The organism is Herbaspirillum sp., assembly GCF_017744395.1.
In the GTDB taxonomy this organism is placed as follows: Bacteria; Pseudomonadota; Gammaproteobacteria; order Burkholderiales; family Burkholderiaceae_D; genus Herbaspirillum.
The window spans coordinates 172,446-230,116 of the sequence record NZ_JAGIBI010000006.1 but is presented as its reverse complement, the minus strand read 5'-3'; the positions used below and the strand labels follow the sequence as shown (position 1 = coordinate 230,116).

Here is a 57,671-nt window from a genome sequence, read left to right as displayed (position 1 = left end):
ACCACCACATTGCCGGTGGCATTGACCACTTGCTCGATGTCGGCCTTCTCGACCCTGGCCGTCTCCAGCTTCACCGGCACCGGCTTGGCCGGCGGCGGCGCCGGACGGTGCAACCCGATGGCGATGCCGCCCGCGGCCAGCAAGGCCAGGATGGCGCCGCCCCACAACGCCATGCGCTTGCCGCACGCGTTGCCATTGCCGATGGCTGGCGCTGCCTGGGTTGCCGGCCGGGAGTCGTCGTGCTGCTGGGTCATGGTCGATTACGTGTGATTGCGTATGATTGCGTGTATTACGCGTATTGCGAAAATGATTTCAGAAAAAGATGACGGCCGGATTACCGACCGGCCGCATCCTGTCCTTACGCTGCCGCCGCCTGCTGCGGCGGATCGGCGATCGCCGCCAGCCAGTCGGCATGGACTTCCCTTCCCCCGCGCCATACCGCCTGGTGCAATTGCGACAGCAATTGCGGTTCTTCCAACAGCGTGTTCTTCTGCTTGTCGCTGAGCCCATCCGGGCCGTCCCGCAATGCCATGCGCACCAGCTTCTCGCGCAGCTCCCGCGTCAACTGCGGCGCGTCCGGATGCGCATGCGCGGTGGCGCAGACCAGGGCGTTGAACGACGGATCGACGACGGCATCGACAAAACCCGGCAAGTCCGGCGTCTCGTTCAGATGGCGCACGGTTTCGCGCAGCTCGAACGGCGGATCGGTCTCTTCGGGAATCTTGAACAAGCCGGCGCCACGGAAAGCGCGGCCGAACGATACCCGCGACGACAACACCGACGCCGGTATCGAGATCGCCAGCGAGCCGGCGATCGGCAGCAGCCACCAGATGAACGACGGGTTGAGCCAATATACCAAGGCGCCCCAGGCCACGCCCAGCAGCGAGTGCCAGCCGTGGCGGCGCAGCGCTTCGCCCCAGCCGGTTTCGTTGTCGGCGCGCGGGGGCGACTTCCAGCCGGCGTTCCAGCCGAAGAAGGCGCCCAGCACGAAGCGCGTGTGGAACAGCATGCGCACCGGCGCCAGCACCATCGAGAACAGCAGTTCCACCAGCATGCTGGCCGCCAACGCCAACCTGCCGCCGAACCCGCGCGCGCCTTTCACGGCGAACAGCAGCACCGCCAGGATCTTGGGCAGGAACAGGATGGTGGCGGTGGCCGAGACCAGCGCCAGCGCCTTCTCGGGATGCCATTCCGGCCAGATCGGATAAAGCTGGCGCGGTTCGACGAAGTAGGTCGGGTCGATCAGCGTATGGGCCGCCAGGAGGCCGGTCGAGAGCAGCAGGAACACGCCCCACAGCGGCGCCGACACGTAGGCCATCGCCCCCGTGACGAACACGGCGCGGTGCACGATATGCATGCCGCGTACCAGGAACAGGCGGAAGTTCATCAGGTTGCCCTGGCACCAGCGGCGGTCGCGGCTCAACTCGTCGAGCAGGTTGGGCGGCATTTCCTCGTAGCTGCCGTCGAGGTCGTAGGCGATCCACACCGACCAGCCGGCGCGACGCATCAGCGAGGCTTCGACGAAGTCGTGCGACATGATCGGGCCGGACAGGTTGCCCTTGCCCGGCAGCGGCGCCAGCGCGCAGTGCTTCATGAAAGGCTGCAGGCGGATGATCGCGTTGTGGCCCCAGAAATGCGACTCGCCCAGCTGCCAATAGTGCAGCCCGGCCGTGAACAGCGGACCGTACACGCGCGTGGAGAACTGCTGGATGCGGGCATACAGCGTATCGCGCCCGGCCGCGCGCGGCGCGGTCTGGATGATGCCGGCGCCGGGATGCTCTTCCATCAGGCGGGTCAGCTTGGTGAGGCAGTCGCCGGTCATCACGCTGTCGGCATCGAGCACCACCATGTAGCGGTAGTCGCCGCCCCAGCGCCGGCAGAAGTCGTCCAGGTTGCCGCTCTTGCGCTTGACGCGGCGGCGGCGGTGGCGATAGAAGATGCGGCCGAAGCCGCCGGTCTCGCGGCACAGGCTGGCCCAGGCGGCGGTCTCGGCGGCGCAGATGTCGGCCTGGCCGCTGTCGGAGAGGATGAAGAAGTCGAAATGCTGCAACTGCCCGGTGCGCTCCAGCGACTCGTAGGTCGCGCGCAGGCCGGCGAACACGCGCGCCACGTCTTCGTTGCAGATGGGCATGACGATGGCGGTGCGGGCCTCGGGGGCGATCTCCTTGTTGCCAGCCTTCTCATGCGAGATCAGGTATTTGTCGTCGCCGCGCATCAACACCAAAAAGCCCGTCATCGCGGTCCAGAAACCGGCCGAGACCCACAGGAACAGCAGCGCGAACAGGGCCAGGATCAGCATCTCCAGCGGCTTGGTGCCATGGTAGGGCAGCACGTCGCTCATGAAGTAGGTGGCCATCGAGGTCTGCAGCGCCATCAGCACCAGCAGCGTGATGCGGCGTACGTTGCCGGTATGCTGCCAATGGCCCTTCGGGTCGGGCGCGTCGGAACTGTCGAGGTGGTCTTCGATGTAATGCGGTTCGTTGTCCGGCGCCGGTTCGGGCGCGGCCTTGGCCTTCTTGCCCCGGCGCCAGCGGCTGGGACGACGCTCCAGGCGGCGGTTCTCTTCCTCCACCCAGCGCGAGAAGGGATTGAGCTCGCCCCACGGGCGCGGCACCATCGACTTGCGGTTCAGCGGCGGCGCCACGGCGATGTGCGGCTGGCCGCGGTCGCTGCCGATCGGCGGCGCACTGGCCGCGGCGGCATCGGAGCCGGCCGGGTACATCAGGCGCAGGCGCGCCTCGACCGAGGCTTGCGCTACTGCGGGAGAGGCGCCGGCATCCTGTCCGGACTCACCGGCCAGCACGCGGTGCAGGTCGGCCACCGGATCGCCGGAGCCCATTCCGCCCGCCCGCTCCGCCAGTTCGCGGCGCTGCCCGGGCGACAGCGGCAGGCGCGCGAGATAGTCCTCAAGCGCCTGGGATGCCGCCGTGGCCTGCCTTAGTTGGGGGGTAATATGTAGCTCCACGTTTCTGACAATGTTGCGCCGCCGTTGGCATTGCGCAGGAAACCGCGCAGCTCGACTGGCTTGTTATCTTCCACCCGGCGCAGCTTGACTTCAATACGCCAGCCGCCGGTCATGTCGTTCTTGCGAGTGGTCACGCTCGCGATCTTGCCGTTGGCATCGGCTTCCACCACGCCCTCGACGCGGGCGTTGGGCGCCAGCTTCTTCAGCGCGGCGCCGTCGAAGTCGATGGCCAGGGCTTGCGAATCGTCCTGCTTGCCGTCCTGCTTGGGGCGGTAGCCATGGCCCAAGCGGGTCTGCGCGACCCAGGCCAGCGGGGGACGCTTCTCGTTTTCCTTCTGCCACAACAGCCGGTATTCCACGTTCAGCGGCTGGCCGGCCTTGGGCATGGTGTTGGGTACCCAGTAGGCCACGATGTTGTCGTTGGTCTCGTCCGGCGTAGGGATCTGCACCAGCTCCACCCGGCCAGAACCCCACTTGCCCTTGGGTTCGACCCAGGCGCTGGGGCGGTTCTGGTAGTTGTAGTCCAGGTCCTGGTAGCTGGAGAATTCGCGGTCGCGCTGCATCAGGCCGAAGCCCATCGGATTGTCGAACGAGAACGACGTCACCAGCAGGCGCTTGGGATTGACCAGCGGCCGCCACAGCCATTCGCCGGTGCCCGACTGCATCGACAGTCCGTCCGAATCGTGCACCTCGGGGCGGAAGTCGTCGCCCGGGCCCGGCTGGTTCTCGCCGAACAGGAACATGCTGGTCAAGGGCGCGATACCCAGCTTGGTCACGTTGGCGCGCAGGTAGACCTGCGCCTTCACGTCCATCACGGTATCGGTTCCGGGCTTGAGCACAAAGCGATAGGCGCCGGTGGCGCGCGGAGAATCCAGCAGCGCGTAGATCGTCAGCTCGCGGCTGTCGGGGGCCGGGCGCTCCAGCCAGAATTCGGTGAAGCGCGGGAACTCCTCGCCGGAATACAGCGCGGTGTCGATCGCCAGCCCGCGCGCGGACAGCCCGTAGCCCTGTCCCTTGCCCATCGCGCGGAAATAGCTGGCGCCGTGGAAGGTCAGCACATCGTCCTTGACCTTGGCCGAGTTGACCGGGAAACGGATACGGAAGCCGGCGAAACCGATGTTGCGCAACGAGCGCGGATCGATATTGCGGTTGGCGCTGTAATCGAACAGGGCCGGGCTGAAATTGATTTCATGCGCCGCCCCGTCGACCACCTCGTTGATCTTGACCGGCTCGGTGAAGGTGCCGCCCAGGTGGATGAAGGACAGCTCGAACGGCAGCTTCTGCGCGCGCCAGTACGCCTTGTCGGCGCGGAAATGGATCTGGTTGGCCTGCTCGTAGCTCAGGCCCTTGATCGGCTTGGGCAGGTCGTCGGAAGGCTTTTTGTATGATTTGGCAGACAGCGCCTTGGCGCGCGCGGCCACGGTATTGAAATCGAAGGCGAAGGCTGCCGACTGCACCGCCAGCAGCCCGGCGACACTTGCTGGAATGACAAGGCGACGCCACCAGGCCGGCCGTGCGGCACGGCGCGGGAAGCATCCCGGCGCAGGCCATTTGATGAACTTGAACGACATTATTGTTTGGTCCGACATGCAGTTTTCTGATTGGAGCGCTTCCCGCCTGCGGCTGCCGTACGCCGCGACCAGCCCGGAAAGCAAGGCGCTAGTTTACCCAAATGTTGCGTGAATTGTTTGTGTGGATGGCTTGAATCCGGTATTTGCCGGCGATATTGACCGCAGGCAACCCGATGGCGGCCTTGCCGCCCCGGTTCCCGAGCACGGCGCCGGGCAGCCCGTCGGCACATTATCGACATAACTATGTGCCAACAGGTGTAAGGGCAGCGGTGCCACAGAAAGTTCCGTAGTGCAGCATAGGGCTGCTAACATTACATGTTTGGCGCTCCCGCACGTGCCCTTCCCCAACCTGAACAGCTTACGCGCATGTCTTCCTCCCCCGCAGCAGGCAACCTGACTATCGTCGTCGCCACCGACCGCAACAACGGCATCGGCATCAACAACACCCTGCCCTGGCACCTGCCGGAAGACCTGGCGCACTTCAAGCGCACCACCTCGGGCCACGCCATCCTGATGGGACGCAAGACCTTCGAGTCGATCGGCCGGCCGCTGCCCAACCGCCGCAATATCGTCATCACCCGCAATGCGGACTGGCAACATCCGGGGGTGGAAACCGCCACCTCCCTGCCGGCCGCCGCCGCGCTGGCCGCCACGCCCGATAATGCCCCCGCCTTCATCATCGGCGGCGCGCAGATCTACGCCGAAGCGCTGCCGCTGGTGAACCGCCTGATCATCACCCGTATCGAACAGACATACGACTGCGACGCCTTTTTCCCGGCGCTCGACCCGCAAATCTGGCAGGAAACCGCGCGCGAGGAGCACCGCGCCGAAACTTCCGGATTGAACTACGCGTTTGTGACATACGAAAGACGCTGAGCGGGTGCGGCCCGCCGCTGTTGCTTTTTTCCGTTTTTTGCTTAATATGCGCACCTCTTTCGCGCATATCTGCGACAATCCGCTTTCTTTTTTGGCGCGCAAGCTCTTGCCCAGGCGCAGTACCTTTTTTGCCCCCCTGAACGCATGCCGCTCTCTGTGATGGCGTCCTCTGCGCTCAAGCCCTGGAGAACACCATGAAATTCCGTTTCCCGATCGTCATCATCGACGAAGACTTCCGCTCCGAGAACACTTCCGGCCTCGGCATCCGCGCGCTGGCCGACGCCATCCAGGAAGAAGGCATGGAAGTGCTGGGCGTGACCAGCTACGGCGACCTGGCCCAGTTCGCCCAGCAGCAGTCGCGCGCCTCGGCCTTCATCCTGTCGATCGACGACGAGGAACTGGGCGCGGGCTCCGACGAGGAAACCGATTTCGCGCTGAAGGCCCTGCGCGCCTTCGTCGGCGAGATCCGCCACAAGAACGCCGACATCCCCATCTACCTGTACGGTGAAACCCGCACCTCGCGCCACATCCCCAACGATGTGCTGCGCGAACTGCACGGCTTCATCCACATGTTCGAAGACACCCCGGAATTCGTGGCGCGCCACATCATCCGCGAAGCCAAGTCCTACCTGGACGGCCTGGCGCCGCCGTTCTTCCGCGCGCTGGTCGATTACGCCCAGGACGGCTCCTACTCCTGGCACTGTCCCGGCCACTCGGGCGGCGTGGCGTTCCTGAAGTCGCCGGTGGGCCAGATGTTCCACCAGTTCTTCGGCGAGAACATGCTGCGCGCCGACGTCTGCAACGCGGTCGAGGAACTCGGCCAACTGCTGGACCACACCGGCCCGGTCGCCAATTCCGAACGCAACGCCGCGCGCATCTTCAACGCCGACCATTGCTACTTCGTCACCAACGGCACCTCGACCTCCAACAAGATGGTCTGGCACTCGACGGTGGCGCCGGGCGACATCGTGGTGGTCGACCGCAACTGCCACAAGTCGATCCTGCACTCCATCATCATGACCGGCGCGATCCCCGTGTTCCTGATGCCGACCCGCAACCACCTCGGCATCATCGGCCCGATCCCGCTGGAAGAGTTCACGCTGGAAAGCATCAAGAAAAAGATCGAAGCCAACCCCTTCGCCCGCGAAGCCAAGAACAAGAAGCCGCGCATCCTGACCATCACGCAGTCGACCTACGACGGCGTGGTGTACAACGTCGAGACCCTGAAGCAGATGCTCGACGGCGAGATCGACACCCTGCACTTCGACGAAGCCTGGCTGCCGCACGCCACCTTCCACGACTTCTACAAGGACATGCACGCCATCGGCAAGGACCGCCCGCGCGCCAAGAAGTCGATGATCTTCTCCACCCAGTCGACCCACAAGCTGCTGGCCGGCCTGTCGCAGGCGTCGCAGATCCTGGTGCGCGAATCGGAGACCGTCAAGCTGGACGAGGATGCCTTCAACGAAGCCTTCCTGATGCACACCTCGACTTCGCCGCAATACTCGATCATCGCCTCCTGCGACGTCGCCGCGGCCATGATGGAAGCCCCCGGCGGCACCGCGCTGGTGGAAGAAAGCATCCTGGAAGCGCTGGACTTCCGCCGCGCCATGAAGAAGATCGACCAGGAATTCGGCAACGACTGGTGGTTCCAGGTCTGGGGCCCGAACGAGTTCGCCGCCGACGGCATCGGCGAGCGCGAAGACTGGGTCATCAAGGCGGAAGACGACTGGCACGGTTTCGGCGACCTGGCGCCGGGCTTCAACATGCTCGACCCGATCAAGGCCACCATCGTCACCCCGGGCCTGGCGCTGAACGGCCAGTTCGGCGAGAACGGCATCCCGGCCTCGATCGTGACCAAGTACCTGGCCGAGCACGGCGTCATCGTCGAGAAGTGCGGCCTGTACTCGTTCTTCATCATGTTCACCATCGGCATCACCAAGGGCCGCTGGAACACGCTGGTGACTGCGCTGCAGCAGTTCAAGGACGACTACGACAAGAACGCGCCGATCTGGCGCATCCTGCCCGAGTTCGCCGCCGCCAACCAGGGCCGCAATGCGCGCTACGAGCGCCTGGGCCTGCGCGACCTGTGCCAGCAGATCCATGAAACCTACAAGGCCTACGACGTTGCGCGCCTGACGACGGAAATGTACCTGTCGGACATGCAGCCGGCCATGAAGCCGTCGGACGCCTTCTCCAAGATGGCGCACCGCGAAATCGAACGCGTGCCGCTGGACCAGCTGGAAGGCCGCGTCACCTCGATCCTGCTGACGCCTTACCCGCCGGGCATCCCGCTGCTGATCCCGGGCGAGATCTTCAACAAGACCATCGTCGACTACCTGAAGTTCGCGCGCGATTTCAACGAGAAATTCCCGGGCTTCGAAACCGACGTGCACGGGCTGGTCAAGCGCGAAGTGGATGGCAAGCGCGACTACTTCGTCGATTGCGTGAAGCAGTAATGTTCGATGTGCAGGCCTCCCCGGGCCTGCGTTGCAAACAGCAAAGCCGATACCGTTTCACCGGTATCGGCTTTGTTTTTTTGAGGGTTCTTAGAACGACCCGAGATAAAAATACCCCGCCAGCGCGCCGCCGAACAGCAGCCACAACGGATGAATCCTGGTCTTCAACGCGATGATGGCAGTGGCGGCAGTGATCGCCGCCAAAAAGCCGTGCGTGATCGACGCCTGGGCGATCAGCAAGGCGCTGGCCGCGACCAGCCCGCCGGTGACCGGCAGCAGGCCGGCCTGCACATGGCGGCGCCACGGCTTGTCCTTGAAGCGCTCCCACACATGCAGCATGATGATCGTGATCACCGAAGACGGACCGAACTTGGCGAAGGTGGTCACCAGCATGCCCCAGAAACCGGCCACGTGCCAGCCGACCAATGTCACCACCATCAAGTTGGGGCCGGGAGCGGCCTGGCCCAGCGCGAACAGCGCACTGAAGTCTTCCGCCGTCATCCAGTGGTGGACTTCCACTACCTGGCGCTGCATCTCCGGCAGGATGGTGTTGCCGCCGCCGAAGGCCAGCACCGAAAGCTGGGTGAAGATGATGGTCAGGGCGATCAGGGTTCCGCTCATTTCGCTCCCTCCTTCGCGGTTTCCTTTTGTGCGGGTTCCTTCCTGGCCGCGAACCGGTCGCCATAACGCGCCGTCAACACCACGCTGACCGGCGTCATGACCAGCATCACCCACACCAGCGGAACGCGCACAAAGGCGATCAGCACGAAGCAAACGATGGCCACCGCCGCCAGCACCGCATTCTTGCGCAGCGGCAGCGCGATCTTCACCGCCATCTGGATCAGCAGGCCGGCCGCCGCCGCGGCCAGGCCGGCGAACAGGTGCTTGACGTTGGGGTCGTGCTGGTAGTGCTGATAGATCATGCCCAGCACGATCACCACCGCCGAAGGCACCGCGATCAATCCGGAAATCGCCGCCAGCGCTCCCCTCAGCCCACGGAACTTCATGCCCAGCGCCACCGAGAGGTTGATGATGTTGCCGCCCGGCAGGAACTGGCACAGGCCCAGCAGTTGCACGAATTCGGCATCGGTCAGCCAGCGCCGGCGCTCGACCACCATGCGGTGCGCCAGCGGCAGCGCGCCGCCGAATGCGGTCATGCCCAGGCCGAGGAAGCCCATGAACAGTTCTTTGGAAGTGGGTGGGGTGAAACCTGGCGGCGCGGTATCGGCCTGGATGTGTTCTGGAGTGCTCATGCTCATCTCGCAATGCTGCTGTACGGCATCATTACCGCACGGATGAAAGGCTACTCTTGGAGAGGGTTTTTGTCTAATATATGTCAAATACTAAATCCATACTTAAAACATATGTCACCTGCCATCGACCTGCGCCTGCTGCGCTACTTCATCGCCGTGGCCGAGGAAGGCCACCTGACCAAGGCGGCCCAGCGCATCGGCATCCAGCAGCCGCCGCTGTCGCAGCAGATCCGCGTGCTGGAGAAGGAACTCGGCGTGACGCTGTTCAACCGCATGCCGCGCGGCATGGAACTGACCGAAAGCGGCGTCGCCCTGCTGGCCGACGCGCGCGCCATCCTGGCGCAGGTCGATGCCACGGTGGCCGGCGTGCGCCGCATCGCCCAGGGCAAGATGGGGCGCATCGCGGTCGGCTTCACCGAATCGGCCTCGCTGCATCCCTTCGTGCCGGCGGTGATCCGCGCCTTCCGCGCAGCCGCGCCCGATGTGGCGCTGACGGTGGAAGAAACCAACACCAGCGAGCTGGTCGAAGCGGTCCGCCAGAAGCGGCTGGACCTGGCCTTCGTGCGCTCGCCGGTCGGCGACGCCTCCGGCATCGTGATGGAAACGGTGCTGGTCGAGGAAATGGTGGCCGCCCTGCCGGCCGACCACCCGCTGGCAGGCAACGGCCGCAAGAAGAGCATCGCGCTGTCGGCATTGGCCGACGAATCCTTCATCATGACGCGCCGCCCCAGCGGCCCCGGCTTGTACGACACCATCATCGCCGCCTGCCACAGCGCCGGCTTCAGTCCGCGTGTGACGCAAGAATCGCGCAAGAACCTGTCCACCCTCACCCTGGTCGCCGCCGGCCTGGGCGTGGCGGTGGTGCCGGCATCGATGATGCACGTCAGCGCCGAAGGCGTCACCTACCTGAAACTCAACGATACGCCCACATTGAAAGCGCCCCTGCACGTCGCCTACCGGGATGGGGAAATCGGCGGCGCAGTCGGACTGATGCGCAGCGAAGCCCTGACCTTGAGTCCGCTGCAGAAAAAACGTTGATTCATTGATGCCACAGAAACGACAAAGGCCTCCGCACGGGAGGCCTTTGTCTTGATGCGCGACCTGAACGATCAGGTCTTGGGCAGCGTCACGCCATGCTGGCCCTGGTACTTGCCGCCACGGTCCTTGTAGGAAGTCTCGCAGACCTCGTCGCTCTCGAAGAACAGCACCTGCGCGCAGCCTTCGCCGGCGTAGATCTTGGCCGGCAGCGGCGTGGTGTTGGAGAACTCCAGCGTCACATAGCCTTCCCATTCCGGTTCGAACGGGGTGACGTTGACGATGATGCCGCAGCGCGCATAGGTCGACTTGCCCAGGCAGATCGTCAGCACGCTGCGCGGAATGCGGAAGTATTCCATCGTACGCGCCAGCGCGAAGGAATTCGGCGGGATGATGCAGACGTCGCCCTTGAAGTCCACGAAGGACTTCTCGTCGAAGTTCTTGGGATCGACGATGGTCGAGTTGATATTGGTGAAGATCTTGAATTCGTCGGCGCAGCGGATATCGTAACCGTAGGACGAAGTACCGTAGGACACGATCTTGCTGCCGTCGGCGGCATTGCGGACCTGGCCCGGCTCATAGGGCTCGATCATGCCGTGCTGCTCGGCCATGCGGCGGATCCACTTATCTGACTTGATAGACATGGTGTTTTGACAATCTCTGAAGATGCGCAATTTTACGCGAAAAAGGGCGGCGAACCGCTAAAAGCCTGCTTCGCTCCCCTTTCCACCTGTTTTTCCACAACAACGCCCCGGTTCAGCGCTGCATGCTCTCCCACACCTTCTGCAGCCGCTTGACCGACACCGGCATCGGCGTGCGCAGTTCCTGCGCATACAACGACACCCGCAATTCCTCCAGCATCCAGCGGAATTCGGTCATCTTGGGGTCGGCCCGCCCGGCGCGATCCTTCAGCCCGCGCAGGTAAGGCAGCGCCACCTGGTTCCATTCGGCCAGCAGGCGCGTATCGCGCGCGGGGTCGGCGCGCAGCTTGTCCAGGCGCACGTTGATGGCTTTCAGGTAGCGCGGGTAGTGCGTCAGGTTGGCGTAGTCCGTCTCGGCCACGAAACGCTTACCGACCAGTTGCGCAAGCTGGGACTGGATATCGGCCGCCGCCTGCGCATGCGCCTTGATGCTTTGCAGCCGCTTGGGCAGCGAGTGGTACTCGGCCAGGATCTGCCCGGCCAGGCGGGCGATTTCGTTGACCAGCAAACCCAGCCTCGCCTTGCCTTCGTCCTTGCGCTTGTTGAACTCTTCGGCATTCTTCGGCAGCGGATCTTGCAGGAAGGCGCACTCCAGGCCGGCATTGAGGATCTGGTCGCGCAATTCCTCCTGCGTCCCCAGCGCCATGAATTGCATGCCCATCTGCTGCAGGCCGGGGATGTTCTTTTCCAGGTACTTCAACTGCTCCTTCATCTGCAGCGCGAACAGGCGGCGCAGGCCGGCATAGTGGAAGCGCGCCGCTTCGGCCGGGTCGTCGAACACTTCCAGGTCGCAATGCGTCTTGCGGTCCACCAGCGCCGGGAAGCCGATCAGCGTCTGCGCCTGCTTGCCGGCGCCGCGCGTGATTTCCAGCAGTTCAGGCAATTCGCCGAAACTCCAGCCGGTCAGGTTGCTGTATTCTCCGGCCGAAGCGGGCGCAGCAGCAGCGGCGGACGGCTTGGCTGCGGCACCTTGTGCCGGCTTTCCGGATTGCGGTTGCGGTACGTCGCTGCCCTCATCCTCATCACGCGGCGCAATCGCCACCTGCTCGGCCAGTTTCTGGAACTGCTGACGCGCCTGGCCGCCGAATTCGGCTTGCAGGGCGGCGAGGTTGCGCCCCATCTCCAGTTGCCGGCCATGCTCGTCGACGATCTTGAAATTCATCGCGTGGTGCGCCGGCAGCGTCTCCTGCTTGAAGTCGCTGGGCTTGACCATGATCGTGATCTGGTCGCGGATGTCGGCGATGATGGCATCGATCAGGGTGCCGCGGCCGAAGATCTTGCGTTCTTCCATACGCTCGCAGAACTTGGCGGCGTAGTCCGGCAACGGCACGCAGTGGCGGCGCAGCTTTTGCGGCAGCGATTTCAGCAGCAGGTGCACCTTTTCCTTCAGCATGCCCGGCACCAGCCATTCGCAGCGGTCGCTTGACACCTGGTTGAGCGCATACAGCGGCACGGTCAGCGTGACGCCGTCGCGCGTGGCGCCCGGCTCGAAATGGTAGGACAGCGCCATCGCGATGCCGGCCACGTTCATGGTCTTGGGGAACAGCTCGGTGGTGACGCCGGCCGCCTCATGGCGCATCAGGTCGTCGCGGTTCAGGTACAGCAGCTTGGGATCGGCGGCGGTGGCCTGCTTGTGCCACTTCTCGAAATCCACGCCATTGCAGATCCCTGCCGGGATCAGCTTGTCGTAGAAGCCGATGATCAGCTCATCGTCCACCAGCACGTCCAGGCGGCGCGACTTGTGTTCCAGGTTCTCGATCTCGCGCACCAGCTTCTGGTTATGCGCGAAGAACGGCGCGCGCGTGTCGAAGTCGCCGCCCACCAGCCCGTCGCGGATGAATATCTCGCGCGCCTCGTCCGGATTGATGTTGCCGTAATTGATGCGACGCTGGCTGTACACCACCAGGCCATACAAGGTGGCGCGCTCGGAAGCGGTGACCTGCGCGGCGCGCTTTTCCCAGCGCGGCTCGCCCCAGGATTTCTTCAGCAGGTGGCCGCCGATCTTCTCCAGCCATTCCGGCTGGATGTTTGCCACGCAGCGGGCATATAAACGCGCGGTATCGACCAGCTCGGCCGCCATCACCCAGCGGCCGGGCTTCTTGGTCAGGTGCGCGCCGGGCCAGATATTGAAGCGGATACCCCGCGCGCCCAGGTATTGGGCATCGTCTTCCGACTTGAAGCCGACGTTGCCTAGCAAGCCGGTCAGCAGCGCCAGGTGCAACTGGTCATAGGTCGCCGGCGCCTCGTTCAAACGCCAGCCCTGCTCCTTGACGATGGTCAGCAACTGAGAATGGACGTCACGCCATTCGCGCAGGCGCAATTGCGAAAGGAAATTCTCGCGGCAATGCTCCTGCAACTGGCGATTCGATTTCTTGTGCATGATGGCGTCTTCGAACCACTTCCAGATCTTCAGGTAGCTGGTGAATTCGGACTTTTCATCGGCAAATTTCTTGTGCGCATTGTCGGCCGCGTTCTGCGCATCCATCGGCCGGTCGCGCGGATCCTGCACCGACAGGGCGGCGGCGATGATCAGCAGTTCGGTCAGGCAGGCGTTGTCGCGCCCGGCCAGGATCATGCGCGCCACGCGCGGGTCCAGCGGCAGCTTGGCAAGTTGCTTGCCCAGCGGCGTCAGGCGATTGACTCCACCCTGCTCTTCCACCGCGCCCAGTTCCTGCAGCAGTTGATAACCGTCGGCAATCGCCCGGCCCAGCGGCGGCTCGATGAAGGGGAAGGTCTCGACATCGGTCAGGTGCAGCGACTTCATCCGCAGGATGACCGAGGCCAGCGAGGAACGCAGGATTTCCGGATCGGTGAACTTGGGACGCTGCAGGAAATCCTGCTCGTCGTACAGGCGGATGCACACGCCCGCGGCGACGCGGCCGCAACGGCCGGCGCGCTGGTTGGCGGCCGACTGCGCCACCGGCTCGATCTGCAACTGCTCGACCTTGTTGCGGTAGCTGTAGCGCTTCACCCGCGCCAGCCCGGCATCGACCACATAGCGGATGCCCGGCACGGTCAGCGAAGTCTCGGCAACGTTGGTCGCCAGCACGATGCGACGCGCATTGCTGGTCTTGAACACGCGCTCCTGCTCCTGCGCCGACAGGCGCGCAAACAGCGGCAAGATTTCCACATGCGGCGGATGATGCTTGCGCAGCGCCTCGGCGGCATCGCGAATCTCGCGTTCGCCCGGCAGGAACACCAGCACATCGCCGGAACCGAGACGCGCCAGTTCGTCGACGGCATCGACCACCGCATCCATCAGGTCGCGCTGCTCGCGGTCCTTCTGCGCTTGCGATGCCCGGCCTTCGGCCCGGGCGCGCGCCTGCGCCACCTCGGCGGAGACACCGCTGCGGTCGGCATTGTCGATCGGCCGATAGCGGATCTCCACCGGATACAGGCGGCCGGAGACTTCGATCACCGGGGCCGGAATGACCTCGCCTTTGACTTCGCGGCCGAAGTGGCGGGCAAAGCGGTCGGCATCGATGGTCGCCGAGGTGATGATCACCTTCAGGTCGGGGCGTTTGGGCAGCAACTGCTTCAGGTAGCCCAGCAGGAAATCGATGTTGAGGCTGCGTTCGTGCGCCTCGTCGATGATGATGGTGTCGTACTGGCGCAGGAGCGGATCGGTCTGGGTCTCGGCCAGCAGGATGCCGTCCGTCATCAGCTTGATCCAGGCGCCCTTGGACAAGGTGTCGTTGAAGCGCACCTTGTAGCCGACCAGCTCGCCCGGCGGCGAATTGAGTTCCTGCGCGATGCGCTTGGCTGTCGACGACGCCGCGATGCGGCGCGGCTGGGTGTGGCCGATCAGGCCTTTTTCGCCGCGCCCCAGTTCCAGGCATATCTTGGGAAGCTGGGTGGTCTTGCCGGAACCGGTCTCGCCGCTGACGATGATGACCTGATGCTGCCGCAGCGCCTCGGCGATTTCATGGCGGCGGCCGGAGACCGGCAGTTCTTCAGGAAAAGTGACCGGCGGCAAGGGATTGCGCACGGCGGGCTGGACATCGGGGCGGGCCGCCCGCGGCGGCTTGCCGGAGGGGGATGGAGAAGAAGGCTTGGTAACGGACATGAGGCCGACATTATACCCGCAGCCGCCCGGCAGGCTTGGCTGCCGGGCACGCCTCAACGACGGCGGACGAAGCTCAGAGCTTCTCCGTCTCGCCGCTCTTGGGTTGCCATTTCATCAAGCGTTTTTCGATCACGCCCACCGCCAGGTCCAGCACCAGCGCGAACACCGTCAGCACCACGATGCCGGCGAATACGGTGTTGATGTCGAACGTGCCTTCGGCCTGCAGGATCAGGTAGCCGACGCCGCGCGCCGAGCCCAGGTATTCGCCGACCACGGCGCCGACGAAGGCCAGGCCGATCGAGGTGTGCAGGCTGGAGAACACCCACGAGGTGGCCGACGGCAGGTACACCGTGCGCAGCAGCTGACGCGCATTGGCGCCCAGCATGCGGGCGTTGGCCAGCACCACCGGACTGACTTCCTTGACGCCCTGGTAGACGTTGAAGAAGACGATGAAAAAGACCAGGGTGACGGCCAGTGCCACCTTGGACCAGATGCCCAGGCCGAACCACATGGCGAAGATCGGCGCCAGGATCACGCGCGGCATGGAGTTGGCGGCCTTGACGTAAGGATCGAGGATGGCCGAAGCGGTCGGCGACAGCGCCAGCCACAGGCCGATGCCCAGGCCCGAGACGGTGCCGATGATGAAGGCCAGCACGGTTTCGGCCAGCGTCACCAGCAGGTGCGAATAGATTTCAGCCGGGAAGGTCAGCGTGAACAGGGTAGTGTCGCCGAAGCCCACTTCCAGCGAGCCGCTGCCCACCGTGAACCATTCCCAGATGCGCTGCGCCACCTTCAACGGTTCACCGAAGAAGAAGGCGGTCTGCGGATTGCGGGTGGCGGCGTGCCAGACGGCGAGCACCACCAGCAGCACCAGCAGTTGCCAGAGGCGGATGTTCTTGTGATTCGGTTTCAGGTATTTCCACATATCGGTCCTTCTTTCACGCCGCGCGCTTTTGTTGTTGATAGCCCTTGAGCACTTCATCGCGCAGGACGTCCCAGATCTGCTGGTGCAGTTCCACGAAACGCGGATGCATGCGGATTTCCGCCACATCGCGCGGGCGCGGCAAGTCGATCTTGAATTCGCCGATCGGATGGGTGCCGGGGCCGGCCGCCAGCACGATCACGCGGTCGGACATGGCGATCGCCTCGTCCAGGTCGTGGGTGATGAACAGCACCGCCTTCTTCTTGGCGTTCCACAGTTCCAGCACTTCGTTTTCCATCAACTGGCGGGTCTGGATGTCGAGCGCGGAGAACGGCTCGTCCATCAGGATGATGTCGGGATCGAGGATCAGCGTCTGCGCCAGCGCCACGCGCTTGCGCATGCCGCCGGAGAGCTGGTGCGGATAGCGGTCGCCGAAGCCTTGCAGGCCGACGCGGGCCAGCCATTGCTCGCCCAGTTGCTCGGCTTCCTTCTCGTCGTGGCCGCGGTATTGCAGGCCGGCGATGACGTTCTGCAAAGCGCTGCGCCAGGGCATCAGCGCCTCGGCCTGAAACATGTAGCCGGCGCGCTTGTTGATGCCGGTCAGCGGTTCGCCGAATATCTCGACCTTGCCCGAGGACGGCTGCAGCAACCCGGCGCCGACGTTGAGCAAGGTCGACTTGCCGCAGCCGGTGGGGCCGACCACGGAGACGAACTCGCCGGGCGCGATCGCCAGGGTGGTGTTGGCGACCGCGGTGTAGCGCTGCGATCGGTCGTCCTTCGATACGAAGGTGCAGGTGATGTCGTCGAAGAGAAGTGCTGGAGTCATGGCTGTCTGGGCCGCATGGCGTGCCCGGTTGTTGTTGCGTGTTGATGCTGCTTCAGATGCGCAAATGCCCGTCACCGGGCATTTGCGCTTCATTCGCATAACATGGGAATCCTGCTATGCCCTTACTTGTACTTGGCGTTGGCCTTTTCCGCGAAAGTGTTGGTGAAGGTCTTGGACAAGTCCACCTGCTTGTCGGCCAGTGAAGGCTCGAAGGCTTGCAATGTGCGCAACGCGGTTTCCGGGCCGCCGGCCGGGAAGCGGCCGTCCGGCGAGATCGCCTGGCGCACCTTCATAAAGGCGTCGATGTACAGCGAACGGTCACCCAGCAGGTAGCTTTCGGGAACGGCCTTGATGATGTCGGACGGGCCGGCCTTCTGGATCCACTTCAGCGCGCGCACCATGGCGTTGGTCAGCGCCTGGGTGGTGTTGGGGTACTTCTGCACGAAAGCGGCGGGCGCGTACAGGGTAGCCGCCGGCATCGGGCCGCCGAAGACGTCGTTGGTGTCCTTCAGGGTGCGGGTGTCGGCGATGATCTTGATTTCACGGTGCTGTTCCAGCATCGAGATCACCGGGTCGAGGTTGGCGATGGCGTCGATCTGGCCCGAACGCAGCGCCGAGATCGCGCCGGCTGCCGCGCCCACGCCGATGAAGGAGACGTCGGTCGGCTTCAGGCCGGCCTTGGCCAGCACGTAGCTGGCCATGATGCTGGTGGACGAGCCCGGCGCGGTGACGCCGATCTTCTTGCCCTTCAGGTCGGCCACGCCCTTGTAGTTGGGCATGGTCTTGTTGCTGGCGGCCAGCACGATCTGCGGCGCGCGGCCCTGCAGCACGAAGGCCACGATGGGCTGGTTCTTCACCTGCATGTTGATGGTGTGCTCGTAGGCGCCCGACACCACGTCGGCGCTGCCGCCCACCATCGCCTGCAGCGCCTTGGCGCCGCCGGCGAAGTCGGAGATCTCGACCTGCAGGCCTTCATCCTTGAAATAGCCGAGCTGTTCGGCGATGGTCAGCGGCAGGTAGTAGAACAGGTTCTTGCCGCCCACGGCGATCGAGACCTTGGGTTTTTCCAGGGCCTGGGCCGAGGCGTTGTTGTTGAAAGAAAGATAACCGGCCAGGAACAGGCCGCCAGCGATTGCCAACTGCTTCCAACTGAATTTCATTTTGTCTCCTCGTTTTTATCGTGGATGGGTGCTACGCCTTTTCGGCTTTATCGGATGCGGGAAGTAGCTTCCGCCCTCCTCGTCTTTTGTGTTTTGTCTGTTCTCAGACCACGCCATCCTCGCGCAGCCGTTTAATTTGTGCGTCATCATACCCCAGCGACCGCAAGATTTCATCGCTGTGCGCGCCCAGCTCCGGCCCCAGCCATTTGGTCCGGCCCGGCGTCTCGGACAGCTTGGGCGTGATCGCCGGCAGCTTGACCGGCGTGCCATCGGCAAAGCGGTGCTGTTCGAACATGCCGCGCGCCAGGAATTGCGCGTCGTTCATCATGTCCTTGACCGAATAGATCTTGCCCACCGGGACGTCGGCCGCCTGCAGGATGGCCAGCGCCTGTTCGATGGTTTGCGTGTCGCACCATTGCTGGATCGCGGCATCGATTTCGGCGGTGCGCGGCACGCGGCCGTCGTTGCGCGCCAGACCCGGATCGTCGGCCATGTCGGCGCGGCCGATGGCGTTCATCAAGCGCTTGAAGATGGCATCGCCGTTGCCGGCGATGACGATGTTCTTGCCGTCGCCGGTGGTGTAGGTGTTGGAGGGCACGATCCCCGGCAACGCGCCGCCGGTGCGCTCGCGCACCACGCCGGCGTGGTCGAACTCGGGCACCATCGATTCCATCATGTTGAACACGGCCTCGTACAGCGCCACGTCCACCATCTGGCCTTGCCCCGCCACGCAGTCGGCGCCGTCCTTGCCGTTCCAGCGGCCGCCGGTGACGTCGCGGTGGCGCAGCGCCATCATGGCGCCGATCACGCCATGCAGCGCGGCGATCGAGTCGCCGATGGAAATGCCGATGCGCACCGGCGGGCGGTCCGGATGGCCGGAGACGTAGCGGATGCCGCCCATCGATTCGCCGATCGCGCCGAAGCCCGGCAAGTCGCGCAGCGGCCCGGTCTGGCCGTAGCCGGACAGGCGCACCATGATGGTGGCGGGATTGAGTTTCTTCAGGTCCTCGTAGCCGAGGTTCCATTTCTCCAGCACGCCGGGGCGGTAGTTCTCGATGATGACGTCGGCTTCCAGCGCCAGCTTGCGGGCGATGTCCTGGGCCCGCGCGTCCTTCATATTAAGGGTGATGCTTTTCTTGTTGCGCGCCTGCACCGACCACCACAGCGAAGTGCCGTCCTTGAGCACACGCCACTGGCGCAGCGGGTCGCCGTTCTCGGGCGCCTCGACCTTGATGACGTCGGCGCCGAACTCGGCCAGCATGCGCGAGCAGAACGGTCCGGCGATCAGCGTGCCCAATTCAAGTACCTTGATGCCTGCCAGCGGGCCGGGCGGCGTGTTTTTTTGCGTATCGGAAGCGGTTGTCGTCATGGCTTTTCCACCGGGCATGGGCGCCGGCGTTCTCCTCGTTGTCGTTATCGCCGGATCAGGTGCTGCGCCGGTCCAGCATGGCGCGCGCGATGGTGCCGGCGTCCACGTATTCCAGCTCGCCGCCCACCGGCACGCCGCGCGCCAGGCGGCTGGCCTTGAGGCCGCGCGCCTTGAGCGTTTCGCTGATGTAGTGGGCGGTGGCTTCGCCTTCGTTGGTGAAGTTGGTGGCCAGCACCACTTCGGTGACCGCGCCGTCGGTGGCGCGGGTGATCAGTTTTTCAAGATGGATGTCGCGCGGGCCGATGCCGTCCAGCGGCGACAGGCGCCCCATCAGCACGAAATACAAACCCTTGTAGGTCAGCGTTTGCTCGATCATCACCTGGTCGGAGGGCGACTCGACCACGCACAGCAGCGAATGGTCTCGCTGCGGGTCCTGGCAGGTTTCGCAGATGACTTGTTCGGTGAAGGTATTGCACAGCGCGCAGTGGCGGATGGTGTCGAGCGCGTGGGCCAGCGACTTGCTCAGCCCGAGCGCGGCCTCGCGGTCATGCTGCAGCAGATGGTAGGCCATGCGCTGCGCGGTCTTGGGGCCGATGCCGGGAAGCTTGCGCAGCGATTCGGTCAGCAGGGTGAGGCTGGATGGTGTTTTCAACGCTAGTTCAATTGCGGTCAACGGAATAGCGGAAGGCTTCGAGCGCCTCCGCCGTCATCGATGGGACAAATTCGGTTATCTCGTATTCGGCCACGCCGGCGATATAGAAGGGATCGAGTTCGACGATCGCCTCCATCTCGGCGCGGTCGGATGCATCGGCCAGGATGATGCCGCCGGTGCGCGGCACCTTGCGGCCCGACATCAGGAATACGCCATCCGCATATTGCTGGTTCAGGAATTTCTTGTGCGCGGTCAGCAAGCTGTCGATTTCACTCGCCGGCTTCGTGTACGTGATCGAGATAATGAACATGTTCCCTCCACAATGCGGTTCCCACCATCTTGCTGGACATCGTTCCTGCACATCGCTCACGCCGGCACCCGCACACCTGGGGCAAGGCGCGCCGGCGTGAGCGCGCTTGCCCTGTGCCATCCGCCGCTTAGAACGGCATCTTGAAGCCCGGCGGCATCGGCATGCCGGCGGTGACGCTGGCCATCTTTTCCTGGCTGGTGGCTTCGGCCTTGCGCACGGCGTCGTTGAAGGCGGCGGCGACCAGGTCTTCCAGCATGTCCTTGTCGTCGGCCAGCAGCGACGGGTCGATGGAAACGCGCTTGACGTCGTTCTTACAGGACATGACAACCTTGACCAGGCCGGCGCCGGACTGGCCCTCGACCTCGATCTGCGCCAGTTGCTCCTGCATCTTCTTCATGTTGTCCTGCATGGCCTGCGCTTGCTTCATCAGACCTGCCAGTTGACCTTTCATCATCGTATTGCTCCTTCATTTCAATTCAGTGGATTTTATCTTGTTTGCCCGTGGCGCCTGTGGCCGGATCACAAGGGATGTATCGATCCCGGCACAATCGAGGCGCCGAACTCGCGCATCATGGACAGCACGAAGGGATCGTTCCGCATCTTCTGTTCAGCCTGGCGCTGGCGCTCGGCGCGGTCGGCCTGGGCTACCGCGTTGGCGGTGTCGGTAACGGCGCCGATCTCGGTTTCCACCCGCACTTCGCGGCCGAAGCGTTCCGACAATGCGGCCACCAGCTTTTCCACGCTGCCGGAGGAACGCAGCGTCTCCAGCGGAATGCGCAAATGGAAACAGACGTTGCCGCCGGCCAAGCCCTCGCAGCGCACCATCTCGCTCTGGAACGCCATCTGCTGCACCACGCCGCGCAGCGGCAGGCTGGCCGCCAGGCTGGGCCAGCGGCCGTCCCAGCCAAGCTCGGCGGCGACACGCGCGGTTTCCTGCTGCTGGGCCGGAGTCGCTGCGGGACGTTGCGGCGGTGCCGGCGCCGGGGGCGGCGCGGGAGCGAACGCCTCTTCGCTCAGGCTGGGCGGGTTGGAATATTCAGTTTTTTTTTGAGCCTCGATGCCGGCCGGCATCGTCTCCTCTTCCCACGGCGGGATGGAGTCGAACGGCGGCGGTTCCGGCATATCGGGCACAGCTGACGCGGCAGGCGGCGGCGCAACAGACGCAGGAGCCGGTGCGGCCGCTGCCGGGCGCGGCGCCGGCGCCGATGGCGCCTTGCCGTTCTTGCCGATGGCCGCGCGCGCGGCCATCAAGGCGGCTTCGCGGGCTGAACTCGGGGCGGCGGAGGCCGCCGGCTGTGCTGCCGGGGCCGGCGCCGCTTGCATCGGTGCCGGTGCGGGGCGGGCGACTGGTGCACTGGCCACAGCCGCTTGCGGCGCCACCAGCGGCGCCGCCTGGCGGGGTGCGGCCGGACGCGGCGCCGGCGCGCCGCCCGCCGCCGGTGCCGGCACGGGGCCTGCGGCCTTCGCGCTGACCGGCCGGAAGGCCAGCATGCGCAACAGCGTCATCGAGAAACCGGCATATTCGTCCGGCGCAAGGCCCAGTTCGTTACGGCCGTGCACGGCGATCTGGTAGAACAGTTGCACATGCTCGGGGCTGAACTGGGACGACAGGCGCAGGATATCTTCGCGGTTGGGCAAATCGTCGGCCAGGGCGGCCGGCACGCTCTGCGCCAGCGCGATCTGGTGCAGCAGGGTGCCCAGGTCTTGCAAGGCGGCGTTATAGGACAGGCTGCGCGTAGCCATGTCGTCGGCCACGCCGAGCAGGGCCGCGCCGTCTTGCGCGGCCAGGGCGTCGAGGATACGGATCAGGTAGGACTGGTCGAGCGCGCCCAGCATGCCCTGCACCGCTTCCAAAGTGACCTTGCCGGCGGCATAGGCGATAGCCTGGTCGGTCAGCGACAGCGCGTCGCGCATGGAGCCGGAGGCGCCTTGCGCCAGCAGGCGCAGGGCCGGCGGGTCGAATTCGATGCCTTCCTGGTTCAGGATATTGTCCAGGTGGCCGATGATGTGGCCCGGCGGCATCTGCTTCAGGTTGAACTGCAGGCAGCGCGACAGCACGGTGACCGGGATCTTTTGCGGATCGGTGGTGGCCAGGATGAACTTGATGTGCTCGGGCGGCTCTTCCAGCGTCTTCAGCATGGCGTTGAAGGCGTGGTTGGTCAGCATGTGCACTTCGTCGATCATGTAGACCTTGAAACGGGCATTGGACGGCGCGTAGACCGCCTGCTCCAGCAACTGCGCCATTTCGTCGACGCCGCGGTTGGAGGCCGCGTCCATTTCGATGTAATCGACGAAGCGCCCGGCATCGATCGCCACGCAAGCCTCGCACACGCCGCACGGGGCTGCGGTGATGCCGCCGTTGCCGTCCGGGCCGACGCAGTTGAGCGACTTGGCCAGAATGCGCGAGAGCGTGGTCTTGCCCACGCCGCGGGTGCCGGTGAACAGGTAGGCGTGGTGCAGCCGCTGCTGTTCCAGCGCATGCGTCAGCGCACGCACGACGTGCTCCTGGCCTACCAGGGTGTCGAAGCTGCGGGGACGGTATTTGCGGGCGAGAACTTGATAGGACATGACGATGGCTGCGGTCGGCTTTTTGGCTCAGGTGGGCATTTTATTCTATTTCGCCACCGGTATCGCCTTTGGCGTGGCCGCAGCGGTTCCAAGGCCGCTCCGGCGCGGCCTTGGACAAATGCTAATGCAGGACCGCAGCGGCGCGCCGTTGCCTCTTTTGCTCGTACATCAAGGTGTCGGCGCGGTGCATGAGCGCACCAATGTCCCGGTGCGCGACGGCATCGAATTCGACGATGCCGACGCTGTAGCTCAGGTCATATCCGCGTTGGCGATCCTGGTTGAATTGCTGCACCGCCCGTTCGAAATGCCGGAGTACCGCCCCCGCTTCGTCGATGGATGTGTTGGCCAGGAAAATCGAGAATTCGTCGCCGCCCAGGCGACCGATGACATCCGATTCCCGGAAGTTGCCGGCCAGCAGCGAAGAGAAATCGCTCAGGGCGGCGTCCCCTTCCGCATGGCCGAAACGGTCGTTGATCTGCTTGAATTTGTCGAGGTCGAAATACAGCATGCAGGCCGGGCGTTTCAGTCGCCTGCACAAGCCCAGCGCATGCTGGGCCAGCGCTTCGAAACCGCGGCGGTTGGACAGTTTGGTCAGCTCGTCGATGGTGGCCAGCCGGACCGCAATCAGTTCCTGTTCCACCATTGCCGCCAGGTCCTTCAGCAACGCACGGTCCTCCTGGTCGAAATCGCGCACCTTCATGTCGACCAGGCACAGGGTGCCGAGCTTGTGGCCGCTTTCGCTGCGGATCGGGCAGCCGGCGTAGAAGCGGATGTGGGGTTCGCCGGTGACCTGCGGGTTGCCGCTGAAACGGTCGTCCAGCGTGGCGTCGTTCACCACGGTGATGTCGTCGGTCAGGATGGCATGCGAGCAGAAAGAAATGTCGCGCGAGGTTTCCCCCGCCGCCATTCCCACACAGGACTTGAACCATTGGCGGTTGGCGTCGATCAGCGTCACCACCGCGATCGGCACGTCGAACAGCCGCCGCGCCAGGCGCGTGACCCGGTCGAAGCGTTCTTCCGGTGGAGTGTCGAGGATGTGGAGCGAATGCAGGGCCTCGATACGGGCTTTTTCATCAGGAGGGAATTCGGCTATTTTCATGGCTCATCTCATGGGATTTGGCGAAAGGTGCGCATACGACGCCCAACCACGCTGAATGACTTCCGGCCAGCCCATGCCCCACCCGGCAGCCTTGCGCCGCGCAAGGCGTTCCCTGTGTCACATCTGCCTGCCGGATCGAGAGTCAGGGAAGCTCTGCCGGTTGGAAAAGATGACCGGCCAGAGATAGCCGCCGGTCTATTGCATGCGCCTCACTTTAACCCCAATTTTTCCGAGGAACAAGAATTTGCTTTTCAATGTATCGGCAGCATGCAACATTGCCGGCCGCCTCCTGGATGGCATCGTTGCATCGCAAAACCTTGCCGCAAAACGGCAATCCCGCCGCGACGGGATTGCCGTTCGCTGCGAGATTATTTGCGCGCCGGTTCCTGCTTTTCATCGGCCTGCGCCGCCTTGCCGCCCTTGGCAGCTTGGGGTGCGGCGCCCTGCTTCGACTTGCCGTTGACGGTCAGGCCGTTGGCGGACAGCTTGATCGCGCTCTTTTCCTTGATGCCCTTGACGCGGTTCTCCAGGTCGGCCCAGTCCTTGAAACTGCCGCCTTTCTGGCGTTCCTCAAGAATGCGCTTGGACATCGCAGGTCCGATGCCGCGGATGCCGTCAAGCGCGGCCTGGTCGGCCTTGTTGACATCCACCTGGGCGAAAGCAAAACCGGCAGCCATCAGGGAAGCGGCGATGAACAACAAAAATTTCTTCAACATATTGGATTCCTTTCGAAAATTAAGGTCGGAAAAACAAAAGGCAGCCGCACCAGGGATGCGGCTGCCTTTGCTAACGCGGCCTCAGGAACCGTGTTGACAGAAATATAACGAGAAATCGTCGCTGAAAACTCAGCCCGCCAGCAATTCCTCACGCGTGACGGTCGCGGTTCCCAGCTTACCGACGACGATGCCGCCAGCGCGGTTGGCCATGGCGACCGCGTCGACCAGCGAAGCGCCGGCGCCCAGCATGACCGCCAGCGTGGCGATGACGGTGTCGCCCGCGCCGGACACGTCGAACACCTCGCGCGCCATGGTCGGGAAATGCTGCACGTCGCCGTCGCGGTACAGGCTCATGCCCTCTTCCGAACGGGTCAGCAGCAGCGCCTCCAGGTTCAGCTCGGCGCGCAGGTTCTGGGCGCGCGCGGTGAGATCCTCTTCGTTCTTCCACTGGCCGACGATGCGCACCAGCTCGGACTTGTTCGGCGTCAGGATGCTGGCGCCCGCGTAGCGCCTGAAGTCGTCGCCCTTGGGGTCGACCAGGATGCGCTTGCCCAGGGCGCGCGCGGCGGCGATCATCTCCGCCACGTTGACCAGGCTGCCCTTGGCGTAATCGGAAAAGACGATCACGTCGTAGTTGCCGACCAGCGAATTGAATTGCGTGAGCTTGTCGCGCAGCACGGTGTCGGTCGGCGACTCCTCGAAATCGATGCGCACCAGTTGCTGCTGGCGGCCGATCACGCGCAGCTTGACGATGGTGGAAATGGAAGCGTCGCGGTTCAGGTGGCTGCTGATGCCCATTTCTCCCAGCATGCTTTCCACCACGCGCGCCGGCTCGTCGTCGCCGGTCACGCCCAGGAGCGCCGTCTGCGCGCTCAGGCTGGCGGTATTGCGCGCCACGTTGGCGGCGCCGCCCAAGCGCTCTTCCTTGCGCTCCACGCGCACCACCGGCACCGGCGCTTCCGGCGAAATGCGGTTGACCTCGCCGAACCAGTAACGATCCAGCATGACATCGCCCACGATCAGGATACGGGCCGAACTCCAGGCCGCAGCGGCATTGGCGCTCATCTTGTTATCCACGGGTCAGGATGGAACGGCCGATGCCGTGATACTCGATGCCGCTGTCGGCCATCACTTGCGGTTCGAACAGGTTGCGGCCATCGAAGATCACCGGATTCTTCAGCGCCGCCTTGACGCGTTCAAAGTCCGGGCTGCGGAATGCCTTCCATTCGGTCACGATGGCCAGCGCATCGGCGTCACCCAGCGCCGCCATCGGGTTGGCCGCAAAGCTGATGCGATCGAGCAGTGCGGGGGCGTCGGCGAAGTCCAGCTTGAACACGCGCTCGGCTTCCTTCATCGCCACCGGATCGTACACCGCGACGGTCGCGCCGCGGCGCACCAGCTCGCCCACCAGCACCCGCGACGAGGCTTCGCGCATGTCGTCGGTATTGGGCTTGAACGCCAACCCCCAGATCGCGAAATGCTTGCCGGCCAGATCCTCGCCGAAGCGGGTCACGACCTTCTTGCCCAGCACATGCTTCTGGAAATCGTTGACCTGCTCGACCGCGCGCAGGATCAGCAGGTCCTGGCCGTAGTCGCGCGCGGTACGTTCCAGCGCCTGCACATCCTTGGGGAAGCAGGAACCGCCGTAGCCGCAGCCGGCGTACAGGAAGCTGTGGCCGATACGCGGGTCGGAACCGATGCCGTGGCGCACCGCCTCGATGTCGGCGCCGACCTTGTCGGCCAGGTTGGCCAGTTCGTTCATGAACGAGATACGGGTGGCCAGCATGGCGTTGGCCGCGTACTTGGTGAATTCGGCCGAACGCACGTCCATCCAGAAAGTGCGCTCATGGTTGCGATTGAAGGGCGCGTACAGCTTCTTCATCAGCGTGTAGGCGCGCTGCCCCTCGGGGCTCTGGTCGTGGCCGATGACGATGCGGTCGGGGCGCATGAAGTCCTCCACCGCCGCGCCTTCCTTCAGGAATTCGGGATTGGAGACCACCGAGAAATCGGCATTCTTACCGCGCTTGGCCAACTCCTCGGAGATGGCGGCCTTGACGCGGTCGGCGGTGCCCACCGGCACGGTGGACTTGTCGACCACCACCTTGAAGCCGTCCATGTGGCGGCCGATGTTGCGGGCCGCGGCCAGCACGTATTGCAGGTCGGCCGAACCGTCTTCGTCGGGCGGCGTACCCACGGCGATGAACTGGATCTCACCGTGCGCCACGCTGGCGGCGACGTCGGTCGAGAATTGCAGGCGGCCGGCGGCGCGGTTGCGCGCCACCACGTCTTCCAGGCCCGGCTCATGGATGGGAATGCCGCCGTTATTGAGGATATCGACCTTGGACTGGTCGACGTCCAGGCAGAACACGTCGTTGCCCAGTTCGGCGAGGCAGGCGCCGGTCACCAAGCCTACGTAGCCGGTGCCGATAATAGTAATTTTCATGATGGATCCAGACTCTTAAAAATGGCGCGAACGCCTCAATTCATGACGTTCAATTCTTCAGTACGGCGCGGCGGATAGGTTTCCCAATGGCTGCAGCCGGGACATTGCCAATAGAACTGGCGCGCCTTGAAGCCGCAATGGCTGCACTGGTAGCGGGCCAGTTTCTGGGTATAGCCATGCACCAGCGTCTTGACCACCGCCAGCTCCGGCTGGACGTTCTGCGGCGCGGTCATCATGCGCGCTTCGAGGAACTTGTCCAGGCCCAGCAGCGTGGGCGTGCGGCGCAGCTCTTCGCTGACCAGGCTGTTGGCCGCGTCGACGCCCTCGGCATCGAGCACGGCCTTGAACACCACTTCCAGCAGGTCGATCGAGGGCGCTTCGGCCAGGTAGGCGCGCAGCAGGTTGATGCCTTCCTGCGGACGGCCGATGGCGAGATAGCCGTCCATCAGACGCTGCGCCACCAGCGCGGTATGCGGCACGCTCTGGTGTTCGACCCGGCGCCATGCTTCCAGCGCGCCTTCGATGTCGCCCTTGGCGCGCAGGGCGTCGCCCAACAGCATGGTGGCGCGCACGCTCTTGCGGTCAGCGGCCAGCGCCTTGTCCAGCAGCGCGATGGCGGCATCGGCATGGGTGCGCACCAGTTCGTCGGCGGCCAGTTCGCAATAGAACTGGGCGATCTCGCGCTGACGGCCGCCGGCGCCGGTGGCCTGCAGGGTTTCTGCCGCGGAAATGGCGCGCGTCCATTCCTTCTCGCGCTGGTAGATTTCCAGCAGCGCGCGGCCGGCCTGGGCGCTGTATTGGGTATCGATGAGTTTGTTGAAGGTTTCTTCGGCGCGGTCCAGCAAGCCGGCCTTGAGGTAATCCTGGCCCAGTTCGTAGAGCGCATGGCCATGGTGCTCGGCCGGCAGGTCGGGACGCGCCAGCAGGTTCTGGTGCACGCGGATGGCTCGTTCGGTCTCGCCGCGGCGGCGGAACAGGTTGCCCAGCGCAAAGTGCAGATCCACCGTTTCGGGATCGAGCTTGACGATTTCGATGAAGGCGTCGATCGCCTTGTCGGGCTGTTCGTTGAGCAGGAAGTTCAAGCCCTTGAAATAGCCGCGCGGCAGCGTGCGCGACTCGGACAACAGTTGGTTGATGTCAACCCGCGCAGCGATCCATCCCAGTCCGAAAAAGACGGGAATGCCGAGCAACCACCAGAATTCAAATTCCATGACGAGAGGGGAAAATTAAACCTAGATTCAGCAGTTGAATGCCTTCGCCGGTGCCGTGATCGGCGTGCCAGGCAAGGCGCGACGACGCGGCGCACTTAATGTGCGCAAGGAGGAGCAACGCCGCATGGCGCGGCGAGCGCGGTGCCGGCGAAGGCATAGCGCTCTCACCAGCAAGGTGAGCGGTATTGATACAGATAATGCTTGTGTTCATGCGGCTTTCCAAGGGATAGCAAGCGGTCAACTGCTGAATCTAGGTTAAAGGATGTGCTGCGCCGTGATCACGCTGTCGGGCTGCGGCGGCTGGGTCTGCGCCTGGGCAACTTCTTCCTGCTGCTTCTGGATCTGCGTCAGCGCCTTCTTGTAGCGCGCGGCTTCGCGGCGGTGGCGGAATACGATGGGCGTCATGGCCAGCACGCCGAGGATGGCGCCAACCACGAAAAATGCCAGCAGGATCAGCACCAGCGGGTCGGTGCGCTCATAACCGAGGAAGAAATGCAATGTAACTTCCTGGGTATTGCGCAGCGCGAAGAAGAAAAAACAAACGAACAGGATGGCCGCGATCAACCGGGAGATTATTTTCATGGCGCGTATCCTTTTTTGACTGGTCGATAGATTGGGTGAAGCATGTCCGGCCTCTGGCGCCGGATCGGGGCTGCCTTGCAGCGGCCGGCAAAGACGTAGCGAAATTGTACGTGAAAAAAAACGGCATCCAAAGATGCCGTTCATTTTGTTGATAAGCCTTTACACCCATTCACCGAGGGTTTACGGGGCAAGGCTTACCAACGGATACTGCTCAAGTACTGTTTTTCGGGAATGACAAGCGCCTCAATCCTCGCGGATAGGCTGGCCGACCATCGCATCCACACGCTCGCGCAATTCCTTGCCCGGCTTGAAGTGCGGCACCCGTTTTTCGGGAACCATCACCTTGTCGCCGGACTTGGGATTGCGGCCGATGCGCGGCGGACGGCGATTCAGCGCAAAGCTGCCAAAACCGCGGATCTCGATGCGCTGGCCGGTCGCCAGGGCGTCCACCATCGCATCGAGTATGGTTTTGACCGCGTAATCCGCATCCTTTGCAACCAGTTGCGGATAACGCTCAGCCAGGCGGGCAATCAGCTCCGACTTTGTCATGTGGCCCGACTAATCAGTTCTTGTTGTCGAGCTTGGCCTTCAGCAGCGCGCCCAGGCTGGTGGTGCCCGAAGCGGCGTTGGAGTCGGCCGACATCTTCTGCATGGCTTCCTGGGTCTCGGCGTTGTCCTTTGCCTTGATCGACAGCTGGATGCTGCGTGCCTTGCGGTCGATGTTGATGACCAGGGCTTCGACGCTGTCGCCGACCTTCAGGTGGGTACCGGCATCTTCCACGCGGTCGCGGGAGATTTCGGATGCACGCAGGTAACCTTCGACTTCATCGTTCAGCTGGATCACGGCGCCCTTCGGCTCAACCGACTTGACGGTACCGGTCACGATCGCACCCTTGTCGTTCAGGGCGGCGAAGTTGTTGAACGGGTCGCCTTCCAGTTGCTTCACGCCCAGGGAGACGCGCTCGCGTTCCACATCGATGGCCAGGACCACGGCTTCCAGCTCGTCGCCCTTCTTGAACTTGCGCACGGCTTCTTCGCCGGCTTCGGTCCAGGACAGGTCGGACAGGTGCACCAGGCCGTCGATGTTGCCTGGCAGGCCGATGAACACGCCGAAGTCGGTGATCGACTTGATCGAACCCTTGACCTTGTCGCCCTTCTTGTGGCTCATCGCGAAGTCGTCCCAAGGATTCGGCTTGCACTGCTTCATGCCCAGGGAGATACGGCGACGCTCTTCGTCGATTTCCAGGACCATGACTTCGACTTCGTCGCCCAGCTGGACAACCTTGTTCGGAGCCACGTTCTTGTTGGTCCAGTCCATTTCGGAGACGTGCACCAGGCCTTCGATGCCTTGCTCGACTTCAACGAACGCACCGTAGTCGGTCAGGTTGGTGACCTTGCCGAACAGGCGGGTGCCTTGCGGGTAGCGACGCGACAGACCGGTCCACGGATCGTCGCCCAGTTGCTTGACGCCCAGCGAAACGCGGTTCTTCTCTTGATCGTACTTGAGTACCTTGGCGGTGATCTCTTGACCGACCGACAGGACTTCCGACGGGTGACGCACACGGCGCCATGCCAGGTCGGTGATGTGCAGCAGGCCGTCGATGCCGCCCAGGTCGACGAACGCACCGTAGTCGGTGATGTTCTTGACGATACCGGTGACGACGGTGCCTTCCTTCAGGGTTTCCATCAGCTTTGCGCGCTCTTCGCCCATCGAGGCTTCGATCACGGCGCGGCGCGACAGAACGACGTTGTTGCGCTTGCGGTCCAGCTTGATGACCTTGAATTCCAGGGTCTTGCCTTCGAACGGGGTGGTGTCCTTGACCGGACGGGTGTCGACCAGCGAACCCGGCAGGAAGGCGCGGATGCCGTTGGTCAGGACGGTCAAGCCGCCCTTGACCTTGCCGTTGACGGTGCCGGTGACGATCTCGCCGGACTCCATCGCCTTTTCCAGCGAGAGCCACGATGCCAGACGCTTGGCCTTGTCGCGCGACAGGATGGTGTCGCCGAAGCCGTTTTCCAGCGATTCGATCGCAACGGAGATGAAGTCGCCGACGTTGACTTCGACTTCGCCGTTGTCGTTCTTGAATTCTTCAACAGGGATGAAAGCTTCGGACTTCAGGCCGGCGTTCACGATCACGAAGTTGTGGTCGAGACGGACGACTTCTGCCGAGATGACTTCACCCGAACGCATGTCCTGGCGCGACAGCGATTCTTCAAACAGAGCAGCAAATTCGCTGGCGGTATCAACACCTGCAGCGATAACGGTAGTGGTAGACATATGAGAAAAAAGAAAGGTTTGGCCAATATTCGTCGATGCAATCGAACCGACTTGCACTGCCGCCCCCGTCGCCGGGAATGGCATGAAATACTGGGTTAGGTTTATCAACACCCGTCGGACTTTGCATCCGCCGGGCACCAATGGCACTACGGGTACTGCAAATGCATCCCGCCCATATGCGCCTGCAGCGCCGTTAATTCAAGCGCTTCAGTGACCCAGGGCGGCGTACCAACTGAGTACCTGCTGCACCGCTTCATCAGCGGTCATATCGGAAGTATCCAGGTGATATGCGCCTTCCGCCGGCTTCAAAGGCGCCGACGAACGGTTCATGTCGCGTTCGTCGCGTTCCTTCAAATCCCTCGAAAGATCGTCGATGTTAGCAGAAAAACCCTTGTCAATCAATTGCTTATAGCGCCTTCCTGCGCGCGCTTCCACACTGGCGGTCAAAAACACCTTCAACCGGGCGCCGGGGAAGATCACCGTCCCCATGTCGCGGCCGTCGGCCACCAGGCCCGGCGGCTTGCGGAAACCCAGTTGCAGCCCGTACAAGGCCTCGCGAACCGTTATCAAAGCAGCAATTTTCGATGCCGTATTGCCGACTTCCTCGGCCCGGATCGCCTGGGTGACGTCCTCATTGGCCAAAAAGATATGCGCGCCGTCGAAATGGCAGTGCAGATGCTCGGCCGCCTTGGCCAGCGCATGCTCATCGTTGAGCGCGATATCACGCCGCAGCACCGACAGCGCCGTCAGGCGGTACAGCGCGCCCGAATCCAGATAATGGAAACCAAGCTGCTGGGCTACCTTCTGGGCCACGGTGCCCTTGCCGGATGCGGTCGGACCATCGATGGCGATGACCGGGATCTTTGCCTTTTCCATTCAAACCTGTCTGAGAAAATAATTTACGTAAAACCGGACAAACCCTTGCGAAGGGTTTATCAGATCAAGGTTTGCTCGGCAATCCTTTTGAAGACCGTGAAGTAGTCCGGGAAGGTCTTGGCCACGCACTTGGGATCGTTGATGCGGATATGGTTGCCGCGGCGCAACGCCCCGTCCAGCGATGCCAGCGAGAAACACATCGCCATGCGGTGGTCGTCGTAGGTATCGATGGCTGCCGTGCCGATCACGGCCGGCGGCGTCACCTTGAGGTAGTCCTCGCCCTCCTCCACTTCCGCCCCCAGCTTGCGCAGTTCGGTGGCCATGGCCGCCAGGCGGTCGGTTTCCTTCACGCGCCAGCTGCCGATGTTGCGCAAGGTGCTGGGGCCGTCCGCATACAGCGCCGCCACCGCGATGGTCATGGCGGCGTCGGGGATGTGGTTGAAGTCGGCATCGATGGCCTTCAACGGACCGCTGGCCGAAGCCTCGATCCAGTTCTCGCCCATGGTGATGGTGGCCCCCATCTGCTGCAGGGCTTCGACGAAGCGCACGTCGCCCTGGATGCTGTCACGGCCCACGCCTTCGACGCGGATCGGCCCGCCGGCGATCGCGCCGGCCGCCAGGAAGTAGGACGCCGACGAGGCGTCGCCTTCGACGTGGATGCTGCCCGGGCTGCGGTAATGCTGCCCCGGCCTGACCGTGAACTGCTGCCAGCCCTGGCGCTCGACCTCGACGCCGAAGCGGCGCATCAGGTTCAGCGTGATCTCGATATACGGCTTGGAAATCAGCTCGCCGACCACCTCGATCGACATCGGCTCATCGTGCGCCATCAGCGGCGCGGCCATCAGCAGCGCCGTCAGGAACTGGCTGGAGACGTTGCCGCGCACTTTCATACGGTGAGAATTGAGCGTACCGCGACGGATATGCAGCGGCGGATAGCCGGGGTTGCCGGTGTATTCGATGCGCATGCCGACCGCGTTCAACGCATCCACCAGGTCGCCGATCGGGCGTTCGTGCATGCGCGGGACGCCATGCAGCGTGTAGTCGCCGCCCAGCACCGCCAGCGCGGCGGTCAGCGGGCGGATCGCGGTGCCGGCATTGCCCATGAACAGGTCGGCCTGGTGCACCGGCAGCACGCCGTTGACGCCGTGCACGATGTAATCCTGGGTGCCCTCGATCTGCTCCCATTTCACGCCCAGCGTCTGCAGGGCCATCAGCATGACCAGCGTGTCGTCGGAGGCCAGCAGGTCGAAGATGCGGGTGGTGCCGCCGGACAGCGCCGCCAGCAGCAGGATGCGGTTGGAAATGCTTTTCGAGCCCGGCAGCTTGACCGTGCCCTGCACATGCGGCACCGGCGCGAGATCGATATGGCGGGGGTAGGAAGGCTGTTTCATCGTGGTTCGGAATGAAGGTTGATGTATGTATATAGAGAGCGTAATCGCCGCGGCCTGGAAATCAGGAATCCTTGCGCTCGGCAGCCTCGATGGCCGCCGCCCATTGCAGCCGGGCATGCTGCGCGCTGGCGTAGATCTTTTCCAGCGCGGCGCCGTCGCTGTCGGCGATCATCTGCCTCATCGAGGTCAACTGCGCGAGATAGGCATCGACCTCGGTCAACAGCGCATCGCGGTTGGCCAGCGTGATGTCGCGCCACATTTCCGGCGAGGAGCCGGCGATGCGCGTGAAATCGCGGAAGCCGCTGGCGGCATACTGGAACAGCGTAGCCGCGTGCGGCTTGCCGGCGATGTCGTCGACCAGCGCGAACGCCAGCACATGCGGCAGGTGGCTGACCGAGGCGAATACCGCGTCATGCTCCTGCGGCGACAGGCGATGGATGAGCGCGCCGCAAGCCTGCCAGGCGGCAGCCACGCGCTCCACGTCCGCGGCCCGGTTTTCCGGCAAGGCGGTGATCACCACCTTCTTGCCGATATACAAGTCGGCCAGCGCGGCCTCGGGACCATGCTTCTCGCGCCCGGCGATGGGATGGCCCGGCACGAATTGCGCGATCTTGCCGCCCAGCGCCTTGCGGGCTGCGGCAACCACGTCGCTCTTGGTGCTGCCGGCATCGGTCACGATAGCATCCGGCGCCAGATGCGGTGCGATGGCAGCCAGGATGGCTTCCGTCTGCGCCACGGGCGCGGCCAGCAGGATCAGGTCGGCGCCGTTGACGGCAACAGCCGGATCGGTGGCGACCGTATCGATAATGCCCAACTCCTTGGCGCGCGCCAGGCTTGCCGCCGAGCGGCCGACGCCGACGATCTGCTCCGCCTTGCCGGCGCGGCGCAACGCCAGCGCGAAGGAACCGCCGATCAGGCCGACGCCGAAAATGACGACTTTCTTGAACACGGCGGACTCAGGCAAGGACGGTTTTCAGGGCGGCGATGAAGGCGGCGTTCTCTTGCGGCAAGCCGATGGAGATGCGCAGCCATTGCGGCAGGCCGTAGTTGCCCACCGGACGCACGATGATGCCCTTCTTCAGCAAGGCCAGGTTCACCCGCGCGCCGGCGCCGTCATCCTCGCCCACCTTGACCAGCACGAAGTTGCCGTAGGACGGCACATAGCGCAGGCCCAGTTCGTCGAAGGCGGCGGTGAGCTGGCGGTAGCCGGCGCTGTTGATTTCCGCGCTCTTCTGCAGGAAGGCCTTGTCATTGAGGGCGGCGACCGCGGCCGCCTGCGCCAGCGAGTTGACGTTGAACGGCTGGCGGATGCGATTCATCAGGTCGGTCACTTCCGGCTGCGCGATGGCGAAACCAACGCGCAGGCCGGCCAGGCCATAGGCCTTGGACATGGTGCGCGAGACCACCAGGTTGGGATACTGGCGCACCCATGCCGTCGATTCGTACTGGTGCTCGGCGGCCAGGTATTCATTGTAGGCCTCGTCCAGCACCACCACGACATCCGGCGGCACGGCCTTCAGGAAAGCTTCCAGTTCCGCCGCAGAAACGAAGGTTCCGGTCGGGTTGTTGGGGTTGGCCAGGTAGACCAGGCGGGTATCTGCGGTAATGGCCTTGGCCATCGCCTGCAAGTCGTGGCCGAAATCATTGGCCGGCACTTCGATGGCGCGCGCGCCGACCGCTTGCGTCGCCAGTGCGTAGACCAGGAAGCCGTACTGCGCATACACCACCGACTGGCCCGCTTGCACGAAGGCGTGTGCGGCGATTTCCAGGATGTCGTTGCTGCCGTTGCCCAGCGTGATCCAGCTCTGCGGCACATCGTACTTGGCGCTGATGGCGGCTTTCAGTTCGAAACCGTTGGCATCCGGATAGCGCCCCAGCTCGGCCACCGCCTGCTGCATCGCCAGCTTAGCCGACTCGGGCATGCCCAGCGGATTTTCATTGGAAGCGAGCTTGACGATGCTGGCCTCGTCCAGGCCGAATTCGCGCGCCACTTCCGAGATCGGCTTGCCGGCCTGGTAGGGAGCGATGGCGCGGACGTAATCAGGGGCTAACTGCGCGGGAGCGGGTTGTTTGGACATCTTGGTCTTTCCGGAAAGTGGTGATGGCGCCGCCGCCCGGCGGCGCGATGATCGGCGTATGGCTTACAAACCCAGCGGATACGAACCCAGCAGCTTGAAGAAGGCGGCGTTCTGCTTCAGCTCGGCCAGCGCCTGCGCGACCTTCTCGTCCTGCTCGTGGCCTTCGAGGTCGACATAGAAGTAGTACTCCCACGCGCCCATGCGCGCCGGACGCGACTCGAAGCGCGTCATCGACACGCCATGTTTGGCCAGCGGCGCCAGCAAGTTGTACACCGCGCCGGCCTTGTTGGGCACCGACAGCACGATGGAAGTCTGGTCGCGGCCGGAAGGCGCGGTGCGCAGACGGCCGATGATGGCGAAGCGGGTACGGTTGTGCGGGTCGTCCTGGATGTGGGCGTTGACGGTCTGCAAGTTGTACTTTTGCCCTGCGATCTCGCCGGCAATCGCCGCCACGCTCGGATCATCGCCGGCCATGCGCGCCGCTTCGGCGTTCGACGCCACGGCCTGGCGCTCGATACCCGGGTAGTTCTGGTTGAGCCAGGCGTTGCACTGCGCCAGCGCCTGCGAATGGGCGCAGATGCGGGTCACGCCGTCCATGCTGCCGCCCTTGGTCATCAGGCTGTGGTGCACGGGGATGGCCACTTCGCCGCTGATGGTCAGCGTCGTCTGCAACAGCAGGTCCAGCGTGCGGTTGATCACGCCTTCCGAGGAATTCTCGATTGGCACCACACCGAAATCGGCGGTGCCGGCCTCGGCGTCGCGGAACACTTCATCGATGGACACGCAAGGCAGGCCTTCGATGGCATGGCCGAACTGCTGGTACACCGCCTGTTCGCTGAACGTCCCTTCCGGGCCGAGGTAGGCCACCACCACACGCTTTTCCAGCGCGCGGCAGGCCGACATCACTTCGCGGAAGATGGTCTGGATATCGGTCCCCAGCAAGGGGCCGGGATTGCGCTCGGCCGCGCGGCGCAGCACCTGCGCTTCGCGCTCCGGGCGGAACACCGGGGCGTTGGTCTCGGCCTTGACGTGACCCACTTCCTGCGCGACGCGGGCGCGCTGGTTCAGCAGGTCGAGGATCTGCGCATCGATGGCATCGATCTGCTGGCGCAGCGGCAGCAATTTGTCGTCACTCATTTCGCTCTTTCTGGTTCAATGGCCGCCGCCCGGCGTCGGCAAACGCCACACCGGGGCAGGCGGCCTTGCGCGGGCCGGATCAACCGTGCCGGCGTTCGAATTCTTTGAGGTAATCGACCAGGGCCTGTACGCCCTCGATCGGCATCGCGTTGTAGATCGATGCACGCATGCCGCCGACAGACTTGTGGCCTTTCAGTTGCAGCAGCCCGCGCTCCTTGGCGCCGGCGAGGAATGTGTCATTGAGCGACTCGTCGCGCAGGAAGAACGGCACGTTCATGCGGGAACGGCAATCCCTGGCGATACGGTTGCTGTAAAAATCGGTACCGTCCAGATAGCCGTACAGCAGGTCGGCCTTGGCGATATTGCGCTTTTCCATCGCCGCCACGCCGCCCTGGCGCTTCAACCACTGGAACACCAGGCCGGCGATGTAGATCGCGTAGGTCGGCGGGGTGTTGTACATGGAATCGTTGTCGGCCACGATCTTCCAGTCGAAGGCCGTGGGGCAGATCGGCAGCGCGTGGCCCAGCAGGTCTTCGCGCACGATGACGATGGTCACGCCGGCCGGACCGATGTTCTTCTGGGCGCCGCCGTAGATGACGCCGTACTTCGACACGTCGATCTCGCGCGACAGGATGTGCGAGGACATGTCGGCCACCAGCGGCGCGCCGTTGGTGTCGGCTGCCACATCCGGCGTGTATTGGTATTCGACGCCGTCGATGGTTTCGTTGCTGCAGATGTGAACGTAGGCCGCATCCTTCGACAGCTTCCAGTCGGCGCGCGCCGGGATGCTGGAAAACTTGTGGTCGGCCGACGATGCGGCGACGTTGACGGCGCAGTAACGGCCCGCCTCCTTGATCGACTTGGTCGACCAGGAACCGGTGTTGATGTAGTCGGCCACGCCCGGCTGGTGCTTGCCGGCCGGCGAACGCAGCGCCGCCAGGTTCATCGGGATGATGGCGTTCTCGGCGATCGCCCCGCCCTGCAGGAACAGCACCTTGTAGTTCGAGGGAACGGCGAGCAGCTCGCGCACGTCGCGCAGGGCCGCCTCGATGATGGACATGTATTCCTTGCCGCGATGACTCATCTCCATGACCGACATGCCGCTGCCATGCCAGTCCAGCATCTCGTCGGCTGCCTGCTGCAGCACTTCCTTGGGCAATACCGCCGGACCGGCGGAAAAGTTGTAGACCATATCTGCGATCACAATCAAAAAAGGCGGCTCACATGGTGCGAGCCGCCTTGGGTTACAACATATTACTCCTCGGCAGCCGGTGTTTCACCACTGGCGGCTTCCGTCCCTTCGGCGCCTTCGCCACGCTCATCCTCGACATCCGATTCAACCACGCGCTGCAGGCCCGACAGCTTGGTGCCGTCTTCCACCGCGATCAGGGTCACGCCCTGGGTGGCGCGGCCCATCTCGCGGATCTCCGACACGCGGGTGCGGATCAGCACGCCGCCGGTGGTGATCAGCATGATCTCGTCGGTCGGCTCGACCAGCGTGGCGGCCACGACCTTGCCGTTGCGCTCGCTGGTCTGGATCGCGATCATGCCCTTGGTGCCGCGGCCATGGCGGGTGTACTCGGTGATCGGAGTGCGCTTGCCGAAGCCGTTCTCGGTCGCGGTCAGCACCGACTGCTGTTCGTTTTCAGCGACCAGCAGCGCGATGACCTGCTGCGTTTCTTCCAGGTTCATGCCGCGCACGCCGCGCGCGGTGCGGCCCATCGGGCGCACGTCGTTTTCATCGAAGCGCACCGCCTTGCCGGAATCCGAGAACAGCATCACGTCATGCGCGCCATCGGTCAGCGCGGCGCCGATCAGGAAGTCGCCTTCATCGAGGTCGACCGCGATGATGCCGGCCTTGCGCGGGTTGGAGAAGTCCGACAGCGGGGTCTTCTTGACGGTGCCCAGGCTGGTCGCCATGAACACGTAGCGGTCTTCCGGGAAGCTGCGGTTCTCGCCCGACAGCGGCAGCACCACGGTGATCTTCTCGCCGTCCTGCAGCGGGAACATGTTGACGATGGGCTTGCCGCGCGAGTTGCGCGAGCCCTGCGGCACTTCCCACACCTTCAGCCAGTACAGGCGGCCGCGGTTGGAGAAGCACAGGATGTAGTCGTGCGTGTTGGCGATGAAGAGCTGGTCGATCCAGTCGTCGTCCTTGGTCGCCATGGCCTGCTTGCCGCGGCCGCCGCGCTTTTGCGCGCGGTATTCGGAAACCGGCTGCGACTTCATGTAGCCGGTGTGCGACAGGGTCACGACCAGGTCCTGCGGCGTGATCAGGTCTTCGGTGGCCAGGTCGGTGGCATTGTGCTCGATGGTCGAGCGGCGCTCGTCCTTGGCGCCGATGCCGAAGTCGTTCTTGGCCGCGTTCAGCTCGTCGGTGATGATCGCAGTCACACGCGCAGGCTTGGCCAGGATGTCGAGCAGGTCGGCGATCTGCTCCATGACTTCCTTGTATTCGTTGACGATCTTGTCCTGCTCCAGGCCGGTCAGGCGCTGCAGGCGCATCTGCAGGATTTCCTGGGCCTGCTCGTCGGACAGCTTGTACAGGCCGTCGGACTGGATGCCGTACTGGGCCGGCAGGCTTTCCGGACGGAAAGCTTCGATGCCGCCTTCGTTGGCTTCGCCGGCGCGCGCCAGCATCTCGCGCACCATCGACGAATCCCAGGCGCGCGACATCAGCTCGGCCTTGGCGATCGGCGGCGTGGGCGCGGCGCGGATGATGGCGATGAAATCGTCGATGTTGGCCAGCGCAACCGCCAGGCCTTCCAGCACGTGGCCGCGTTCGCGCGCCTTACGCAGTTCGAACACGGTGCGGCGCGTCACCACTTCTCGGCGGTGCGACAGGAAGCATTCCAGCAGCTGCTTCAGGTTCAGCAGGCGCGGCTGGCCGTCGACCAGCGCCACCATGTTCATGCCGAAGGTATCCTGCAGCTGGGTCTGCTTGTACAGGTTGTTGAGCACCACTTCCGGCACTTCGCCGCGCTTGAGTTCGATGACCACGCGCATGCCCGACTTGTCGGACTCGTCGCGCAGGTCGGAGATGCCTTCCAGCTTCTTCTCGCGAACCAGTTCGGCGATGCGCTCCAGCAGCGCCTTCTTGTTGACCTGGTAGGGCAGCTCGTCAACGATGATGGCGATGCGGCCCTCGCGGCCGTACTCTTCGAAGTGGGTCTTGGCGCGCATCACCACGCGGCCGCGGCCGGTGCGGTAACCGTCGCGCACGCCGGAGACGCCATAGATGATGCCGCCGGTCGGAAAGTCGGGCGCGGGGATCAGCTCGATCAGCTCATCGATCGTGCAATCGCCATTGCCCAGCAAGTGCAACGCGCCATTGATGACTTCGGTGATGTTGTGCGGCGGAATGTTAGTGGCCATGCCCACGGCGATGCCGGAGGAGCCGTTGACCAGCAGGTTGGGGATACGCGTCGGCAGGACCGAGGGTTCCTTTTCCTTGCCGTCGTAGTTGGGCACGAAATCGACGGTTTCCTTTTCGATGTCGGCCAGCAATTCGTTGGAAATCTTGTCCAGGCGGCACTCGGTGTAACGCATCGCCGCGGCGCCGTCGCCGTCGATCGAGCCGAAGTTGCCCTGGCCGTCCACCAGCGTGTAGCGCAGCGAGAAGTCCTGCGCCATGCGCACCAGCGTGTCGTAGATCGAGGCATCGCCGTGCGGGTGGTATTTGCCCATGACTTCGCCGACCACGCGCGCGCACTTCACGAACGGGCGGTTCCAGACGTTGTTCATCTCATGCATCGCGTACAGCACGCGGCGATGCACCGGCTTCAGGCCGTCGCGCACATCGGGCAGTGCACGCCCCACGATCACGCTCATGGCGTAATCAAGGTAACTCTTGCGCATCTCTTCTTCGAGGGAAATGGGGATGGTTTCTTTAGCGAATTGATCCATTGGAGAGTCGAAAGATGTTTCCCGGCAAAAATGCGCCGGGCGGGCCATGCCCTTGGACGTAATCTGAACAGCGCATTCTAGCATGCCGCAGGGGCGCCACACCGGGTCGGCGCCCTTGACTTTCCGCCTTGCGGCCGTGCAGGCGCGACATCGCTGCGTCCCTGTGCCACGCACTTTCGGCCGCCTTCAAATCAGGCTATCTATTATTAGTAGGTAGCGGAACAAGACGGCCGGCGGGAGTTTCCATCAGAACACTTTTCCAATGAACAACATCCGGGCGAAAGTGGACTTTCTGGAAAGTTTTTTGGGAACCTGTTTTTCCCGGACTTGCCATCGGGAGATACCTGAATTTTCACTCGCATCGACGCGGGGCCGGAAATGCAATTCCCTTTCGCTGCGACAGGTTTGGCGAACTACATGAAAAATAAGGATTTTCTTGCAAAAATCGCTGTTTTCCCAGCTCTTCCGGAGCGAAAAAAACACCTAAAAATCACGTTGCGCAGAAACAACACAGTCCCAAAAACGTTGTCTGGACCAAATAGCAAGCATCGCTCAAGGGCAATCCCTGTGGCAGAATGGCGGCTAAGTTCATCGCATGCACCTAGGGAACAAGGGGCTGTGACGACCTGAACACATGATATTATTCATTTTTGATGTCGTAATCTTGTAGCGCAGTTTATCTGCGGATATCTCACCCGAGAGGAGAAACATGAACAAATTAGCAAAACTCGTCTTCGCTGCTGCGTCCGCAGCCATCGCTCTGTCTGCCACCGCTCAGGAAGTCAAGGACATCAAAGTCCGCCCGAACAGTGCTTACCTGCAAGATGGCCGTGACATCGTGACCCGCAGCGGTTACGGTCTGTGCTGGCAAACTGCCTACACCAACGGTCCTTGCGAAGAGCCGCCTGCTCCGGTTGCTGCCGCTACTACCGCTGCTCCTGCCGCTGCCGCTCCTGCTGCTCCGACCTCGGAAAAAGTTACCTACGCTGCTGACGCATTCTTCGACTTCGACAAGGCTGTCCTGAAGCCGGCCGGCAAGGCCAAGCTGGACGAACTGGTCGGCAACCTGAAGGCGATCAACCTGGAAGTCATCATCGCCGTCGGCCACACCGACTCCGTTGGCTCGGTCGCTTACAACCAGAAGCTGTCGGTTCGCCGCGCTGAAGCCGTCAAGGCATACCTGGTTTCCAAGGGCGTCGAAGCTAACCGCGTCTACACCGAAGGCAAGGGCAAGTCGCAACCGGTCGCAGACAACAAGACTGCAGCTGGCCGCGCCAAGAACCGCCGCGTGGAAATCGAAGTTGTGGGTACCCGCAAGTAATCGATTGACGCTACAAGGCTTCAATGAACCCCGCTTCGGCGGGGTTTTTTTATGCCCATTTGCTTTCGCCCCATCCGACACCTTCCCCTGTTTCGGCTATCATTGCGCCTATGAATGCGACCAATGCCGACCCCCAAGAACTCCAGAAATTCAGTGAGCTGGCCCACCGCTGGTGGGATCCCGGTTCCGAATTCCGCCCCCTGCACGAGATCAATCCGCTGCGCCTGGAATGGATCAATACCCGCGCGCCGCTGGCCGGCAAGAAAGTGCTCGATATCGGCTGCGGCGGCGGCATCCTGGCCGAATCGATGGCGGCCAAAGGCGCCAACGTCACCGGCATCGACCTCTCCGACAAGGCCCTGAAGGTAGCCGACCTGCACAGCATGGAATCCGGCGTGCAGGTGCGCTATGAAAAGATCGCCGCGGAAGACATGGCCGCCCGCGAGCCGGGGCAATTCGACGTCGTCACCTGCATGGAAATGCTGGAGCACGTGCCCGATCCCTCCTCCATCGTGCGCGCCTGCGCCACCCTGGTCAAACCTGGCGGCAAGCTGTTCTTCTCCACGCTCAACCGCAATCCCAAGGCTTACCTGCTGGCGATCATCGGCGCCGAATACCTGTTGCGCATGCTGCCCAAGGGAACGCACGACTACGCCAAGTTCATCACCCCGGCCGAACTGGCGCGCTATATCCGCCAAGCGAGCCTGGAGATCGACGGCTTCAAGGGCCTGAGTTACAACCCGCTGACCAAGATCTACTCGCTCAACAACGATACCGACGTCAACTACCTGGTCGCCTGTACCCGACCGCTGGCCTAAGCCGCATCGACTGCCGGACGCCGCAACACGCGCGGCGTCCTTCCATCCAACCTCATCCTCTTCCTGCTTCGCACCATGCCACTACGCCCACCGCGCGCGATCCTGTTCGACCTCGACGGCACACTTGCCGACACCGCCCCCGACCTCGCCGCCGCCGCCAATTTCCTGCGCAGCGAACACGGCCTGGAACCGGCGCCTTACGAGGTGCTGCGCCCGGTCGCATCAGCCGGCGCGCGCGGCCTGATCGGCGCGGCGCTGGATATCCACCCCGGCCACGCGGAATATGAAGCGCTGCGGGTGCGTTTCCTGGAGCGCTACGAAGCCAACATGGTCACCCACAGCAAATTGTTCGACAGCATCCCCGCCATGCTGGCCCAACTGGAAGCGCGCGGCATCGCCTGGGGCATCGTCACCAACAAGGCGGCGCGCTTCACCGATGCGCTGGTGCCGCAGATCGGCCTGGGCCATGCAGCCTGCGTGGTGTCCGGCGACACCACCCCGCACCCCAAGCCGCACCCGGCCCCGCTGCTGGAAGCGGCCAAGCGCCTGCAACTGGCGCCGGAGGATTGCTGGTATGTCGGCGACGACTTGCGCGACGTGCAAGCCGGCAAGGCCGCCGGCATGCCCACCGTCGCCGCCGCCTGGGGCTATTGCGGACACACGGAGCCGGCCTCCTGGGATGCCGATGCGCTGCTGCACGCGCCGGAAAAACTGCTGGAGCTGCTGGAACCCGCGCCCATCTGATCGCCGCGCATGCCGGCCAATGCCTCCACCAATCGGCTGCTCCATGCAGCCGATTTTCATTCCAAGCCCGCAGCTGTCGCATTAGAATGATGCAGGCGGCCATCCGTGCCGCATCCGCTCTTCGCATACAGAACAAAATCGTGACCGCAGCGGCGCCGCCCGCCTGTCTGAGCAGCGCCCCGCCGCCCGGTCGCATCGAGAAGGAACCTCCAACATGGCCAATCCAGGCATCGCAGCAACCATCAAAAACTGGCAATCGCAACCGCGTTTTCGCCGCCCGCTCAAATGGTTTGCCTGGTTCCTGGCGGTCATGCTGGTCCTGGCCGCCGTCAGTTGGCTGACGCTGCCCTCCTTCGTCAAAAAGATCGCCATCGAACAGACCCAGGAAAAGATCGGCCGCAAGATCGATATCGGCGCTGTAGCATTCAATCCCTTCCGGCTGGCGCTGACCGTCTCCGATGTCACGCTGTACGAACCCGACCAGAAGACCCCCTTCTTCTCGGCGAAAAGCCTGGTGGTCAACGCCTCCTCCACCTCGCTCTTCCGCCTGGCCCCGGTACTCGACGAAATCAAGCTGACCGCGCCCGACCTGCACGTGGTGCGTTTGGATGCCGACGGCATCGGCCACTACAACTTCTCCGACATCCTCGAACGCATCGACGCCATGCCCAAGAGCGATTCGAAGACCCAATTCTCGCTGGCCAACGTGCAACTGCAAGACGGCAAGATCCGCTTCGAAGACAAGGTCACCGGAAAAGACATCGACATCAAGGCGTTGCAGATCGGCCTGCCTTTCATCTCCAACCTGTCCGGCAATATCGACAGCTTCGTGCAGCCCCATCTCGCGGCCGACATCAACGGCACCCCCTTCCGCCTGCAAGGGCGCAGCAAACCGTTCGCCAGCTCGCAGGAATCGAACTTCGCCATCGACATCGACAAGCTCGATGTGGTCAGCTACCTGCCTTTCGTGCCGGCCCAGTTGCCGGTCATCCTGCAAAGCGCCAAGCTCTCGACCAAGCTGGACCTGAACTTCGTGCGCGCCGGCGACCAGCCCAAAGTCGCCCTGAGCGGTGAACTCGCGCTGGAAGACGTTTCGGTACAGGACAAGAGCCAGGGACAACTGTTCAAGGCCCGGAAACTGGCCGCCAACATCAAGCAGTTCGACGTGCTCAACGCCAGCGGCGAGATCGCGCAAGTCAGCCTGGAAGCGCCGCAAGTGTGGGCTGCGATGAACGCCCATGGCGAGATCAACTGGGTACGGGCGCTGGCCTCCGGCAAACCGGCCAAGGCCGCCAAGGCAAGCAGCGCGGCAGCGACGCCGGCCCCCGCTCCCGCCACTGCGGAAAAGAAGGATGCCGTCATCCTGGTGCAGCAGTTCAGCGTACGCGATGGCGAAATCAACTGGCGCGACGAAGCCAACGCCTCGCCCGCGCAAAACGTGCAGTTGGGCCAGCTCAGCGTCGACGCCGAACAGATCTCGACCGCCGCCGATGCCAAGCCCGCGGCACTCAAAATCTCCCTCGTCGAAAACGGCCACGGCAAGCTGGCGTTCGACGGCGCCATCGCGCCGCTCAAGCCCCAGCTCAACGGCAAGCTGACGCTGGAAGGCATCGACATCGCCGGCTACCAGAACTACCTGAACCGCTCGCTGGCCGCCAATGTCTCCGGCTCCTTGTCCGGCGCCTCCACCATCCAGTTCCAGGACCAGCAACTCAAACTCGGCGACACCGGCCTCGACCTCGCCAACCTCAAGCTGACGCCCAAAACCAAGAGCCCCAACGCCATCACGGTGAAATCGATAGCGCTGCAAAACGCCTCGCTCGATATGGCCGCGCATCAGGCGCAGGCCGATGCCATCCGCATCAGCGGCCTGGCCGGCGATATCCGGCGCGAAGACGACGGCAGCTTCAACGTGCAGAAACTGCAGGCGGCAACACCCGCCGCGCCCGCCGCAACAGCACCTGCGCCGGAAGCCGTCGGCAAAGCGGCTGCCCGCGGCGCGCCCGCCCCGCAATGGGTGGCGCGCCTGAACAGCTTCAGCCTGGCCGACAGCAGCATCAACTTCGAAGATACATCCGCCGGCCCCAAGTCCCGCCTGAAGATCCAAGGCATCAACCTGCAAGTGCAGAACCTTTCCAGCAAGCTGGACCAGAACACCAAGCTGAGCCTGCAAGCGCAGTTCGACAAGAGCGGCAAACTCGACATCAATGGCCAGGCCGCCCCGCAGCTCAAGAACATCAACCTCAACCTGGATGCGAAAAACCTGCCGATAGCCCCCTTCCAGGGCTACTTCTCCAATGTGCTCAACGTCGCGCTGACCAGCGGCCTGCTCAGCGCCAAGGGCAAGCTGGCCGTCACGCCGCCGCTGGAGCAGCAGAAATTCGCGCTCAGCTACAACGGCAGCGCCGCCCTGGCCAACCTGCGCATGCAAGACAAGGTCACCGCCACCGACTTCCTGCGCTGGCGCGCGCTCGACATCACCGGCATCCAGGCCAAGCTGGGCGAACGCGCAAATATCTCGCTGGACAAGATCGCGCTGAGCAACTTCTACGCGCGCGCCATCCTGTCCGACAAAGGCCGGCTCAACCTGCAGGACATCCTGGTTGCCGATGCCAAATCGCAAGGCTCGATCACCAATGCCGACAAGCAGGACGGCAAGGACCAGAAAGGCCAAGCCTCCGTCACCGAGCAAAAAACCACCACCTCCAGCGCCCCGGTCACCGCCGCTGCCCCCGCCCCGAATGCGCCTGTCATCCGCATCGGGCAAGTCGTGCTGGCCGCCGGCAACATCAACTACACCGACAACTTCGTCAAGCCGAACTACACCGCCAACATGACCGACCTGGCCGGCACCATCGGCGAGATCTCGTCGGAGAAGCCGCAACCGGCGCCGGTCAACATCAGCGGCAAGATCGACAACGACGCCCCGCTGCAGATCTCCGGCTCGCTCAACCCGCTGTTCAAGCCCATGTTCCTCGACATCAAGGCCAGCGCCAACGGCGTGCAGCTGCCGCGCCTGACACCCTACTCGGCCAAGTACGCCGGCTACCCGATCACCAAGGGCAAGCTGTCGATGGATGTGCAATACAAGATCGAGAACGACAAGCTGGTCGCCGAAAACGACGTGCGCATCGAACAGCTCACCTTCGGCGAGCACATCGACGGCCCCGACGCCACCAAGCTGCCGGTGATGCTGGCGGTCTCGCTGCTCAAGGACCGCAACGGCAACATCAACCTGAACCTGCCGATCTCCGGTTCGCTCTCCGACCCGCAATTCTCGGTCGGCGGCATCATCCTGCGCGTGTTCGTGAACCTGATCGTCAAGGCCGTCACCTCGCCGTTCGCCCTGATCGGCTCGATGTTCAGCGGGTCGGACAACATCGGCGACCTGCACTACATCGAATTCAAGCCGGGCTCGTCCGAGATCACGCCTGAAATCCGCAAGAAGCTCGACGCCCTGGGCCACGTCCTCACCGAACGTCCCGGCATCAAACTCGACATCACCGGCCGCGTCGATCCCAAGATCGACGACCAGGGCCTGCGCGAAGAATCCCTGAACCGCCAGATGCGCTCCCTCAAGCGCAAGGACCTGATCGACAAGGAAGGCCAGCCCTCCGGCCCGGTGCAGATCGGCGACGCCGAACGCGCCAAGTATATGGAGCGGGTCTACAAGGATGGGAAGTTCAAGAAACCGCGCAACATGATCGGCCTGACCAAATCGCTGCCGCCGGAAGAGATGCAGAAGTTGATCGTCGACAACACCGAAGTCACGCCAGACGACCTGCGCAACCTGGCCCAGCGCCGTGCCGACCAGGTCCGCAGCTACCTGCAGGAGCAAAGCGCGATTCCGCCGGAACGCATCTTCCTGATCGCCCCCAAGCTCAACGCCGACGGCATCCCGGACAAGGAAGCCACCACCCGGGTCGACCTCGGCATCGAATGACGGAGCCAAAGTTGCGCCTGCGGGCTTGATAAAACCGGAAGCGCCCCTACAGTAGGTTATAATTCACCTTCTGCGGGGGCGACTTGGTTTCGACGTGGGTTGCAAAGCAGAACAGGGCATACCGAGGCCTGATCACCTCGTAAATACAGTCAGAACTTAAATAACTGCTAACGATAACTCGTACGCACTGGCCGCTTAATCCCGGCTAGCTCCACACCATCTCGTCTCTGGGGTGGGCTGGCAACAGCAGTGGAGTCATTTACAGAGAATCGCTTCGGAACGGGTCACTTGGACCGAAGTTAAATTTAAGGTGACTAGCCTTGCCGCAGCGTGTGCGTCCGCGTCGGCCGGGTTAAATCAAATGACAGCACTAAGTATGTAGAACTGTCTGTAGAGTGCTTGCGGACGCGGGTTCGATTCCCGCCGCCTCCACCAAACAAAAGGAAATGGCCCCGATGGGGCCATTTCCTTTTGTTTTTTGATGCTTCGGTAGCCGATATCGACTGCGATGCCGCTGAATTAATGGTCGCGCCTACAACCGTACGTCCTACTTCCCCGAACGCAAGAGGATGACGCAACGCTGGGCGGATTATCTGGATACCTTGCGCAAAGGTGCTGACGTGCTTCAATTATGAGAAGACTAATAACCATTTCGAAGCACAACTCGCTCGGCAAGCGGCTTAGTTTTTCGATCAGTCCTGGTCCAGACCGAGGGGTCATTCCGTCACTTTTCAACGAATTTTTCCCCCACCCTGTCAATGCGTAAAACGTTACGCGGCTGTGAATAAGTTTTCGGTTACGAGATCAGTTTCTCCTTTCTTTGCAGTTCTCCTAGTGGATGGTTTTCTGATCGTTTCGCTGTTCTTGAAACGCCAGGAATCAATTGTTTTTTGCATGACAGAATCTGACAGCATTCGTCAGAATTTGATGAAAGAGACAACACACCTTCCCTCATAGAATCACTCGCAGTCAAAACTATCTTTGAGTGATTCAATGTCACACTCCAGCCTGAACCATATCTACCGCCTCGTTTGGAGCGCGGCCTACGACATGTGGGTTGCCGTTGCAGAACAGGGCCGCGCACGTGGCAAGAAGAACCGAGGCAAAGCGGCACGAACGTTGAAGCAAGCCTTGCTGCTGACAAGCGGCACGATGAGCGGCATGGCCCTTGCCGGTGGCTTGCCGACCGGCGCCAACGTCGTACGCGGACAGGCAAGCATTTCGCAATCGGGCACCAGCATGCTGGTGAGCCAGACATCGAAAAACGCCGTTCTCAACTGGACGGATTTTTCCATCGGCAAAGGCGCCAGCGTGCGCTTTGACAATGGCAACGGCGCGACGCTGAACCGGGTCACAGGCAACCTCCCCTCTTCCATCAACGGCCAGCTCTCCGCGACCGGCTCGCTGTATCTCATCAATCGCAACGGTGTGGTCGTAGGACCGAACGGCGTTATCAATGCGGCCGGCTTCATGGCGACCACGCTCGACATCCGCGACGACGACTTCATGGCGGGCTCGCTGCATTTCCAGGGCGACAGCCGCGCCGGCATCGTCAACCTCGGCACGATCCACGCTGCCTCTGGCGATATCGCCCTCGTTGCGCACACGGTCAGCAACGAAGGCAGCATCAGTGCGCCAAACGGCAAGGCAGAACTGCTGGCGGGGCAAGAGATATTCCTCACCGCTGCCAACGCCAATCAATCCACCGTACTGGTCCGCCTGCCGAACGATGGCACAGCCGGCACCGCAACCGGCGTCACCAACACAGGCCTGATCGAAGCCGCGCAAGCACGCATGGAAGCCGCCGGCGGCAACCTGTACGCGCTCGCCATCAATCAGAGCGGCGTGATCCGCGCCACCGGCGTCAGCAACCTTGACGGACGCATCGTCCTCACCGCCGATGGCGGCACGGTACGCCAGAACGGTAAGCTCGGCGCGCAGAACGGCGACGGCTCCGGCGGCACCATCCTCGTCGGCGGCGACACCCACGGCGCGAACAAGGACGTCGCCAACGCTAGCCAGACCATCGTCACCGCCAATGCCAGCATGGATGCCAGCGCAGTGGCTACGCAGGGGAATGGCGGTCGCGTCGTCGTGTGGTCGGATCAGAACACCAGCTTTGCCGGCAGCATCGCCGCGCGCGGCGGCGAACAGGGAGGTGATGGCGGCTTCGTCGAGGTATCGGGCAAGCACGCTCTGGGCTTCCGTCCGGGCAGCCCGATCGATCTGAGCGCCAAAGCCGGCAAGACAGGCACGGTGTTGCTCGATCCCGACCAGATCGAGGTCGTCGGCACGGTCACCGGCAGCAACCAGATCGCCGCCGACGACATCAAGAGTGGTCTCGCCAGCGCCAACTATTTGCTGGAGACCTCGGGGTTCAATCCCGCCCAGGGTAACGGCAACATCACAGTCAGTAGTTCACTGAGCTGGAACACCGCTTCAACGCTGACGCTGAAAGCCGGCAACGCCATCAACATCAACGCCGACATCACGGCGCCCAATGGCACGCTCGATCTTCAAGCCGGCCGTTCTGCATTCGTTCCCAGCGGCGTGGAGAACCCCATTGACGGCGGCGCCACGCTCAGCACGGGCAACACCATTACGGCGAGGACCTTGCGCTACGGCGTCAACCCCGCCGCTGCACCGAGCGGTTATGTGCAAGATCCGCTTTCCTATACCGGTAATTTCGTGGCCTACGGTGACCTCCGTGTCGGCACTCTGGAGCTGGACCTGCGCAACGGCAACATCAACGGCATGGTCACGCGGGGCAGCAACAATGCCATCGGCGCCGTGCGCAGCATCGGCACCGGCAATCTCGGTCAAGTGGACATCGTCAACCACGACGGCGGCATCAATGTCATGCTGCAAGATGCCCAATCCGGCCCGGTCAACATCGTGACACCGGGTGACCTCACGCTGGAAGCGGGCACGCAACTCGGCAACACCGGCAGCGGCGGAACGGCCAATATCGTGCTGGCCTCGACCGGCGGCAACTTCATCAACGCCGCCGGCAGCAATGCCATCAGCGGCAACCTACGTTACCTCATTTATACCAGTACGCAAGCCGGCACCAACAAGGGCAGTTTGACCGGTACGAGCGTCTTTGGCCGCACCTATGACAGTCATCCGCCCAGCACCTTCAGCGGCGACACTGTCAACCGCTTCTTATTCAGCCAGGCAAATGGCGTCTTGCAACTGACGTACAGCGCGAACAATCTGAGCAAGGTGTATGGCGACAACAATCCGACACTGGCATATTCAATCAGCGGTTTGCAGACCGGCGACGTGCTCGCCAACGAAGTCACAGGAGCGCCCACGCTCTCGACCACGGCGACCATGCAGTCGGGCGTCGGCACCTACACTATCAACATCAGCCAAGGCTCCCTGTCATCCAGCACCTACGGTTTCAATTTCGTACCCGGCCAGCTCACCGTCACACAGCGTCCGCTCAATGTGTTCATGGACAGCTTCAGCCGCACATACGGCAGCGCCAATCCGGCATTCACCCTCTCCATCCAGAATGCGGTTGACGGCGATGCCTACACTTACTGGACAGCCACCAGCCTCGCCACGCAGCAGTCGAACGCAGGCACCTACTCCATCACCGCCGCCGTCAATCCCGGCAACACCGGCTTCGCCAATCTCGCCAACTACGCCGTCACGTTCCACCCCGGCACGCTGACCATCACGCGCGCCCCGCTGACGGTGACGGTTGATCCGACTTCCATCCCGGCCTCCATCCTCTGGGGCGATCAGCTCAATCCCAACCTCGCCTACACAGCCACCGGCTACATGTCCTGGGATACCGCCAGCACCGCAGGCAAAGTGGCCTTCATCGACGCGGACGGCATCACCGCCGCACCCGGCATCCATCACATCGGCACATCGACCAACGTCGGCAACAACTACTACGTCTCCACGCTGACCGGCGTACCCACGGTGACGGTGCTGCGCCGGCCCATCACCATCACCGGCAACTACAACGTGTTGTCGGATGCCGATTTCCAGACATCCCATCCCGGCTGGATCGAATCCTTCATGGTCAGGCGTTACGACAGCAACGGCATCCTTGTCCTGACGCCGCTGAACACACCGCTCCCAGGCGGCCCGCAATTCGGCGTGACGAGCACTGTCCCCACACTTGTCAGCCAGTGGAGCGACGTGACCAAGACACAAATGGTGGTTTCTCCGACCCAGACGACAACATCCTCCATCCAACCAAGCGCGGGCAGCAGCATGGCCGATGTACTGCGCTACTACGATCCGGTCATTCAACCCGGAACCGCAACACGCAGCGCGCTCCCCGTCGATCCTCTACCACCCCTCACGCTGAACAACAACACGCTCATCAACACTAACGTGACCATCGATCCCCAGACGGTAAACGTGGAACAGCCGACCAATCTCAACCTCAATCCGGCGCTCAAACCCGCGGGCGTTCCTTTTGGCGCCCCGCCGCCCGTCAAATATCTGGTCGATCAGGCATTCCCCGATGGCGACGCCTTGGCTACGGCGGTGAAATCGCTTCTGGAGAGAGCCAAGCAAGGCGGTGCCGACGGCGATGCGGCCAAGACCATCTTGAATAGGATGCCGAAGGAACTGAGAGATCAGTTGGCAGCACTGTCCGCTGGGGATTTCGACGCGCTGCTGCAAAAGATGCTGAGTGGCGATGCGGCGACGGTCTCAGCTTTCATGCCCCTGATCACGGCGACGATGACGCAGCAACTCAAGAACGGCAAGCTGTCGCCAGCGACCGAGGCGGCATTGGTACAACTTATCAACGATCAGCGCAGCAAGACCATCGCGTCCATGGATGCCCAATACAACGCCATCATGGCGCAAGCCTCGCAGGACAACGCCAGTGGCTTGATGACGTCGGCCTTTACCGCCCCCAACATTCCCGACCTCGTAGGGACGGCTTACGTCAAGGTGGCAACCGACCAGATTGATGCGGCCCTCATCGGTGGCAGCATTCCGAGCGCAGCGGCACTCGGCGGCACACTCGCGGGAGTCATCGCCGTCTCGGTTGCAGAAGGGGGGACCGCATTTTATACAACATCGGCAGCGATAACGAGCTCGTCCTCGGTCGCCGGCATCGTCGTAGGGGCCGTCATCATGTCCGTAATGGAGGGCATAAAGGTAGCTGAATCCACGAAGAACTACGATCGCTACGTCGCGTACAAGGCAGCCAACAAATCCATACAGACTTTAGATGGGCTCAACCTGAGCAATCCGGACAACCTCCTGCAACTGGGCACAGCCATGACCGCATTGCTAGGAACAAGCCTGGGAGTGAAGCCACAATGACACTCTTCTCCCATCACGGCGCACTGCGCCTGCTGCCTTTGGCCACATCTCTAGTCTGCGCTTACTCCATCCACGCTCAGGATCTGCGTAATGCCGCGCCACCTGTCGTGCGGCCTTTGGCGCCGGCAGAGGCCGCCGCCAAAGAATCGGCGCCACTATCGCCCTTGCCCGCTGCGAATGAAGCTATCGTGCTCACCACCATCAAAGGCATCGTCCTCGTACCGGACACGAGCCCGGCGTCGTTGCAACGCGTTGTGAGCGGCGTGGATACGACGGCAACGCCTCTGGCGCAATCGAACGCGATCGGCGATTACTTGCGGCAGGCCGTCGGTCAATCCGCATCGCTGGCATCCCTCCGCCGCCTGGCCGACGGCATCAGTCGCTTGCTGCACGAGCAGGGTCGTAATTTCGTCTCGGTCTGGCTACCGCCGCAAGACTTGACCAACGGCGTGGTGCGAGTGGTAGTGCGCCAGGCCGTGATGGAAGGTGCGATGAAGGTGGAGGGCGCGGAGTACTTCAGACCGGCGTCTTACCTGACGTGGATTCGCCAGCAGCCAAACGCGCTGCTGGACGAGACCGCGCTGCAGGAAGACATCGACTGGATCAACCGCAATCCCTTCCGCAATGCCACGCTCGCTGCCGAAGCTGGCAGCGCACTGGACAGTACACGGCTGGCCTTGCGCGTGCGCGAAAAGCGTCCACTGCGGATCTTCGCCGGCGCGGACAACAGCGGCACAAAAAATACCGGTGAGGAACGCATCTTCACGGGCTTCAATTGGGGCAATGCCTTTGGCCGCGGCGACCAACTTTCCTATCAGTTCAAGGCCGATCCCGATTTCCACCGCAGCATCACGCACTCGCTCAACTATCTGACCAACCTGCCTTGGCGGCATACACTGGGTTTCTCCGGTGCCTGGTCGAAAACCACGCCCGACATGGGACCGCTCTTCAATCAGACCGGCACAAGCTGGCAACTTGGCACGCAATACCGCATCCCGCTGACGGCGATCCGCGACGAGCATGTCTTGCTCAAGCAGGAGTTCGGTGCCGATCTCGATTTCAAATACGCGGACAACAATCTCGATTTCGCGAGCATCCCAGTCGTGAACAACAGCACCAAGATCACGCAACTGAGCCTGCTCTATACGTTGAACCGCGAAACCGCCGACAACTCCAGCTCCCTGTCGCCGCGCCTCGTGCTGAGTCCGGGCGGCCTGGTACACGACAACAGGGACTCCGCCTTTGACGGATCTCGTGCCGGTGCACCCGCGCGCTATGCCTATTTCCGGCTCGACGTCGAACACTCCCAAAACCTGCCGGCCAAGCTGCACTGGAACATCAGCGCCAATGCGCAATATGCCAACGTGCCGCTGCTCGGCAGCGAGATGCTCGCCGGCGCCGGTGCGCAAGCCGTGCGCGGCTATCCGGAGTCCGGCGCCTTCGGCGACAGCGGTCTGGTGCTGAAGAACGAGCTGCACGCGCCGGCATGGAAAGTGAGCGACGCCCAGTTGGATGCGTTCGTATTCCAGGACCAAGCCTGGCTCTCCACCAACGGCCAGGGCGCGTCGAACATTCACTTGAGCAGCATCGGTGTGGGTATTGCGATGAACTGGAATCCTGCGTTGACGTTCAATGTGACGGCGGCGTGGCCGCTCAAGCGGGATGTGGGCGGTGAGAATGGTGCGCGGGCGTTGTTCCGGGCGCAGCTGGCGTTTTAACAAACGCATTTCATAAATACCGCTGTCATTCCCACGCAGGCAGGAATGACAGTGGAGATTGATGAATGCATCGGTTTACAATTGGCCCCGACCTCTTCTTTCCAAGTGAGCATTCATGCCCTCGCTCTCTCCTCTCGTCGCTGTAGTCGAAGACAATCCCGGCCTGCTCGCCGATCTGGTGGAGTTTCTCCAGATGCGTGGCTTTACTGCGCGTGGTTTTGCAAGCGCGGAGGAATTTTTAAGTGCCTGGCCGGCGCAGCGTTTCGATTTGCTGCTGCTGGACGTGGGCTTGCCTGGCATCGGCGGACTGGAAGTAGCACGGCGGGTGCGTGCACGAGAGTCGGTAGGTATCCTCATGCTGACGGCATTCGACTCGAACGACGACCATGTGCTGGGACTGGATGCCGGGGCAGATGTCTTCCTTTCCAAGCGCAGCTCGCTGGAGGTGATCGAGGCGGCCTGCCATAGCGTGTTGCGGCGGCTGGAGCCGCGCCATGGCAGTAACGATGCCGCTATCGCTGCGAACAACGGGGCGTGGCTGCTGCATGTGAAGCAGTGGCGACTGACGGCGCCGAATGGCACTGTGCTGGAGTTGACGCATGCCGAAGTCGGTCTGCTGGCGGCGTTGTTCGCATGTCCGGGACAGGCCATCGAACGCAATGCGCTGCTGAAGTCCTTGGGCAAAGCGGATACCTTGTCCAACCTGCGCAATCTGGACAACACGGCAAGCCGTTTGCGGCGCAAGGTGCAAACCGCGTGCGGTATCGATCTGCCTGTTCGTCCAAGCTACGGTAAGGGGTATACGTTTATCGGGCCATGCGAGGTGATGGCATGAAGCGGTGGCTGGTTGCCTTGTGGATGTTGCTCGCGACGCTACCGGCTGTTGCCGTGCAGCTGACGAAGGATGCGCCCGAAGTGTCATTGCGGGGACATCTGGAGCACTTCGAGGCCAAAAACCGGCCCCTCCCTTTCGACGCAATACGGCAAGAGCGCTTTACGACGCTGCCGGATTTTCGCAGTCTAGGCTACGACACGAACGATCACTGGTTCCGCATCATCCTGACGCGCGATGCCGACGCACCACCACGTTGGGTACTGTCCATCGGCATGCCGGAGCTGGAAGAGGTCGATGTCTGGGTCGAACAATTGAACGGCGCTTTCATCAAGCACGAACTGGGCTATCACCGCCCCTATGAAAACCGTCCCTTGCAGACGCGGCTGTTCGCCGTACCCGTCGACGTCTCGCCATCCGCCGTCACCGAGGTGCTCTTCCGTGTGCGAACGACCAACGCCATCAACGTCAGCGCCGAGCTTTGGCAGCCGAGTGCCTTCGTCGCCAACGAAACAAAGGGGAATTTTTATCGCGGCGCATATTTCGGCATCCTGCTCATTGCCGTGCTGCTGTACGCAATCCTCGGCATACGACTGCGTGACGTCACCATGGCCGCCTACGCCGGCTACGCGGCATCGATGGCGCTCTTCCACTTGGGGAGCAATGGCTATCTGCCGGTGCTGCTGACTTCGCATCAGTCCTGGTTCAGCGATGCCTTGCCGCGGATCGGCTGGCTGGGTGGATCGATTTCCATTGCACTGTTGTGGGACAAGCTGCTCGATTTACGGCAGCACTTCCGGCGCATTCACCGCCTGTTCCTGTTCACCATCTTTCTCAATCTTGCGCTGTTGCTTTTCGCAGTGATGCCTTTCCTGGTGACGGCATCCCTGCTCTATGTCGTCAAGCTGGCGAACGTTCTCAACAGTCTGAATTTCTTTATCGGCATCGTGCTGGCACTCGTCTTTTGGCGGCGCAGCCGCCGGGTCGAACTGCTGCTCTACTTTGTCGCTTTCGTCATTCCGGCACTCGGCACGCTCATCAACAACGCCGCCAATCAAGGCTACCTGCCGCAGGGCGTGGTAACTTCCTATCTTTACCAAATTGCGCCGTTAATCCATGTGCTGGTGATGAGTTTCGGTCTGGCGCTGCGCCTGCGTCAGCTACAACACGACAAAACCACAGCCGAACACGAAGCCGCCGTCGCCGCTCAGCGCACCGAGGAACAACGGCGCTTCGTCGCCATGCTATCGCACGAATTCCGCAACCCGCTCGCCGCCATCGACCGCGCGACGCAGATGGTCCAATTCAAAACGCCCACGCTACCGCCACCCGAAGCCGAACGCCTGTCGCAAATACGCGCCAACGTCACAACGCTCTCAGGCTTCGTCGATAACTTCCTCATGACAGAAGCACTCGAACACGGCGGCCTCCCCCTCTCGCGCGAGGAATGCGCCATCCGCCCGTTCCTCGAAAACGCTATTCGTCAACAAGGAGAAGCAGCGGAGCGACGTATCGCCCTCCGGGTATCGCCTGACGATGCCCGTCATTCGCTTGACGTGACGTTGATGAATGTGGCGATCGGCAATCTGCTGGCGAATGCCTTGCGTTACTCGCCGGAAGATAGTCCGGTGGAAGTCATCGCCGAGCAGAGCGAACAGGGATTACGCATCGAAGTGAAAGATCACGGGCCGGGAGTCGAGCCGGATGAATTGCCACGGCTTGGTACACCGTATTTCCGCGCGGCGTCGTCTATAGGGAAGAAAGGGAGCGGCCTGGGGTATCACTTCACGCAACGCATTGTTTCTGCGCATGGTGGGAGGATGACGGCTCGGTCGCAGGAGGATGAGGGACTGACGGTGGGACTTGTTCTGCCGTAGCAAAACATCAACCTAATCACCATTATTAAAAATGCCTCCAGCCTTCCATAAGCTATCGGGAGGAAGTCTGGAAAGGCCAGAGGCAGCTCCTATTAGGGGAAGGGGCTCTGCTAAAAGCAGAACGGTCACATTACGATAAGTGGGCCAGTTTTAAATGCAATTAAACAGTCACCGACTCCACGTCCGTCACGTACGCAAAGCAGGCCATAGGTTTCACTCACTAGCCGCGCCCCCTTGAATATTTCCACACAAGAAAAATATTGAGATTTTTTGTGAAAGTATCCCTGACAAAAGGCTGTATAACGTAACTAATAGTTAAGTTAAGCCTCACCCTGTGAGAGCGTCAGTAACTGCAATTCGATTTGGGGATGTAAATCGACGTGGCTGTCTTAATCGTAGAGCATCCGGACGGGGGATCAGCGAGCATACGAAAAGCTCTTCATACCATGGGGCTTCCCATGAGATCTGTCGCTTCTGCTTCTCAATTGAATCTTGAGATTCAAAAAAAAAGCCATCAATCGTAGTCGTTGAGGCTTCTGGAATTACGGGGGATTTCCTGCCGCTGATCGCCAACTTGCGCCAAAAATTCCCCATGCTGGGGATCGTAGTCATCGCCGAGAATTTTGAAAAAGCGAATCATGCCAAGGCGCTGGATGATGGC

The 57,671-nt window shown here is 62.7% G+C and carries 43 protein-coding genes and 1 other RNA gene (2 of these 44 cut by a window edge); 13 read left to right on the top strand and 31 right to left on the bottom strand.

Going from position 1 to position 57,671, the window contains the following annotated elements; all coding sequences use genetic code 11:
• From J7548_RS15905 to J7548_RS15895, 3 genes are all read right to left on the bottom strand, one after another.
• Positions 1-254, bottom strand: the beginning of a protein-coding gene (locus J7548_RS15905) for an efflux RND transporter periplasmic adaptor subunit (protein WP_290976131.1). It extends 943 nt beyond the left edge of the window; the window shows 254 of its 1,197 coding nt (coding positions 1-254); the start codon lies at positions 252-254; the stop codon falls past the left edge of the window.
• A gap of 104 nt (positions 255-358) precedes the next feature.
• Positions 359-2,965: a glucans biosynthesis glucosyltransferase MdoH gene (gene mdoH, locus J7548_RS15900; protein WP_290976128.1), complete on the bottom strand. Its 2,607-nt coding sequence runs from the start codon at positions 2,963-2,965 to the stop codon at positions 359-361.
• The gene (locus J7548_RS15895) at positions 2,938-4,554 is read right to left on the bottom strand and encodes a glucan biosynthesis protein G (RefSeq protein ID WP_290976126.1); all 1,617 of its coding nucleotides are present in this window, start codon (positions 4,552-4,554) and stop codon (positions 2,938-2,940) included. The genes mdoH and J7548_RS15895 overlap by 28 nt, the downstream gene beginning before the upstream one ends.
• A gap of 348 nt (positions 4,555-4,902) precedes the next feature.
• On the opposite strand from J7548_RS15895, the gene J7548_RS15890 reads away from it, so the two are divergent.
• On the top strand, positions 4,903-5,412 hold the full coding sequence (locus tag J7548_RS15890; RefSeq protein ID WP_290976123.1) for a dihydrofolate reductase: 510 nt from the start codon (positions 4,903-4,905) through the stop codon (positions 5,410-5,412).
• A 194-nt stretch (positions 5,413-5,606) separates the two neighbouring features.
• A complete protein-coding gene (locus tag J7548_RS15885; RefSeq protein ID WP_290976120.1) occupies positions 5,607-7,871 on the top strand; it encodes an arginine/lysine/ornithine decarboxylase in 2,265 nt (754 codons plus the stop codon).
• A 90-nt stretch (positions 7,872-7,961) separates the two neighbouring features.
• On the opposite strand, the gene J7548_RS15880 is transcribed toward J7548_RS15885, so the two are convergent.
• Positions 7,962-8,492 (bottom strand): chromate transporter, encoded by a 531-nt coding sequence (locus J7548_RS15880; protein ID WP_290976118.1) that lies wholly within the window; start codon positions 8,490-8,492, stop codon positions 7,962-7,964.
• Positions 8,489-9,124 (bottom strand): chromate transporter, encoded by a 636-nt coding sequence (locus tag J7548_RS15875; protein ID WP_290976116.1) that lies wholly within the window; start codon positions 9,122-9,124, stop codon positions 8,489-8,491. The genes J7548_RS15880 and J7548_RS15875 overlap by 4 nt, the downstream gene beginning before the upstream one ends.
• 111 nt (positions 9,125-9,235) lie before the next feature.
• On the opposite strand from J7548_RS15875, the gene J7548_RS15870 reads away from it, so the two are divergent.
• Positions 9,236-10,162: a LysR family transcriptional regulator gene (locus J7548_RS15870; RefSeq protein WP_290976113.1), complete on the top strand. Its 927-nt coding sequence runs from the start codon at positions 9,236-9,238 to the stop codon at positions 10,160-10,162.
• Positions 10,163-10,233: 71 nt separating this feature from the next.
• Here J7548_RS15870 and dcd read toward each other — a convergent pair whose 3' ends face one another.
• From dcd to gyrA, 26 genes are all read right to left on the bottom strand, one after another.
• Complete coding sequence (gene dcd, locus J7548_RS15865) at positions 10,234-10,803, bottom strand: dCTP deaminase (RefSeq protein ID WP_290976110.1); 570 nt, start codon at positions 10,801-10,803, stop codon at positions 10,234-10,236.
• Positions 10,804-10,915: 112 nt separating this feature from the next.
• Positions 10,916-14,926 carry an ATP-dependent RNA helicase HrpA gene (gene hrpA, locus J7548_RS15860; protein WP_290976108.1) on the bottom strand — a complete coding sequence of 1,337 codons (4,011 nt, stop codon included), beginning with the start codon at positions 14,924-14,926 and terminating at the stop codon, positions 10,916-10,918.
• Between the two features lie 73 nt (positions 14,927-14,999).
• Positions 15,000-15,851, bottom strand: a complete 852-nt coding sequence (locus tag J7548_RS15855) for an ABC transporter permease (RefSeq protein ID WP_290976105.1) — start codon at positions 15,849-15,851, stop codon at positions 15,000-15,002.
• Positions 15,852-15,864: 13 nt separating this feature from the next.
• Complete coding sequence (locus J7548_RS15850) at positions 15,865-16,674, bottom strand: ABC transporter ATP-binding protein (RefSeq protein WP_290976103.1); 810 nt, start codon at positions 16,672-16,674, stop codon at positions 15,865-15,867.
• Between the two features lie 122 nt (positions 16,675-16,796).
• The gene (locus J7548_RS15845; protein WP_290976100.1) at positions 16,797-17,834 is read right to left on the bottom strand and encodes an ABC transporter substrate-binding protein; all 1,038 of its coding nucleotides are present in this window, start codon (positions 17,832-17,834) and stop codon (positions 16,797-16,799) included.
• Positions 17,835-17,937: 103 nt separating this feature from the next.
• The gene (locus J7548_RS15840) at positions 17,938-19,203 is read right to left on the bottom strand and encodes a CaiB/BaiF CoA-transferase family protein (protein WP_290976097.1); all 1,266 of its coding nucleotides are present in this window, start codon (positions 19,201-19,203) and stop codon (positions 17,938-17,940) included.
• A 55-nt stretch (positions 19,204-19,258) separates the two neighbouring features.
• Positions 19,259-19,855 carry a recombination mediator RecR gene (gene recR / locus J7548_RS15835; protein WP_290976094.1) on the bottom strand — a complete coding sequence of 199 codons (597 nt, stop codon included), beginning with the start codon at positions 19,853-19,855 and terminating at the stop codon, positions 19,259-19,261.
• Positions 19,856-19,862: 7 nt separating this feature from the next.
• Positions 19,863-20,165: a YciI family protein gene (locus tag J7548_RS15830; protein ID WP_290976091.1), complete on the bottom strand. Its 303-nt coding sequence runs from the start codon at positions 20,163-20,165 to the stop codon at positions 19,863-19,865.
• 127 nt (positions 20,166-20,292) lie between these two features.
• Positions 20,293-20,619: a YbaB/EbfC family nucleoid-associated protein gene (locus J7548_RS15825; RefSeq protein ID WP_290976088.1), complete on the bottom strand. Its 327-nt coding sequence runs from the start codon at positions 20,617-20,619 to the stop codon at positions 20,293-20,295.
• 65 nt (positions 20,620-20,684) lie between these two features.
• Positions 20,685-22,733 carry a DNA polymerase III subunit gamma/tau gene (locus J7548_RS15820; RefSeq protein WP_290976086.1) on the bottom strand — a complete coding sequence of 683 codons (2,049 nt, stop codon included), beginning with the start codon at positions 22,731-22,733 and terminating at the stop codon, positions 20,685-20,687.
• Positions 22,734-22,854: 121 nt separating this feature from the next.
• Entirely contained in the window at positions 22,855-23,832 is a 978-nt protein-coding gene (locus J7548_RS15815) for a sensor domain-containing diguanylate cyclase (protein WP_290976083.1), read from the bottom strand.
• A gap of 368 nt (positions 23,833-24,200) precedes the next feature.
• Entirely contained in the window at positions 24,201-24,548 is a 348-nt protein-coding gene (locus tag J7548_RS15810) for a helix-hairpin-helix domain-containing protein (protein ID WP_290976080.1), read from the bottom strand.
• Between the two features lie 129 nt (positions 24,549-24,677).
• The gene (rfaE1, locus tag J7548_RS15805; RefSeq protein ID WP_290976077.1) at positions 24,678-25,613 is read right to left on the bottom strand and encodes a D-glycero-beta-D-manno-heptose-7-phosphate kinase; all 936 of its coding nucleotides are present in this window, start codon (positions 25,611-25,613) and stop codon (positions 24,678-24,680) included.
• Between the two features lie 4 nt (positions 25,614-25,617).
• On the bottom strand, positions 25,618-26,991 hold the full coding sequence (locus J7548_RS15800) for a UDP-glucose/GDP-mannose dehydrogenase family protein (RefSeq protein WP_290976074.1): 1,374 nt from the start codon (positions 26,989-26,991) through the stop codon (positions 25,618-25,620).
• A 35-nt stretch (positions 26,992-27,026) separates the two neighbouring features.
• Complete coding sequence (gene lapB / locus J7548_RS15795; protein WP_290976072.1) at positions 27,027-28,202, bottom strand: lipopolysaccharide assembly protein LapB; 1,176 nt, start codon at positions 28,200-28,202, stop codon at positions 27,027-27,029.
• Positions 28,192-28,413 (bottom strand): hypothetical protein, encoded by a 222-nt coding sequence (locus J7548_RS15790; protein WP_290976070.1) that lies wholly within the window; start codon positions 28,411-28,413, stop codon positions 28,192-28,194. Before J7548_RS15790 ends, lapB begins: the two co-directional genes overlap by 11 nt.
• Positions 28,414-28,457: 44 nt before the next feature.
• Positions 28,458-28,784 (bottom strand): LapA family protein, encoded by a 327-nt coding sequence (locus J7548_RS15785; RefSeq protein WP_290976067.1) that lies wholly within the window; start codon positions 28,782-28,784, stop codon positions 28,458-28,460.
• A 243-nt stretch (positions 28,785-29,027) separates the two neighbouring features.
• A complete protein-coding gene (locus J7548_RS15780) occupies positions 29,028-29,333 on the bottom strand; it encodes an integration host factor subunit beta (protein WP_006462119.1) in 306 nt (101 codons plus the stop codon).
• A 13-nt stretch (positions 29,334-29,346) separates the two neighbouring features.
• Complete coding sequence (gene rpsA, locus J7548_RS15775) at positions 29,347-31,062, bottom strand: 30S ribosomal protein S1 (RefSeq protein WP_290976043.1); 1,716 nt, start codon at positions 31,060-31,062, stop codon at positions 29,347-29,349.
• Between the two features lie 207 nt (positions 31,063-31,269).
• Entirely contained in the window at positions 31,270-31,938 is a 669-nt protein-coding gene (gene cmk, locus J7548_RS15770) for a (d)CMP kinase (RefSeq protein ID WP_290976040.1), read from the bottom strand.
• A 59-nt stretch (positions 31,939-31,997) separates the two neighbouring features.
• A complete protein-coding gene (aroA, locus tag J7548_RS15765) occupies positions 31,998-33,329 on the bottom strand; it encodes a 3-phosphoshikimate 1-carboxyvinyltransferase (protein ID WP_290976037.1) in 1,332 nt (443 codons plus the stop codon).
• Positions 33,330-33,390: 61 nt separating this feature from the next.
• The gene (locus J7548_RS15760; protein ID WP_290976035.1) at positions 33,391-34,278 is read right to left on the bottom strand and encodes a prephenate dehydrogenase/arogenate dehydrogenase family protein; all 888 of its coding nucleotides are present in this window, start codon (positions 34,276-34,278) and stop codon (positions 33,391-33,393) included.
• 7 nt (positions 34,279-34,285) lie between these two features.
• Positions 34,286-35,407: a histidinol-phosphate transaminase gene (gene hisC, locus J7548_RS15755; RefSeq protein ID WP_290976033.1), complete on the bottom strand. Its 1,122-nt coding sequence runs from the start codon at positions 35,405-35,407 to the stop codon at positions 34,286-34,288.
• A gap of 63 nt (positions 35,408-35,470) precedes the next feature.
• Complete coding sequence (gene pheA / locus J7548_RS15750; protein ID WP_290976031.1) at positions 35,471-36,544, bottom strand: prephenate dehydratase; 1,074 nt, start codon at positions 36,542-36,544, stop codon at positions 35,471-35,473.
• 79 nt (positions 36,545-36,623) lie between these two features.
• Complete coding sequence (gene serC, locus J7548_RS15745; protein ID WP_290976028.1) at positions 36,624-37,736, bottom strand: 3-phosphoserine/phosphohydroxythreonine transaminase; 1,113 nt, start codon at positions 37,734-37,736, stop codon at positions 36,624-36,626.
• Positions 37,737-37,798: 62 nt separating this feature from the next.
• Positions 37,799-40,450: a DNA gyrase subunit A gene (gene gyrA, locus J7548_RS15740; protein WP_290976025.1), complete on the bottom strand. Its 2,652-nt coding sequence runs from the start codon at positions 40,448-40,450 to the stop codon at positions 37,799-37,801.
• A gap of 709 nt (positions 40,451-41,159) precedes the next feature.
• On the opposite strand from gyrA, the gene ompA reads away from it, so the two are divergent.
• The 10 genes from ompA to J7548_RS15690 all read left to right on the top strand — a co-directional run.
• Positions 41,160-41,771, top strand: a complete 612-nt coding sequence (gene ompA / locus J7548_RS15735; RefSeq protein ID WP_290976022.1) for an outer membrane protein OmpA — start codon at positions 41,160-41,162, stop codon at positions 41,769-41,771.
• 110 nt (positions 41,772-41,881) lie between these two features.
• Positions 41,882-42,589, top strand: coding sequence for a bifunctional 2-polyprenyl-6-hydroxyphenol methylase/3-demethylubiquinol 3-O-methyltransferase UbiG (gene ubiG, locus J7548_RS15730; RefSeq protein WP_290976019.1), 708 nt, complete (start codon positions 41,882-41,884; stop codon positions 42,587-42,589).
• A 75-nt stretch (positions 42,590-42,664) separates the two neighbouring features.
• Positions 42,665-43,333 carry an HAD-IIIA family hydrolase gene (locus J7548_RS15725; RefSeq protein WP_290976016.1) on the top strand — a complete coding sequence of 223 codons (669 nt, stop codon included), beginning with the start codon at positions 42,665-42,667 and terminating at the stop codon, positions 43,331-43,333.
• A gap of 214 nt (positions 43,334-43,547) precedes the next feature.
• Positions 43,548-47,276: a DUF748 domain-containing protein gene (locus J7548_RS15720; RefSeq protein WP_290976013.1), complete on the top strand. Its 3,729-nt coding sequence runs from the start codon at positions 43,548-43,550 to the stop codon at positions 47,274-47,276.
• A gap of 74 nt (positions 47,277-47,350) precedes the next feature.
• Positions 47,351-47,711, top strand: a transfer-messenger RNA (tmRNA) gene (gene ssrA / locus J7548_RS15715).
• 558 nt (positions 47,712-48,269) lie between these two features.
• Positions 48,270-52,583 (top strand): MBG domain-containing protein, encoded by a 4,314-nt coding sequence (locus J7548_RS15710; RefSeq protein WP_290976009.1) that lies wholly within the window; start codon positions 48,270-48,272, stop codon positions 52,581-52,583.
• Entirely contained in the window at positions 52,580-54,301 is a 1,722-nt protein-coding gene (locus J7548_RS15705; protein WP_290976006.1) for a ShlB/FhaC/HecB family hemolysin secretion/activation protein, read from the top strand. The genes J7548_RS15710 and J7548_RS15705 overlap by 4 nt, the downstream gene beginning before the upstream one ends.
• A 115-nt stretch (positions 54,302-54,416) precedes the next feature.
• Positions 54,417-55,136: a response regulator transcription factor gene (locus J7548_RS15700; protein WP_290976004.1), complete on the top strand. Its 720-nt coding sequence runs from the start codon at positions 54,417-54,419 to the stop codon at positions 55,134-55,136.
• A complete protein-coding gene (locus J7548_RS15695) occupies positions 55,133-57,010 on the top strand; it encodes a sensor histidine kinase (RefSeq protein WP_290976002.1) in 1,878 nt (625 codons plus the stop codon). The genes J7548_RS15700 and J7548_RS15695 overlap by 4 nt, the downstream gene beginning before the upstream one ends.
• Before the next feature lie 592 nt (positions 57,011-57,602).
• On the top strand, positions 57,603-57,671 hold the beginning of the coding sequence (locus tag J7548_RS15690; protein ID WP_290976000.1) for a winged helix-turn-helix domain-containing protein. Its footprint extends 432 nt past the window's final position; the window shows 69 of its 501 coding nt (coding positions 1-69); it begins with the start codon at positions 57,603-57,605; the stop codon falls past the right edge of the window.

What these genes read in the sequence shown, in the direction of transcription:
- serC (WP_290976028.1), bottom strand. Translation starts at nt 37,736, where the DNA reads ATGGTCTACAACTTTTCCGCCGGTCCGGCGGTATTGCCCAAGGAAGTG.
- ubiG (WP_290976019.1), top strand. Translation starts at nt 41,882, where the DNA reads ATGAATGCGACCAATGCCGACCCCCAAGAACTCCAGAAATTCAGTGAG.
- J7548_RS15875 (WP_290976116.1), bottom strand. Translation starts at nt 9,124, where the DNA reads ATGAGCACTCCAGAACACATCCAGGCCGATACCGCGCCGCCAGGTTTC.
- J7548_RS15780 (WP_006462119.1), bottom strand. Translation starts at nt 29,333, where the DNA reads ATGACAAAGTCGGAGCTGATTGCCCGCCTGGCTGAGCGTTATCCGCAA.
- J7548_RS15885 (WP_290976120.1), top strand. Translation starts at nt 5,607, where the DNA reads ATGAAATTCCGTTTCCCGATCGTCATCATCGACGAAGACTTCCGCTCC.
- hisC (WP_290976033.1), bottom strand. Translation starts at nt 35,407, where the DNA reads ATGTCCAAACAACCCGCTCCCGCGCAGTTAGCCCCTGATTACGTCCGC.
- J7548_RS15880 (WP_290976118.1), bottom strand. Translation starts at nt 8,492, where the DNA reads ATGAGCGGAACCCTGATCGCCCTGACCATCATCTTCACCCAGCTTTCG.
- gyrA (WP_290976025.1), bottom strand. Translation starts at nt 40,450, where the DNA reads ATGGATCAATTCGCTAAAGAAACCATCCCCATTTCCCTCGAAGAAGAG.
- J7548_RS15840 (WP_290976097.1), bottom strand. Translation starts at nt 19,203, where the DNA reads ATGACGACAACCGCTTCCGATACGCAAAAAAACACGCCGCCCGGCCCG.
- J7548_RS15810 (WP_290976080.1), bottom strand. Translation starts at nt 24,548, where the DNA reads ATGTTGAAGAAATTTTTGTTGTTCATCGCCGCTTCCCTGATGGCTGCC.
- cmk (WP_290976040.1), bottom strand. Translation starts at nt 31,938, where the DNA reads ATGGAAAAGGCAAAGATCCCGGTCATCGCCATCGATGGTCCGACCGCA.
- J7548_RS15725 (WP_290976016.1), top strand. Translation starts at nt 42,665, where the DNA reads ATGCCACTACGCCCACCGCGCGCGATCCTGTTCGACCTCGACGGCACA.
- J7548_RS15845 (WP_290976100.1), bottom strand. Translation starts at nt 17,834, where the DNA reads ATGAAATTCAGTTGGAAGCAGTTGGCAATCGCTGGCGGCCTGTTCCTG.
- J7548_RS15890 (WP_290976123.1), top strand. Translation starts at nt 4,903, where the DNA reads ATGTCTTCCTCCCCCGCAGCAGGCAACCTGACTATCGTCGTCGCCACC.
- J7548_RS15820 (WP_290976086.1), bottom strand. Translation starts at nt 22,733, where the DNA reads ATGTCCTATCAAGTTCTCGCCCGCAAATACCGTCCCCGCAGCTTCGAC.
- J7548_RS15825 (WP_290976088.1), bottom strand. Translation starts at nt 20,619, where the DNA reads ATGATGAAAGGTCAACTGGCAGGTCTGATGAAGCAAGCGCAGGCCATG.
- J7548_RS15785 (WP_290976067.1), bottom strand. Translation starts at nt 28,784, where the DNA reads ATGAAAATAATCTCCCGGTTGATCGCGGCCATCCTGTTCGTTTGTTTT.
- J7548_RS15695 (WP_290976002.1), top strand. Translation starts at nt 55,133, where the DNA reads ATGAAGCGGTGGCTGGTTGCCTTGTGGATGTTGCTCGCGACGCTACCG.
- J7548_RS15800 (WP_290976074.1), bottom strand. Translation starts at nt 26,991, where the DNA reads ATGAAAATTACTATTATCGGCACCGGCTACGTAGGCTTGGTGACCGGC.
- J7548_RS15790 (WP_290976070.1), bottom strand. Translation starts at nt 28,413, where the DNA reads ATGAACACAAGCATTATCTGTATCAATACCGCTCACCTTGCTGGTGAG.
- hrpA (WP_290976108.1), bottom strand. Translation starts at nt 14,926, where the DNA reads ATGTCCGTTACCAAGCCTTCTTCTCCATCCCCCTCCGGCAAGCCGCCG.
- J7548_RS15830 (WP_290976091.1), bottom strand. Translation starts at nt 20,165, where the DNA reads ATGTTCATTATCTCGATCACGTACACGAAGCCGGCGAGTGAAATCGAC.
- aroA (WP_290976037.1), bottom strand. Translation starts at nt 33,329, where the DNA reads ATGAAACAGCCTTCCTACCCCCGCCATATCGATCTCGCGCCGGTGCCG.
- pheA (WP_290976031.1), bottom strand. Translation starts at nt 36,544, where the DNA reads ATGAGTGACGACAAATTGCTGCCGCTGCGCCAGCAGATCGATGCCATC.
- lapB (WP_290976072.1), bottom strand. Translation starts at nt 28,202, where the DNA reads ATGGAATTTGAATTCTGGTGGTTGCTCGGCATTCCCGTCTTTTTCGGA.
- J7548_RS15870 (WP_290976113.1), top strand. Translation starts at nt 9,236, where the DNA reads ATGTCACCTGCCATCGACCTGCGCCTGCTGCGCTACTTCATCGCCGTG.
- rfaE1 (WP_290976077.1), bottom strand. Translation starts at nt 25,613, where the DNA reads ATGAGCGCCAATGCCGCTGCGGCCTGGAGTTCGGCCCGTATCCTGATC.
- dcd (WP_290976110.1), bottom strand. Translation starts at nt 10,803, where the DNA reads ATGTCTATCAAGTCAGATAAGTGGATCCGCCGCATGGCCGAGCAGCAC.
- J7548_RS15855 (WP_290976105.1), bottom strand. Translation starts at nt 15,851, where the DNA reads ATGTGGAAATACCTGAAACCGAATCACAAGAACATCCGCCTCTGGCAA.
- J7548_RS15850 (WP_290976103.1), bottom strand. Translation starts at nt 16,674, where the DNA reads ATGACTCCAGCACTTCTCTTCGACGACATCACCTGCACCTTCGTATCG.
- J7548_RS15705 (WP_290976006.1), top strand. Translation starts at nt 52,580, where the DNA reads ATGACACTCTTCTCCCATCACGGCGCACTGCGCCTGCTGCCTTTGGCC.
- J7548_RS15815 (WP_290976083.1), bottom strand. Translation starts at nt 23,832, where the DNA reads ATGAAAATAGCCGAATTCCCTCCTGATGAAAAAGCCCGTATCGAGGCC.
- J7548_RS15895 (WP_290976126.1), bottom strand. Translation starts at nt 4,554, where the DNA reads ATGTCGGACCAAACAATAATGTCGTTCAAGTTCATCAAATGGCCTGCG.
- rpsA (WP_290976043.1), bottom strand. Translation starts at nt 31,062, where the DNA reads ATGTCTACCACTACCGTTATCGCTGCAGGTGTTGATACCGCCAGCGAA.
- J7548_RS15700 (WP_290976004.1), top strand. Translation starts at nt 54,417, where the DNA reads ATGCCCTCGCTCTCTCCTCTCGTCGCTGTAGTCGAAGACAATCCCGGC.
- ompA (WP_290976022.1), top strand. Translation starts at nt 41,160, where the DNA reads ATGAACAAATTAGCAAAACTCGTCTTCGCTGCTGCGTCCGCAGCCATC.
- J7548_RS15710 (WP_290976009.1), top strand. Translation starts at nt 48,270, where the DNA reads ATGTCACACTCCAGCCTGAACCATATCTACCGCCTCGTTTGGAGCGCG.
- J7548_RS15720 (WP_290976013.1), top strand. Translation starts at nt 43,548, where the DNA reads ATGGCCAATCCAGGCATCGCAGCAACCATCAAAAACTGGCAATCGCAA.